This window comes from Chitinophaga sp., from assembly GCF_035538455.1.
GTDB lineage: Bacteria > Bacteroidota > Bacteroidia > Chitinophagales > Chitinophagaceae > Chitinophaga.
On the sequence record NZ_DATLKJ010000269.1, the window covers coordinates 1 to 57,671 of the forward strand.

Annotated in this window: 43 protein-coding genes and 1 tRNA gene (1 of these 44 running past the window's edge); 26 read left to right on the forward strand and 18 right to left on the reverse strand. The window is 45.2% G+C overall.

What is annotated here, in order from left to right:
* The coding region (locus tag VM802_RS30595; protein WP_325538047.1) for an Ig-like domain-containing protein at positions 1 to 1,347 on the forward strand (1,347 nt) is incomplete at its 5' end.
* A gap of 146 nt (positions 1,348 to 1,493) precedes the next feature.
* Entirely contained in the window at positions 1,494 to 3,629 is a 2,136-nt protein-coding gene (locus VM802_RS30600; protein WP_325538050.1) for an Ig-like domain-containing protein, read from the forward strand.
* A 74-nt stretch (positions 3,630 to 3,703) separates the two neighbouring features.
* Here VM802_RS30600 and VM802_RS30605 read toward each other — a convergent pair whose 3' ends face one another.
* The 3 genes from VM802_RS30605 to VM802_RS30615 all read right to left on the reverse strand — a co-directional run bounded on the left by VM802_RS30605 (position 3,704) and on the right by VM802_RS30615 (position 12,807).
* The gene (locus VM802_RS30605) at positions 3,704 to 10,567 is read right to left on the reverse strand and encodes a LamG-like jellyroll fold domain-containing protein (protein WP_325538052.1); all 6,864 of its coding nucleotides are present in this window, start codon (positions 10,565 to 10,567) and stop codon (positions 3,704 to 3,706) included.
* Between the two features lie 370 nt (positions 10,568 to 10,937).
* Positions 10,938 to 12,170 (reverse strand): Bcr/CflA family efflux MFS transporter, encoded by a 1,233-nt coding sequence (locus VM802_RS30610; protein ID WP_325538054.1) that lies wholly within the window; start codon positions 12,168 to 12,170, stop codon positions 10,938 to 10,940.
* Between the two features lie 55 nt (positions 12,171 to 12,225).
* The gene (locus VM802_RS30615) at positions 12,226 to 12,807 is read right to left on the reverse strand and encodes a Crp/Fnr family transcriptional regulator (protein WP_325538057.1); all 582 of its coding nucleotides are present in this window, start codon (positions 12,805 to 12,807) and stop codon (positions 12,226 to 12,228) included.
* Between the two features lie 101 nt (positions 12,808 to 12,908).
* Between VM802_RS30615 and VM802_RS30620 the strand changes: the two genes are divergently transcribed.
* The 3 genes from VM802_RS30620 (at position 12,909) to VM802_RS30630 (ending at position 14,847) form a co-directional block, all read left to right on the forward strand.
* On the forward strand, positions 12,909 to 13,841 hold the full coding sequence (locus VM802_RS30620) for a SphA family protein (protein WP_325538059.1): 933 nt from the start codon (positions 12,909 to 12,911) through the stop codon (positions 13,839 to 13,841).
* Positions 13,842 to 13,843: 2 nt separating this feature from the next.
* Entirely contained in the window at positions 13,844 to 14,758 is a 915-nt protein-coding gene (locus VM802_RS30625; protein ID WP_325538060.1) for a DMT family transporter, read from the forward strand.
* Between the two features lie 15 nt (positions 14,759 to 14,773).
* A tRNA-Pro gene (locus tag VM802_RS30630) sits at positions 14,774 to 14,847 on the forward strand.
* Positions 14,848 to 15,259: 412 nt separating this feature from the next.
* Here VM802_RS30630 and VM802_RS30635 read toward each other — a convergent pair.
* Complete coding sequence (locus VM802_RS30635; protein ID WP_325538062.1) at positions 15,260 to 15,571, reverse strand: hypothetical protein; 312 nt, start codon at positions 15,569 to 15,571, stop codon at positions 15,260 to 15,262.
* 362 nt (positions 15,572 to 15,933) lie between these two features.
* Here VM802_RS30635 and VM802_RS32465 point away from each other — a divergent pair, with 362 nt between their 5' ends.
* From VM802_RS32465 to VM802_RS30655, 4 genes are all read left to right on the forward strand, one after another.
* Entirely contained in the window at positions 15,934 to 16,092 is a 159-nt protein-coding gene (locus tag VM802_RS32465) for an integrase core domain-containing protein (RefSeq protein ID WP_414647148.1), read from the forward strand.
* A 754-nt stretch (positions 16,093 to 16,846) separates the two neighbouring features.
* Positions 16,847 to 17,134: a type II toxin-antitoxin system RelB family anti-toxin gene (relB, locus tag VM802_RS30645; RefSeq protein WP_325538065.1), complete on the forward strand. Its 288-nt coding sequence runs from the start codon at positions 16,847 to 16,849 to the stop codon at positions 17,132 to 17,134.
* 29 nt (positions 17,135 to 17,163) lie between these two features.
* Positions 17,164 to 18,267, forward strand: coding sequence for an AAA family ATPase (locus tag VM802_RS30650; protein ID WP_325538067.1), 1,104 nt, complete (start codon positions 17,164 to 17,166; stop codon positions 18,265 to 18,267).
* A complete protein-coding gene (locus tag VM802_RS30655; protein WP_325538069.1) occupies positions 18,264 to 18,956 on the forward strand; it encodes a DUF4276 family protein in 693 nt (230 codons plus the stop codon). Before VM802_RS30650 ends, VM802_RS30655 begins: the two co-directional genes overlap by 4 nt.
* A gap of 243 nt (positions 18,957 to 19,199) precedes the next feature.
* Here the strand turns inward: VM802_RS30655 and VM802_RS30660 are convergent, their stop codons facing one another.
* Positions 19,200 to 19,547, reverse strand: coding sequence for a hypothetical protein (locus tag VM802_RS30660; RefSeq protein ID WP_325538071.1), 348 nt, complete (start codon positions 19,545 to 19,547; stop codon positions 19,200 to 19,202).
* A gap of 144 nt (positions 19,548 to 19,691) precedes the next feature.
* Between VM802_RS30660 and VM802_RS30665 the strand changes: the two genes are divergently transcribed.
* From VM802_RS30665 to VM802_RS30680, 4 genes are all read left to right on the forward strand, one after another.
* Positions 19,692 to 21,275: a Na+/H+ antiporter gene (locus VM802_RS30665; protein ID WP_325538073.1), complete on the forward strand. Its 1,584-nt coding sequence runs from the start codon at positions 19,692 to 19,694 to the stop codon at positions 21,273 to 21,275.
* A 201-nt stretch (positions 21,276 to 21,476) separates the two neighbouring features.
* Positions 21,477 to 21,980: a CHRD domain-containing protein gene (locus tag VM802_RS30670; RefSeq protein ID WP_325538075.1), complete on the forward strand. Its 504-nt coding sequence runs from the start codon at positions 21,477 to 21,479 to the stop codon at positions 21,978 to 21,980.
* Positions 21,981 to 22,236: 256 nt separating this feature from the next.
* A complete protein-coding gene (locus VM802_RS30675; protein ID WP_325538077.1) occupies positions 22,237 to 22,464 on the forward strand; it encodes a UPF0175 family protein in 228 nt (75 codons plus the stop codon).
* Positions 22,448 to 22,912 carry a PIN domain-containing protein gene (locus VM802_RS30680; RefSeq protein ID WP_325538079.1) on the forward strand — a complete coding sequence of 155 codons (465 nt, stop codon included), beginning with the start codon at positions 22,448 to 22,450 and terminating at the stop codon, positions 22,910 to 22,912. Before VM802_RS30675 ends, VM802_RS30680 begins: the two co-directional genes overlap by 17 nt.
* Positions 22,913 to 23,024: 112 nt before the next feature.
* On the opposite strand, the gene VM802_RS30685 is transcribed toward VM802_RS30680, so the two are convergent.
* From VM802_RS30685 to VM802_RS30695, 3 genes are all read right to left on the reverse strand, one after another.
* Complete coding sequence (locus VM802_RS30685) at positions 23,025 to 23,315, reverse strand: class I lanthipeptide (RefSeq protein ID WP_325538081.1); 291 nt, start codon at positions 23,313 to 23,315, stop codon at positions 23,025 to 23,027.
* Between the two features lie 89 nt (positions 23,316 to 23,404).
* The gene (locus VM802_RS30690; protein ID WP_325538083.1) at positions 23,405 to 23,680 is read right to left on the reverse strand and encodes a VOC family protein; all 276 of its coding nucleotides are present in this window, start codon (positions 23,678 to 23,680) and stop codon (positions 23,405 to 23,407) included.
* A 75-nt stretch (positions 23,681 to 23,755) separates the two neighbouring features.
* Positions 23,756 to 24,136 carry a winged helix-turn-helix transcriptional regulator gene (locus VM802_RS30695; RefSeq protein WP_325538085.1) on the reverse strand — a complete coding sequence of 127 codons (381 nt, stop codon included), beginning with the start codon at positions 24,134 to 24,136 and terminating at the stop codon, positions 23,756 to 23,758.
* A gap of 105 nt (positions 24,137 to 24,241) precedes the next feature.
* On the opposite strand from VM802_RS30695, the gene VM802_RS30700 reads away from it, so the two are divergent.
* Both VM802_RS30700 and VM802_RS30705 read left to right on the forward strand, forming a co-directional pair.
* Positions 24,242 to 25,081 carry an MBL fold metallo-hydrolase gene (locus tag VM802_RS30700; protein WP_325538087.1) on the forward strand — a complete coding sequence of 280 codons (840 nt, stop codon included), beginning with the start codon at positions 24,242 to 24,244 and terminating at the stop codon, positions 25,079 to 25,081.
* Between the two features lie 7 nt (positions 25,082 to 25,088).
* Positions 25,089 to 25,742 (forward strand): NADPH-dependent F420 reductase, encoded by a 654-nt coding sequence (locus VM802_RS30705; protein ID WP_325538089.1) that lies wholly within the window; start codon positions 25,089 to 25,091, stop codon positions 25,740 to 25,742.
* A gap of 45 nt (positions 25,743 to 25,787) precedes the next feature.
* On the opposite strand, the gene VM802_RS30710 is transcribed toward VM802_RS30705, so the two are convergent.
* Both VM802_RS30710 and VM802_RS30715 read right to left on the reverse strand, forming a co-directional pair.
* Positions 25,788 to 26,783, reverse strand: coding sequence for a terpene synthase family protein (locus VM802_RS30710; protein ID WP_325538091.1), 996 nt, complete (start codon positions 26,781 to 26,783; stop codon positions 25,788 to 25,790).
* 45 nt (positions 26,784 to 26,828) lie between these two features.
* Positions 26,829 to 27,824 (reverse strand): terpene synthase family protein, encoded by a 996-nt coding sequence (locus tag VM802_RS30715; protein ID WP_325538093.1) that lies wholly within the window; start codon positions 27,822 to 27,824, stop codon positions 26,829 to 26,831.
* 431 nt (positions 27,825 to 28,255) lie between these two features.
* On the opposite strand from VM802_RS30715, the gene VM802_RS30720 reads away from it, so the two are divergent.
* The 10 genes from VM802_RS30720 to VM802_RS30765 all read left to right on the forward strand — a co-directional run bounded on the left by VM802_RS30720 (position 28,256) and on the right by VM802_RS30765 (position 41,729).
* Entirely contained in the window at positions 28,256 to 28,849 is a 594-nt protein-coding gene (locus VM802_RS30720) for a hypothetical protein (RefSeq protein ID WP_325538095.1), read from the forward strand.
* 148 nt (positions 28,850 to 28,997) lie between these two features.
* Entirely contained in the window at positions 28,998 to 29,984 is a 987-nt protein-coding gene (locus tag VM802_RS30725; RefSeq protein WP_325538097.1) for a hypothetical protein, read from the forward strand.
* 361 nt (positions 29,985 to 30,345) lie between these two features.
* Positions 30,346 to 31,467, forward strand: a complete 1,122-nt coding sequence (locus VM802_RS30730) for a helix-turn-helix domain-containing protein (protein ID WP_325538099.1) — start codon at positions 30,346 to 30,348, stop codon at positions 31,465 to 31,467.
* Positions 31,468 to 31,634: 167 nt separating this feature from the next.
* Positions 31,635 to 34,940: a SusC/RagA family TonB-linked outer membrane protein gene (locus VM802_RS30735; RefSeq protein ID WP_325538101.1), complete on the forward strand. Its 3,306-nt coding sequence runs from the start codon at positions 31,635 to 31,637 to the stop codon at positions 34,938 to 34,940.
* A 17-nt stretch (positions 34,941 to 34,957) separates the two neighbouring features.
* Positions 34,958 to 36,547: a SusD/RagB family nutrient-binding outer membrane lipoprotein gene (locus VM802_RS30740; RefSeq protein ID WP_325538103.1), complete on the forward strand. Its 1,590-nt coding sequence runs from the start codon at positions 34,958 to 34,960 to the stop codon at positions 36,545 to 36,547.
* A 47-nt stretch (positions 36,548 to 36,594) separates the two neighbouring features.
* A complete protein-coding gene (locus tag VM802_RS30745) occupies positions 36,595 to 37,086 on the forward strand; it encodes a DUF6886 family protein (RefSeq protein WP_325538105.1) in 492 nt (163 codons plus the stop codon).
* Between the two features lie 109 nt (positions 37,087 to 37,195).
* Positions 37,196 to 37,930, forward strand: a complete 735-nt coding sequence (locus VM802_RS30750) for an AraC family transcriptional regulator (RefSeq protein WP_325538107.1) — start codon at positions 37,196 to 37,198, stop codon at positions 37,928 to 37,930.
* A gap of 52 nt (positions 37,931 to 37,982) precedes the next feature.
* A complete protein-coding gene (locus VM802_RS30755) occupies positions 37,983 to 38,528 on the forward strand; it encodes a dihydrofolate reductase family protein (RefSeq protein WP_325538109.1) in 546 nt (181 codons plus the stop codon).
* Positions 38,529 to 39,546: 1,018 nt separating this feature from the next.
* Positions 39,547 to 40,935 carry an eCIS core domain-containing protein gene (locus tag VM802_RS30760; protein ID WP_325538111.1) on the forward strand — a complete coding sequence of 463 codons (1,389 nt, stop codon included), beginning with the start codon at positions 39,547 to 39,549 and terminating at the stop codon, positions 40,933 to 40,935.
* Between the two features lie 251 nt (positions 40,936 to 41,186).
* On the forward strand, positions 41,187 to 41,729 hold the full coding sequence (locus tag VM802_RS30765; protein WP_325538114.1) for an SRPBCC family protein: 543 nt from the start codon (positions 41,187 to 41,189) through the stop codon (positions 41,727 to 41,729).
* A 203-nt stretch (positions 41,730 to 41,932) separates the two neighbouring features.
* Here VM802_RS30765 and VM802_RS30770 read toward each other — a convergent pair whose 3' ends face one another.
* From VM802_RS30770 to VM802_RS30785, 4 genes are all read right to left on the reverse strand, one after another.
* Positions 41,933 to 43,084: an iron-containing redox enzyme family protein gene (locus VM802_RS30770; RefSeq protein WP_325538116.1), complete on the reverse strand. Its 1,152-nt coding sequence runs from the start codon at positions 43,082 to 43,084 to the stop codon at positions 41,933 to 41,935.
* Between the two features lie 438 nt (positions 43,085 to 43,522).
* A complete protein-coding gene (locus VM802_RS30775; protein WP_325538118.1) occupies positions 43,523 to 46,684 on the reverse strand; it encodes an error-prone DNA polymerase in 3,162 nt (1,053 codons plus the stop codon).
* Between the two features lie 12 nt (positions 46,685 to 46,696).
* Complete coding sequence (locus VM802_RS30780; protein ID WP_325538120.1) at positions 46,697 to 48,202, reverse strand: Y-family DNA polymerase; 1,506 nt, start codon at positions 48,200 to 48,202, stop codon at positions 46,697 to 46,699.
* Between the two features lies 1 nt (position 48,203).
* Complete coding sequence (locus VM802_RS30785) at positions 48,204 to 48,929, reverse strand: ImuA family protein (RefSeq protein WP_325538122.1); 726 nt, start codon at positions 48,927 to 48,929, stop codon at positions 48,204 to 48,206.
* Between the two features lie 74 nt (positions 48,930 to 49,003).
* On the opposite strand from VM802_RS30785, the gene VM802_RS30790 reads away from it, so the two are divergent.
* Entirely contained in the window at positions 49,004 to 49,813 is an 810-nt protein-coding gene (locus VM802_RS30790) for an XRE family transcriptional regulator (protein ID WP_325538124.1), read from the forward strand.
* A 137-nt stretch (positions 49,814 to 49,950) separates the two neighbouring features.
* On the opposite strand, the gene VM802_RS30795 is transcribed toward VM802_RS30790, so the two are convergent.
* The 4 genes from VM802_RS30795 to VM802_RS30810 form a co-directional block, all read right to left on the reverse strand.
* Positions 49,951 to 53,148: a reprolysin-like metallopeptidase gene (locus tag VM802_RS30795; protein WP_325538126.1), complete on the reverse strand. Its 3,198-nt coding sequence runs from the start codon at positions 53,146 to 53,148 to the stop codon at positions 49,951 to 49,953.
* Positions 53,149 to 53,478: 330 nt separating this feature from the next.
* On the reverse strand, positions 53,479 to 54,744 hold the full coding sequence (locus VM802_RS30800) for an MFS transporter (protein ID WP_325538128.1): 1,266 nt from the start codon (positions 54,742 to 54,744) through the stop codon (positions 53,479 to 53,481).
* A gap of 38 nt (positions 54,745 to 54,782) precedes the next feature.
* On the reverse strand, positions 54,783 to 55,763 hold the full coding sequence (locus VM802_RS30805) for a phytanoyl-CoA dioxygenase family protein (protein WP_325538130.1): 981 nt from the start codon (positions 55,761 to 55,763) through the stop codon (positions 54,783 to 54,785).
* Positions 55,764 to 55,811: 48 nt separating this feature from the next.
* Positions 55,812 to 57,671 carry the 3' portion of a GNAT family N-acetyltransferase gene (locus VM802_RS30810; RefSeq protein ID WP_325538132.1) on the reverse strand. 105 nt of this gene lie beyond the right edge of the window, so 1,860 of the gene's 1,965 nt are visible here — the last part of the coding sequence; the start codon falls outside the window, past its right edge — the gene reads right to left on this strand; the stop codon is at positions 55,812 to 55,814.

Consider the following 57,671-nt stretch of genomic DNA (forward strand, 5'->3'; position numbering starts at 1 on the left):
GTTGAAGTTGCCGTACGGCGCGATGAGCGAGCCGCTCATCTTCGTGAGCGACGGCCGCGCGCTGATGATGTTGATGACGCCGCCAAGTTCAGTTTTTTCGGGACACCGTTGTATGATACTTCCTATACGGTTGTCAATAAGGATACAGTTAACACCCCCAATTTTATAGCGCCGCGAACCGCGCAGGCAGATATTTATGTACAGGCGATCAATCCTGTTACCGGATGTAAATCAGATAGTGTACATAAGATCTATAACGTCAATGCTGCCGGGGGCGTACCGATTGTAGACTTCGATAGTGTTACTATCTGCAAATACGACAGTGTCACGCTGCATGCCTACAATACTGTTTTCGCCGGGGCCTTTATGCGTTGGTATGATAAGCCCGTTGGGGGCAACCTGCTGTACACCGGCAGTTACTATAAAGTGAGTCCGGCAGTTACTACGACCTATTATGCTGCCACCTCTATCGTTTGTGAAAATCCGGTGCGCAAACCGGTAAAAGTAACCGTTAAGAAAATACCCGACCCGATTGTATCTTTTACACCTTCTATCACCTGTGGTCCTGTAAAGATTGCCATATTGAATCATCAGCCGGGTTACAGCTATCGCGTGAAGATAAATTATGTATTCCTCTCTCAAACCCTCTTCGATACTTCATTTGTAGTGGTCAACAAAGACACGATCGTGACACCGGATTATTCGCCTACTGTACTTGCACGGGGAAGAACCTATATACAGGCTGTTGACCCTGTCAGCGGATGCCGGTCAGATAGCACATACGCGGAATTTCTCCTTAGTGGCGATGGTGGTGCACCGAATGTAGATGCCGACAGTGTTACTATTTGCAGAGGTGACAGTGTTACGCTGCATGCCTATAATCCCATTAACGATGCCTTTAACACCGTATGGTATGATGCGCCGGTGGGTGGTCATCTCTTGTTTACGGGTAATTATTTCAGGGTAAGTCCTGCCGTCACGACTACTTATTATGTTACCTCCAAGTTGCAATGTGAGTATAAGTTCCGCAGGCCTGTGAAGGTGAAGGTGAATGTTTGTAGCCCGTTACAACAGGACGACGATCATCTCAAAGCGGGTGCAAACAACCTACGGGAACTAAGCGTGTATCCTAACCCAACGAATGGCATTATCCGGTTTACAGTTAAACAAGATCTCTCTGGCAGCCAGGCAATAGTAAGAGACATCAACGGCCGTGAGGTACAAAGGGAAAGGCTGACGCAGAACGGATTTACATTATCATCGCAGCTTTCTCACGGCATTTATTTTATACAGATCATTACCGGCCGGCAGGAAGTATATCGCGGAAAGGTTATTTTAAACAAATAAACATCATCACATGATATAGGTAAAAAAGGCCGCCTCAATATCGTGAGACGGCCTTTTGTTCAACCGCAGGTCCATCAGCCCTGGTAATAGATGTTAATCATGCCATACGCGGTTTTTTATATGATACTCCATAAACCCAAAAACTAATGAAACTTCAATTTTACATGCTGAGAAAGACAGCCGTCTGTCTATTCATGTTGCTATGTCTCCTGGTGAAGCAGGCGAATGCCCAGGTATACGCCAACACAGAGAATAATGGCGTTTCTGGTCTATGCATCGGATGCGGTGTGCTCAACTCCGGGAATGCGGTCACTAACACCAACCTTACAGACTATTCCACCTTTTCTATTACAGTCGGACTATTAGATGTTGCCGTTTACCAGACCCTCATCTTCCCGGCGGCCAGCACAACAGGATGCGATTCCCTGATTATCCGTATTGGCAGCAGTAATGCAGTTCTTTCTGCTGCTATCCTTGGAGGAGTTACTGTTCAGACATTTAATGGAAGTACTCCTAATAATGATGCACAAGCTATCTCCACCAGTATTCTGCGGATACTCCAGGGTAACCAGGATGGGGAGATATTACTAAAGCCTGCACAAACATTTGATCGCGTGAAGGTGACACTGAGCAGCAGTCTTGTAGGCCTGTTATCTTCTTTCCGGATTTATTTTGCTTTACGTAAACCATCAGTAGCGCCTCCCAATGGTACCGACAGCATCACGATCTGTGGCGGGCAGTCAACAATTGTTACCGCTACGGCGGCTCCCGGCAGTACTATTCGCTGGTATAATGCCAGCACCGGTGGTACCCTTCTTGCTACGGGAGGCAGTTATACGGTCACACCTGCTGTTACTACCACTTACTATGCAGAGGCTACCGTTGGTACCTGCAAGAGCGTGCGCAAGCCGGTGAAGGTGATTGTTAATCCCAAGCCAGTGAACCCTGTATACAGTGTGCCACAAGGGTTGACCTGTGAAAGTTTTGGTATTCCTGTTACCAACCATGTGGCCGGAGTGGATTACCGTGTAACCGTTAAGTTCAGTTTTTTCGGTACACCGTTGTATGATACATCCTATACAGTTGTCAATAAGGATACGGTTAATACCCCCTATTTTGTGGCGCCCAGAACGGCGCAGGCAGATATTTACATACAGGCCGTCAATCCTGTTACCGGGTGTAAGTCTGATAGCGTGCATAAGATTTATAACATCAACGCTTCCGGGGGCGTACCGATTGTGGACTTCGACAGTGTTACTATCTGCAAATACGGCAGTGTCACGCTGCATGCCTACAATACTGTTTTCGCCGGGGCCTTTATGCGTTGGTATGATAAGCCTGTTGGGGGCAACCTGCTGTACACCGGCAGTTACTATAAAGTGAGTCCGGCAGTGACAACTACTTATTATGCTGCAACGTCTATCGTTTGTGAAAACCCGGTACGCAAGCCGGTAAAAGTAACCGTTAAAAAAATACCCGACCCGGTTGTATCCGTGACTCCTTCTTTCACCTGTGGTCCTGTGAAGATTGCCATATTGAATCATCAACCGGGTTATAGTTATCGCGTGAAAATAAATTACGTATTCCTCTTCCAGACTATCTATGACACTTCATTTGTAGTGGTCAACAAAGACACGATTGTGACGCCTGATTTTTCGCCTACCGTATTTGCACAAGGAGAAACCTATATACAGGCTGTTGACCCTGTCAGCGGATGCCGGTCAGATAGCACATTCCTGAAGTTTCTCCTCAGCGGGGATGGCGGTGCACCGAATGTAGATGCCGACAGTGTAACAATCTGCAGGGGTGATAGTGTTACGCTGCATGCCTATAATCCCATCAATGATGCCTTTAATACCCTATGGTATGATGCACCGGTAGGAGGCAATCTATTGTTTACGGGGAATTATTTCAAAGTAGGGCCTGCGGTTACCACTACTTACTATGTTACCTCCAAGCTGCAATGTGAGTATAAGTTCCGCAGACCTGTAAAGGTGAAAGTGAATGTTTGTGGACTGCCACAACAGACCGTAAATCATTTCGCCGGAGAATTAAGCGTATATCCTAATCCCACAAGTGGCATTATCCGGTTTACAGTTAAACAAGATCTCTCTGGCAGCCAGGCAATAGTAAGAGACATCAACGGTCGTGAGGTACAAAGGGAAAGGCTTACGCAGAACGGATTTACATTATCATCACAGCTTTCTCATGGCATTTATTTTATACAGATCATTACCGGCCAGCAGGAAGTATATCACGGAAAGGTTATTTTAAACAGATAGCGATCATCATGGTAAAAGTAAAAAGGCCGCCTCAATTGATGAGACGGCCTTTTGCTTTATACAGATGGTCGGTCTTATAATCGTATTATCTTCAACGTTACTACCTGTCCGTCTATGATCAGCTGTATAAAGTAGATACCCTGCGGTTGTGCGCTGATATCCACTCTTTGCTGTGTAGAGGTGTTGCCTTGCAATGCCTGTACGTATACGGGTATGCCCTTGCTATCCAGCACTTTCAGGGTGCCGCTGCGATAGGCTACCTGTGGCAGTGTTACATAGAAGCTGCCAAGGGTTGGGTTCGGGAAAGCCGATACACTTTTCATGGCAGCAGTGAGTGCAGTGTGTGCAGATGTAGCGGAGGTATCTGCCGGAGCGTTGCCTCTGCCACACGGACCTACTTTACTCCAGGGGCCCTGGCCATTCCGCTGTGGTGTTGTTCCTGTAACATTTTGCAGTGCCACATACACAAACCCGTTGCAGGTAACGCGGTCGCCTTTGATATAGGCTTTGGCGGCAGACCAGTCAGGATCTGTGCAGTCGTGCGGGTTGTTCACCCAGATAGTTACAGGCGTGGAGATACTTACAGCGCCTGCATTATCCGTAGCTCTGGCGGTGATTGCATAGCTACCGGTGGATACTGGTCCCCAGGTGATGGTATAAGGCTGGGCAGCCGTTTCACCTATCTTCATATTACCTGCAAAGAATTCCACTTTTCTCACTGTTCCATCTGCATCGAAGGCGGTGGCACTAACGGTAATAGCTGTACGACCAAAGGATTCATTGGTAGCCGGTTGTATGATTTGTACAAAAGGCTGCTGGTTAGTAGCCGTTGTGATGGCGAGTTGCCGTGCACCGGAGAGACCAGTGTCTATACGGAAGCTGACGTTTGCACTGTCCTGCCAGCCGTTGACGGTGACAGTATCCCAGGTATTGCCGTAGGTGTTGAAGGCGCGCCTGTGCAGCACAAAGTTGCGCGACGGGTCCTGTTGCCGGCGTACGATGATATTTCGCAGACCTGTTAGTTTGCGGTCGCCGCTGAACTGGTGCAGAATCCACAGCGGAGCCGTGTTGATAGAATGGTCTGGCAGTGTATTCAGTTTACTCACCATAATGGTGGCGGCGCTGTCTACTGCGGCACGTAGTCCGAGTTGCGCGTAGTCCAGCGTGGTAGCTGCCGTTGCTGTCAATGTCTGGCTGCTGCCTGCTCCTACGGGAACGGTGGAAGCCACGGTAGTTACATTGCCATTGATTGCTGCCACATAATGATTGGCGGTTACGTCTGTAACATAACCAGGTTGTGCACCCTGGAACTGGAGATATACTTTCAGTCCTGCTTCGTTGCCTTTCAGCGTGAGGTGCATGTTCTCGCGTATATCTTGTTCTGTGCGGGCCACAGACCACATTCTGAATTCGTCGAGGTCACCGTCGAGGGTGTTGCCATTGTCATCGCCGATGCGGAAGCTGTTCCATAATGGCGGGAAGCTGGAAGCAGTTTTGCTGTCGGCCAGCACGCCATCGCGGTAGATCTTGGCCTGACCGTTGTCGAACGTATAGGCGTAATGGTGCCATGTGTCCGGATCACTGTAGGCGCCGGGTACTTCCATGCGTGAATTGCTGTTGTTGGCTACGCCGATGCTCATGCTGCCGTTGTTGTTGCCATGAGCGAGGAATGATCCCCATCCATTACCGAAGGACTGGTTCCAGTCTTTCGATGAACGGGTGCGGAGCCACCATTCAATAGTGAAGGAAGTTGGTTTCCAGTTCAGGCCGGTGATGTCGAGATAGCCGTTGTTGCCGTTGAACTGGAAGGCTTGTCCTGCCAGCGTATCCGGTGATGTTACTGCCAGTCTGTTGATGGCCAGCTGACCAAAACTATTCCAGTTATTGGTGCTGTCAATCGTGAACACTAACTGGTTGTTGCTGATGTTGGTGCTCCTGGCTTTCGGCGCCCAGGTATTACCGACATCGTTGAACTTGCGGCTGTAAGCGCTGTAGATTGCGCTGGTTGTGGTATCAGTACCAGTTTGAGTAAGACTGTCCAGCAGCACTTGTGTCAGCCCGGTGAAGGTAGCGTTGGCGCCGTAGTTGCGGATTACCCAGTAGGCGTTGCCGATAGGAGCAGGTGTGATGCTTACATCCGGTTTAGCCTGTAACCTTGAGATTACCACTTCTCCGGATGGATTGGAACCATTGCCGAAGGCAAGGCCTATACCGGTTTGTCCAAACAGCGTATAGCCGTCTGCGGTAATTGTTTTGGTCTGGCTCACGCCCTGTGCTACCGGAACAGCGGAAGTTACGCGTACGGCATCACCGGAACGTCTTATGCGGTATGCGTTGTCTGATACATCCACTACACCGTTTTCAGCGTCCTGGAACTGGAGATATACTTTCAGTCCGGGTTCGCTGCCTTTAAGGGTGAGGTGCATGTTTTCCCTGATCTCCTGTTGAGTTCTGGCTACAGACCACATTCTGAATTCTTCCATTTCCCCATCTATGGAGTTACCATCGGAAGCGCCTATACGGAAGGTGTTCCACATGGGCGGGTAAGCGGAGGAAGGCTTGCTGTCTTTCAGCACACCGTCGCGATAGATCTTCGCTTCACCGTTTTTAAAGGTATAAGCGTAATGGTGCCAGGTATTCAGGTCACTGAATGCGTTGGCTACCAGCAGGCGTGAGCTGGTGTTGTTAGCTACGCCGATGTTGAGACCAGCGGTGTTATCGGCATGTACCAGGAATGATCCCCAGCCGTTACCGATAGACTGGTTATAGTTTTTAGCAGATTTGGCTTTATGCCACCATTCGATGGTGAACTCTTTCGGCTGCCAGTTGAGATTGTCTATATCGAGGTAATCACCGTTGCCATCAAAGCTCATGGATTTTCCGGCGGTGGTTTCCGGTGTAACGGCCTGCTGCCTTACGTAGGTTCCTGCCAGCGTTTTAGCGCCGGTTGTTACGGTGATGTTACCGCTGAAGATACCGGCTGATACGGGTGCAAAGCGTGCATATACTTTCACATCCTTCACGGCGCCGTTCACCGGAGCGATGCTGAACTGTTTGCTGTATGCGCTGTCGCTGTAGCGGGATACGAGGAACCCGTCGGGCGCGCGTACGACTAGTGTATCTGTGATATTGACACCGGAAAGACTAAACGAAACAGGGGCTGTCACCGCGCCGGTCCTGGCATCTGTCAGGGTAAGCGTGTCCGCGCTGCCGGCAGCAAAGGCGCTGTCGATATATACCGGGAGCAGCTGCGTATAGGCTTTCTGGTTGTTGAAGGTGATGGTCTGTTGCGTTGTGTCAACTGATGACGCCAGGGCTACAAAACCCCATTTGCCGGCGGCATAGGGTTGTTTGCCCATCAGTACTATTTTAGCCGGATTCAGGCCCTGTAATGAGTGGTCAGCTTTCAGCGTCACATTCATATCGAGGTTACCGGTTCCATAGCGATGGCCTATCCAGTAGCCGTTGGCCAGCGGAGTGTATACGGTGGGGAGTCCACCTTTGTTGTAGTTGTTCAGCGCCATGCTGCTGATGGCCAGCGCTGCGGCGTTTTGCTGGTTATACGCAAAGGCAGCGCCTCCGGAAGTGAAGCCTGCAGCAGGTTCTGTGAACGTAGCAGTAGCGCCTGGTCCGACAGGGATGGTAGCAGGTATTTTCGCAGGCCCGTTACTGATCGTCAGTTCCTGGCGGCTCACTGCTTCATATACCTGTGGGCCGAAATCATCGAAGTTGGTATAATACAGGAGTCCTGTTTCATTACCAGCCAGTGGGTGATGCATCATCTTCCGCACCTGGTCAGCAGTGAGGGCGGTGTTCCACACGCTTATTTCATCCAGTTGTCCTTGTAGTTTGGTGCCATTCCATGTACCGAAATTGATGGCGCTGGCTTTGGTATCGAGTGTAACTGCCCAGGTAGATTGCAATGCGCCGTCGTAGTAGAAGCTCAGCTGTGTACCATTGTATACGAGGGCAAAGTGGTGCCATTCACCTTTACTGTCGGGCAGTGTGAAGTCCTTGTTGTTGTTCCAGAGCTGCACGCGCCAGCTGTTGTCGCTGGTGAGCGTACGGAGTGAGAACTCGCCGTAGGTGGTACCGGTAGCGCCGGTGAAGAACAGGCCGCCGTTGTTGAAGGCGTCGGCTCTGGCCCAGAGGGCAATCGTACGCGGCTTCGCGCCGATGAAGGCATTGTTGTTGCCTACAACGAGCGACTCGTTGCCGGTAAATTGCATCGCAAAGCCGGGAGCGGGTTGCAGCTGACGGTCATCTCCATAAATATCCTGCCCGTTGACTTTGCCCTTGAGGCGGTAATGCCAGGTGCTGTCGCCGGTAAGCGTAATGGCAGCATACTGTTGTACCGCTATATCATTGATCCCGGTGAAAGTGCCTGGTATGGCCACTTGTGAGCCGTAGGTGGTAGTGGGGCCATATTCAAAAAAGATGTTGTCTATCGTTTGCCCGTGCGGGTTAATAATGCCCGTAAGCAGCGAAGTATCTTTCCTGATATGTTGTGCAATGCCTGTGTAGAAGTTATTGCAACGATAAGCACCTTTCTCTTTTTTGAAGGCGATGGTGCGCAGTCCTTCTTCACCGTTTAATCCTATCGCCCTTACTGCGAGCCATTCTTCTTTTGAAGAATCGGTGGCTATGGTCATTACGGTATCTGTAGTTCTGCCTATTGGCTCCATGTATTTTTCACCAAGACGGAATACTTCATACTCTTTGGTTTGTGCAGTTTTGTTCCAGCGTACCTGCATCTGATCGGCGCAAACCCAATCTGTCTTCAGGTTGGCAGGAATGGGGAAGATGCTGAATGGTTTTGACGTATCAGCCTGACTGCCGCGTTTAATACGAACGAGGTATTTGCCGTATGCGGCGGGCATTGACCATTTATACGCCCTGCTGGCAGCAGGAATACCAGTAGTGATGGATGTCCAGCTGCTGCCGTTGTTGGCACTGTATTCCAGGTCGAAGGTGCCTGACGTACCGAAAGCATCCCAGCGGACGTATTCCTGGCCGCCTGGTTTCAGCGATTCTCCACCTATGGGGAAGGTCATTACTACTTCGTCTTTCACAAACTCATAGACGATATAAAACTCCTGTGTACCCTGTGGTACCTGGTAACCGGAGATATTGATCGTATAGTCGCCGGTGTTAGGATCGTCGATAGTGACTTGTTCGGTATTGTTCAGGTGATCTTCTTTGCGCGTGGGCGGGAGGTTGAGCTTCGCCGGATCGGGTGTGGTGTCCAGCACCCAGGGGAGGGTCGCTGTTCCGCCGGGACTGCTCACGGTCAGGTCAAGGTCGTTCACCAGGGCGCGTGCAGCACCGGGAGAGGCTTCATAGTCTGTCCAGTAGAGCATCACGCGTAGTTGTTTGGTGCCTGTGGGAACGGTAACGGTGAAGTTTTTACTGCCCTGTTGCGCCATGCTGTCGGTGATGAACTGTTGTTTCCGGATTACCTGGTAAGCTCTTCTTACATTAGGACGGCCATAGCCTGTTTTGAAGTCGATACCGGGATTGTATATATCGTCGGCGGTATTCATGAGTACCGCTTTCAGCAGACCTGACTTCAGGGTGTTGCTGTTGGTTTCTGTTTTATAGGCATCGTAGAGAATGGCCATGATACCGGCTACTTTGGGGGCTGCGAACGAGGTGCCTTCAGATCCTTCTATGGAAAGCTCCGGTTTCACGCGGCCATCGTAGGCGGGGCCTTTACAGGTCCAGTCGTAGAATACATCCTCATAGTTGGTGCCACTGACTACCAGCAGGTTTTTGGCGTGTTTGGGCTGGCCGGTAAGGTTACCCCAGCCGGGAATGCCGTTGTACATACCACCGCGTGTAGTGTCGCCGCCGGAATTGCCGGAAGAGTATACCAGCATAGCTTCCGGGCGGGTACGGATAAGGCGGTCGTGCTCATTGGATTCGCCGTTGTAGCCACCGGTAGTTCCCCAGCCGTAGCTCATATTTACGATACGCAATTTGGTGGCGTTGTCGTAGAGATCGAAGAGGTTGCCTCCGCCCATCGACAGGATGTTGGCGCCCCAGGCGTTGGAGCGCGTGGACGGGTCGATGTTGCCGGCGCTTCCCAATCTGAAGGCACAGCCTGTGGCGTGACTCCCGGGACCGCCGGGTTCACTGGTTTTTACCGTAAGGCGGCCTGCATAGTCAATGTTGTCATTTACACCATCGCCTTCACGCACCATCGTGGTGATGCCTTTACCGTTATACGTGATACCATTGTAACCGCTGTTAATCACATTGGAGCGACCGAAATTATTCTGATCGTATTCCGGTTCAGGCGGTGGTGGTGTGGGGGCGATGAACTGCACCTGCTTCTCTGCGGTGAGTGTGCCCAGCAGGCTAACGGGAATGGTTATATGAATAATCCGGGAACCAGGTTCAAGCGGCTTCACTGATGCGCCGTATTGTGCCAGCCGGGAAACCAGTGCGTTCAGGTCTGCGTTGGCGAAAGCAGTAACGTCCAGCTGAAGTATGCCGTTATTATAGGCATAGGCAGGATAGCTACCACTCAGCAGTTCCGGTGCGAGTTTCAGGGTACTGTCGATGTCCAGCACTGCCCTTACCTGTAGCTGATTGAGGCGCTGCGGGTTAACGTCTTTTGAGAACCAGGCGTAGTAGGCGTAGTTAGGAAAGTAATCCAGCAACTCTATACCATATTGCCGGTATTCATTTTTTTTACTTTCAGGAGGAATGTCGAAGAATTGCAGCAGATAGTACTGCTGGCCTGGAAATGCCTTTGTGAGGGGATTCTGGCCGACGGCTTCCGCGATTTTGTTTTTCACACCGGCTGGTGGCGCCTTCTTACCATTGACATGCAGGATGTCGTAGTTTTTGCGGCCACCAGGTTGCACCTGCGCCAACGAGCTGCCATACAGGCCCGAGACGGCAAGATACAGGAGGAGTAACGTTTTTTTCATTGCAAACTGATTTTGGTTTAAAGAGGTAACTATTGTTTTAACATGGATAGTACTACAGCCGGCTACCAGGATTACTGCTGCGTGTTTCGGATTTTCGGGAAGAGCATTAATGGCACGGGAACAGGATACGGAATTACACAGTACGGGCTACACTTTATTTAGGCCAGGAATTGCTCTATTGATTTTTCATTGTTCGTTTATCTAAGCAGTTCTATTTACAACGCAGATTTTGGTAGTGACCAAATATACAGAATAAATTTATTTTATGTATAGGGAGATTTTCCGGGGGAAATGATTGCAGTATATCTGTTGATGTTACAGAGAAGAAAACCTTCCTCCCCCGTCATAGGAGGAGAAGGAAGGGAAGATGTTATTTTACGGTTACAGTTGTTGCAGGCTGTTGTGTTCTGTTCACCAGCATAATCCCCAAACCTACCACGCCCATCACCAGGTAGCTGTAACCAAGTGTCTGCTGGGAATTCGCGCCGATAATACTGGCGATACCATAGCTCATTACGGAAGTGATCATATATGCCATGCCGCCGGTGAGTCCTCCGGCCATACCAGCCATACGGGGAAAGCGGCTGAGGCTGTAGGCGAAATAGTTGTTGAAGATGAAACCTGCCGTTACATGAATGGAGAAGGCGAAGAGTATCATGCTCCAGATGTTGTTCAGCAAAGGAGTGGTAGTGATCATGGCGATGATCAGTATGATTTGTATGATACAGGCTTTGCGCAGTTTGGGAAGGAATTCTTTCCGGATCATTGCTTTCCCCAGGAATCCGCCACACATCCAGGCCAGGCCCATCACGAGTGACGCGTAGCCGGCTACTACCGGTGAGTATCCCATCTGGTGTTCAATGATGAAGGGTCCGGACAGGCCAAAGATCATCGTGATGCCATATGAGAGGCCAAGCATGATCAATCCATATACGAAATCGGCCGCACGCAGCATTTCGCCATAATTACGAAGGATAGGGCGGAGTTGCAGGGGATGGTAGTGTTCAATCGTTTCTCCGGAAAAAATATATTCAAGTACCAGCAATAAAGTACAGTAACCAGCCAATACAAAAAAGTTGGCGCGCCAGTTGAAATGCGCTTCAAGATAACCGCCGATGAATGGCGCAATAATGGGTGCTGAGGACCATACGATGGTCATGATGCTGAGATAATGTTTTTGTTTCTCGCCCTTATGCACGTCTACAAAGAAGGCTCTCTTCGATACTACTATCATACCTGTGCAAATGCCCTGTACAATGCGCATGGCGCATATCACGACTATGTTGCCGGAGATGGCGGTGATGATAGCAGAGATGCTGAAGATAAAGAGGGCGGCCATACACAGGCGGTAGCGGCCGAAAGAGTCGAGGAAGCTGCCGGCTATCAGTTGTGCGCAGCCATAGCTGACAAGGAACAATGACAGTGTCAGTTGTATGTTGCTTTCCCGGACACCGAGGCCGGTGGCCATGTGGGGCATGGAGGGCAGGTAAATGTCGGTGGCAAGGCCGGAAACCGGTATCAGTGCGAAGGCCAGTAGTGTGGCGATGGATCTGTGCTGTTCTGGTAGTCTTTTTGACAGGCTGAAGGTACTTTTCTGTTGCATTGTTTCATTGGTTATTAATCTCCGACAAAATAATTTCCGCTTTATATATAAATGATCATCCTTTCTTCAGTACCTGTGTCCGTACAGTATTGAAGAATTCAGGTGTGAGGCCAAGGTAAGATGCGATATACTTCTGAGGAATACGCCTGTCGAATTCCGGATACTTCTCTCTGAAGCGACGGTAACGCTCCTCAGCTGTGAGCTGGTGGGCTTGCAGCAGACGGTCCTGGTATACAGCAGTGGAGTGTTGAAACAGCTTGCGATAGAAGTGTTCCATGCAAGGAACACGTTTCAGGAATGCTTCCAGGTTATCGTCGCTGATAAGGAACACTTCTGCATCTTCCAGCGCCACCACTTCATATCGCGATGGCGTTTTGAATGTTCTGCTGTAAAGATCGGATATCCACCAGTCTTCTATGGCGAGATATATGGTGTGTTCCGTGTCTTCTGCGTCCCTGAAGAAAGTACGGAAGCTGCCTTTGTTGATGTATCCTTCATGGCGGCATAGTTCGCCAAACCGGATGAGATGTGATCTTTTTTTAACCTGCTTTACTTCCAGCAGTGAGCAGAAATCAGCGGCTTCCTCCCCGGTCAGAGTAACATGGCGGGCAATATTCTTCAGTATATTATCGAACATGGTTTTCCCTGATTTCCTGAGGTGTATTTATTTTCTAAAGGTACCTTAATTTTTTGAAGCGTTGGCACCCGCTAATTTTGGCAAATAAACCTAAGCTGAACATGTGGCTGCGCAATATAATAACCGCAACATCGCTCTTTTTACTGACAACATTTACCGGCGCTGCGCAGGACCCTTCGCTGCCCGCCACTAACCTGGGTATGGCCAATATGCAGGACGGCGTGTCACCGGGACCTGGTCTTTATTATGTGCATTATCTTCAGATATATCAGCCGCAGCGGCTGAACGATGTAAAGGGACGGGAGCGACATGGTGTTGCCGAGATCAGTTCTTTGTTGTCTATGCATCAATTTATTTATGAGTCATCTGTCAGGGTATTTGGTGGCAACCTCGCATTCAGTGCCCTGCTGCCGGTAGTGAAATTGTCTGCCGGGAAGGGAGGATCTGCACCATCAGTTAATCCGGGTGTTATTGGCGGTCTCATATTCGGACCGGTAGTGCAGTGGTCCAACAGGAAACTGTTTGGCATGGCTTACTGGCACAGGGTAGAGGTTGACTTGTCGGCGCCGCTGGGTGCTTATAATCCACAGTATGATGTGAATCCTTCATCGAGGTTTTATACACTTACCGGTTATTATGCCTTCACGTTATTCCCTGCAAAGAATTTCAGCATCAGCACGCGTAACAATTTCAACTACAACTTCAGAAAGATCGGTACAGATGCACGCTCCGGTATGTTTTACAACATCAATTTCTCTGCAGAGCAGCGTATTGTCAGTACCCTGCGCGCCGAAGTGGCGGGCTATTATCTGAAGCAGCTTGCACAGGATGATTTCCGCGGCGATCATCAGTATTATCAGCGCACCTACGGTATCAGTGATACACGTGAACAGGTACTGGCGATAGGCCCTGGCATCAGCTACGTCACTAAAGGCGGACTGGCAGCGGAGTTGAAGGTGTTCTTTGAAACGGCTGCCAGGAACCGGCCCGAAGGCGTGCGGCCCACCTTGAGAGTAGCCTATAAAATAAAATGAGCATGAATAAAGGAAAGGCAGTAGCTTTTGTAGCAGGAGGTGCTGTAAGCTTCGGCATACTTAGCACCTTCGTAAGGCTTGCGCAGCACGACGGATATGACATCCCTTCCATTACTTTCTCACAGGTGCTGACGGGCACCGTATTGGTGGCATTACTGAACCTGCTGCCGCAGCAGCAGTGGGAGGGGAGCAGGTCGTTCACCCTTGCGGAGAAGGGGAAGGTAATGCTGCACGGTTGTTGTGTAGGAATGATCAGTACTTTTTATTTTTTGTCTATACGCTATGGTGCTGCCTCCACCAGCATTGTACTGTTGGCGCAGTCGGTATGGATGGGTATCTTACTGGAGTGTATCCTTACCCGTAGTTTTCCATCTGCATTGAAAGCCGGGGCTGTAGTGGTGATACTTGCCGGCACTATACTGGCTACCGGGATATTGCACAAGGGGGCGTCTATAAGTGCAGCCGGTGTGGGTTTCGGGCTGCTGGCCGCGGTGGCTAATACCATCTCTGTTTATTGTTCCGGGCGAATTGTCGTGAACAAATCGCCGCTACGCCGGACGCTCTGGCTGAGTCTTGGTTGCCTTGCAGCCGTATCGCTGGTATGGGGTGGTACGCTCTGGCAGCATTTTGATGTAGAGATTCTTTGGCAATGGGGATGGATATTGGCGGTTGCTGGTATGGTACTGCCACCGCTGTTGTATGTCAGGGGTATGCCTGTTATTGGCGTGGGGTTGAGCAGCATCGTCACTTGCCTGCAGATCCCCGCTGCCGCAGTATTTGCCTACCTTGTATTACAGGAAGAAGTGAGTGGCTGGCAATGGGTGGGTATCATCCTCATTACAGGAGCTATTGTTGTGATGAATACGGGGTTACCTGGAGTAAAGAAAAATTTGGCACAAATTGAAAAAGGTTATTAAATTCATGCTCCCACACGGGATGTAGCGCAGCCCGGTAGCGCGCTTCGTTCGGGACGAAGAGGCCGCTGGTTCGAATCCAGTCATCCCGACTTGACAGGATGGTGTCAAAGCCATCCTGTCTTTTTATTTTTTTCACAATCGCTGTTCAGATTTACAAAGAGGGCAAATACTTCACTGATTTTTGAGGTTAAAAATATGCCTTTTCCCATACTGTAATACACACCTTGAGGAAATATTAATTTTTGTAGTTTTTTTGGGATGGGAGATGGAATTCCATACAGTAGCGAGATTTGCGAGATATAGCTATGACATTTTCCAAATACTCTGAAAGGTTCGAACTGCTAATTCAACACGACGTAGGTGTTGTAATAGACATACCAGAACGTGGAATGGCTGTGCAGATGAGGAGGTATAACAAGGGTGGGGAAATTGAGGTGTTTCCTATGGCGGCGTAATTAACCAACCGGGAATGTAAGGACACTCCCAGTTGATTATCCATTATTAAAAATGTGGAATTTCTTCATTCACTTTCGCAAGAATTAACTCGATTAAGTCATCTGCCAATTTTCCGGATGTGTATTCATACTTGTCTGTCATATTACCGTTCTCATCTTTAGTTTTGAAGGTTGATTTGAACCGCCATTTACCTTCATGCTGCACTAATTCGGGATGGATGGGCAATTGCAGTTCTGGATTGAAACTACTGTGTATAGAAATATTTCTGACAATGGGCTTTTGTCCATCATAATCTAGGTCGAATTGAACCTCGATACCACCTTCCTTTACGTCATGTTGAAATCTGATGTGTTTCATATTAATTGTTTTGACACTAAGCTAACAAACGGATTTCTGGTAAATGTTAATCACTTCTTAATTCCTAATATTTTTAGCCCGGTGAAATTTTTCTTGTGAGCTTAGTCAATTCTTAAAAAGGTGAGTATAATCTCTCCTGGTAACAGCAAGCTGTGATTTGAAAAAAAAAATTGGCACGCAGCAGAAGTTGTATGGTTTTAGGAAAGCCACAATTTATGGATAATAATATAAGTGAAGATGGGTTGTACCCCGTCTTTTAGTTTAAGATATAGGATTGGAGGAGAGTGTCACTGTCCCTTTTACTAGGGATGTTGTAGGGGAACGGATAACGTGCCTGAATCTACTTTCGATTATTTTGAACAATGGCTCAACACTTACGGCATCAGACTACAATATATCAGGTTGGAAGACCAATGAAAAACGGATATATTGAACGTTTCAACCGCCTTTGCAGAGAAATTGTACTGGACGAATACATATTCGAAGATCTTCATCAGATAAAGGAATTGACAGTCACTTGAATAGATGAGTACAATCAACGAAGGCTGCATGAATCTTTGAATAATCTCACACTATATGAGTGGACAATGCGACTTCAGGAGATGGAAAAAAATCAAATAACCGCCGCCACTTAAATGGGGTACTTACACCTCCATTATAGATTACAAACTCTTTGGAAGCCTTTAAAGTCTTCAGAAATGAGTTCGGCAATTGTCCTGCTCACCCTGACAATTTTTTTTAAACTAAAGAACCCGATCTCAGAGCGGATTCTTTAGTTTAAAAAAATGTATTATTCCCACCCCAGAATATTAAAATTCAATATAGTAAAGGATTTGCTAAGGTTTGAATCCAGCTAGGTTCACTTCTTATGAAAAACCGTATTGTGTAAGATTAACGACAATTTTAATACCTCAATAGTGATAGTGAATTATGGTACAGCATTTTGATGAGATGCTATCCTGATAAGGAATCTTTTGAAAAATGACACTGAAATTCTTCGTAGTTTTCTAGGTTGTGGACAGTATAATGAAGAACAAGTTGTTTAGGTTGGAAACAATGATAAAGAAGCTGGTCGATATCATGTACGATATATACATGTGTCAACAGGCCCTGGACACTTTTTTACGTTCGTAAACATGCTATTAAACCCAATCCTACTGGCTAAATCGCTTTTTAAGCGGCACCATATGAGCTTCGTTTTATTACTTTTACAGACAACATTGAAAATAAGGAGTATATTTGACCAATTTAGGACAAGATTAAAATAGGTTAACTATGTTAGGAGAGAAACTAAGAGAATTGCGGGAAGCAAAAGGATTAGTTCAAAGACAGGTGGCTGCTGAGTTGCAAGTTGATACTGCCTACATCAGTAAGATGGAAAATAGTGAAAAACCCATTAGCCGTTTACATTTGAAAAAATTATCCAAGATTTATACGGTTAACGAAGCCGATTTATTATCCCTTTGGCTTGCTGACAAAATTCTGCAAGTAATAGAAGATGAAAAATATGCCAATGAAGCATTAATGATTGTTCAGAATAGAATAAGTACAAAAAAGGAATAAATATTGAAAATAATTTAAAAGAGGGTGTTATGTCAGATATAAAACTAAAATCTTTTACTATTAAGGGATATAAAAGTATAAAATCTATTGAGAATTTTAAAACTTGCCCTATTAATATTCTTATTGGTCCTAATGGTGCAGGTAAAAGTAATTTTATTTCTTTTTTCAAGTTTCTGAGCTGGATGCTTAATTCAGATGGGAAATTGCAAGAATACGTTGCATATTTGGGAGGTGCAAATGATATTTTACATGATGGTGCTGATGTTACAAAAAGCATAGATGCGTATATTGAGTTAGAGACCTTATCAGGTATTAATGAATATCAGTTTAGCTTAATGTTTGCTAAACCTGACAAGTTAGTTTTTAAAGAAGAAAAATATCGATTTGCTAGAAAAGGAGTTCATACGGAACCCAAATGTAGTTCATGCGGTGTAGGACATGATGAGGCGCAATTGCCGGCGGTTACTAATACAACAGCAGCTACAATTTTAAGTTTATTAAAGAAATTAATTGTATATCAATTTCATAATACTAGCGATACTGCTCCTATGCGCTTAAAATGGTCAGTAGCCGATGGACGATGGTTGAAACAGAATGGAGAGAATTTAGGTAGTTTTTTATATCGTTTGCAACGTAATGAAAAACCTTATTATCAACGAGTAATAAAATATATCAGATTAGTGCTTCCATTCTTCGATGACTTTGAGTTATACGAGGAGTTTGGTCAAGTCCTTTTAAAATGGAAAGAAACGGGTACAAATAAAATTTTTAATGCAGGCCAAGCATCTGATGGTATGCTAAGAACAATTGCTTTGATAAGTCTTTTAGCTCAAAATCCAAAAGACTTACCATCGGTTTTATTTTTAGATGAGCCGGAATTAGGTTTGCACCCAAGCGCGATAGATGCAGTTGCTGGTTTAATTAAAGCAGCGTCTTCTCATTGTCAGGTTTTTGTGGCTACTCAATCGATTAGTCTTGTAAATAATTTTGAACTGGATGATTTGGTTGTAATTGATCGAAAAGGAAGAAGTTCTGAGTACCATAGACCGGATATTGGAAGTTTGCAAGTTTATTTGGAGGAATTTTCTACAGGTCAAATTTGGGAGAAAAACATAATAGGAGGTCGCCCATGAAGTATTTGAATATAATTGTGGAAGGTAGCACTGAAGAAGCATTTGTAAATGATGTATTAGTGAAGCATTTTGCATCATTAGATATTTTTGTTTCTGTACGTAAAATACAAACAGGTTGGGACAGAATTTGCAATAGACCAGCAAAAGGTGGATTACTCAAATATATAAAATTTCGTAATGATGTATTAAGATGGATACAATCGGATAAGAATCATACTCAGTTTTGGTATACTAGTATGCTTGATTTGTATGCTTTCCCTACGGATAGTGAAAGTCCATACACTGCAGCTATACAAGCATTTGCTAATCCCTATGAAAAAATCAGAGCTTTGGAGTCTGCCATTGCAGAAAATATTGGTTATTCCCGATTTATTCCTTATGTGCAATTACACGAATTTGAAGCATTTGTTTTAGTTGACCCTGATAGATTGATTACAATGTATCCCGACGCACAGAGCGGCATAAAATCCTTGAAGAGGGATATTGGAAATGTGAGGCCGGAAGAAATTAATGAGTCTCATCAAACCGCACCGTCAAAGAGAATTATTAAATATTTACCAGCTTATGAAGGTCAGAAAGCGCAAGTTGGTCCCTTAGTAGCGGAAGATATTGGATTAGGAGAGTTGCGAAACAAATGCCCACATTTTAATGAATGGATAACTAAGCTAGAAGGTATTAGGTTAGCATAGCCCACAATAAACAAAGCATTACACGATAAAGGAGCATTTATTAGTTTAAAGAACTGCCAAGTAGTATACAAGATGAAATAATCTGCAGTTGCAACAGTATCTTGCATCTGACGAAGCCCCGGAAGAGGTGATTGAACACCTATATACAGTATATGAGGTGTATTTGAAAAACCTAATCATTACCAGGATTTCAACAGTTACCTATGTAATACCTCCCGATCCTCCCATCAGGTAGGTGAATTACTACAAACAAGCTGATAATCTCAAGTTCCAGACACCTTGTACGAGGAGGAACCATCGGATGATGATATAGGCGTCGGCAAGCAACACCAGGATCAACATATAGAAGTAATGTCGTTGCCGGAATTTGGTCCAGATTGACAATGTTACAAAGGCAAATGACAGCAGCAACAGGCTAATCATAATAAAGGCTGCTTGCCAGGCTATCACGTAGTATGTATCACTGAAATGAATATCGATTCCCACTTTGTCAATAAACAATAGGGTTATCAGTAGTGATAGAAGCAATACCAGGATGGTAATGCCTGCAGTGTTCATAATATTCCTGAATACTAAATTATCCTTTTTCATTTTCCAGCAGGGTTAAGGTGGCTTTAAGTCCTGTAATTTAAATAATTAATGAATAAAATATTTATATTGTATTCGTTAGCAGTGAGGCTGCTGCCTCTTTATTCATGTACACCAAGTCATAATTTACACTGGAAATAAATTTGTATGCACGCATTACTCCCTTTTTTTCTGGCAATGATTACGGTCATCGTATTGTTGAATATGCTGGCTACAAAAATGAAGGTTGCATACCCTATATTATTGGTAATGGGTGGTTTACTCATTGGCTTTATTCCCGGCCTGCCGGATATACATATCAACCCTGATTTGATTTTTTTGGTGTTCCTACCGCCACTATTATTTTTTTCGGCAGGTGCAGCATCCTTTAAAGAAATGCGTAAATGGTGGCGTATGATCGGCAGCTTTGCTTTTCTCGTAGTGTTTATCACAGCACTTGCAGTAGCTATTGTAACCAATCGTTTTATTCCCGGTTTTTCCATCGGCATAGGATTTTTGCTGGGTGGCATTGTGTCGCCGCCCGATGCAGTAAGTACTGCCGCTATTACAAGATTTGTAAAAATTCCCAAAGTGCTTACGACAGTGTTAGAAGGCGAAAGCCTTGTGAACGATGCGTCATCGCTTATTATTTTCCGTTTTGCATTGATAGCTGTGGGCACGGGCCAGTTTATATGGCAAGATGCCACAGTTAGTTTTTTGTGGATGATTATTGGCGGCACAGGTATAGGGTTGTTGCTGGGATGGATTTTTGTACAAATGCATAAACTACTGCCCACCGATGCCTCTACGGATACTGTTTTCATCCTGATGGAGCCTTATGCTATGTACTGGATTGCAGAACAGGTGCACAGTTCCGGCGTATTGGCAGTAGTGGCGGGCGGTTTATACATTTCTAAAAAATGGCTTACATTTTTAAGCGGCAGCAGCCGTTTAAGGGCGGTTAGTGTATGGGAAAGTTTTATTTTTTTGCTTAACGGGATTGTATTTTTTATTATTGGCCTGGCATTGCCCGACATTGTAAAAGGATTAAGAACGGAGGGCATATCCATAAGTACAGCTATCGGTTATGGTGTGCTGGTAACCGTCGTATTAATTGTTATCCGCATTATTTGTTGTTATATCGCACAATTGGCTACTGTTATTTTCAGAAGAAAAATATTGCCTGCCGAAATTCCGAGGCGCGCATATTTGGTGCCATTGATTATGGGCTGGACCGGTATGCGCGGTGTAGTGTCGCTGGCAGCTGCATTATCGATACCGGTTATGTATAATGGCGTAGCATTTCCGCAACGCAATCTTATTTTGTTGATAACCTTTGTAGTCATATTCCTTACGCTTGTGGTGCAGGGGCTTACGTTACCTTACTTTATCACGAAATCTAACGTGTTTGACCGCCGCCTTCTTATCGATTCGTCGGAGGATGAACAGGATAAAAAAATTAAAAGTGGCTTAAGAAAGGAGGTGCGTACGTTTTTGAAACATAAATACGATAACGGGCATTTACAAAACAGTGTCGTCTTCCAAAAAATGATGCAGCATTGGGAAGAAAATGAAAAAGCTGACGATGATGACTGGATGAGCGAAGAAACAAAGCAGGTATATATAGCGTCGATCGAAGTGCAACGCAGGTATCTTACTGAGCTAAATAAAGAACCGGATATAAATGAAGATCTGATTCGCCGGCAACTATATTTGTTAGACCTGCAGGAAGAGCGCTTGAAATTAGGATAGTGGCGATTATATATTAAATTATTTCTGTAGGCAGAAAGGTGAACAGGAAGCGTGGAAAGTCTATAATAATTTGATTATCGACATTTATAAATTAGAATGTCGAATCCGGTTATCCCGACAGAAAAAGAAATGAGCGCATCGAGAGATGCGTTAACAGGCAACCCGCCAGGGGTATTATACGTAATCTCTGTAAAAAGTGTTATGAATACCATATTTTCTCCTCGTTTTTGGGGAAAGCTTTTGCTGGCTTACAGTATGGTAATACCAACTGTCTGGCTGGCTGCTTGTAGTGGTGGTGGAGGTGGATATGGCGGTGGAGGTAATCCTACGCCTGCTACCATGAACGTGAATGCTTCTCTTAGCGGTGCACAGGAAACTCCTCCTAATACTGTTGGCGGTACTGGTTCGCTGACAGGAACTTATGATCCATCCACCTATAAAATTACTTACACCCTAACCTGGACCGGCCTTACCGGGGATGCTACAGGAATGCACTTTCATGGCCCTGCGGCCGTCGGGCAAAGTGCGGCCGTACAGGTAGGCATTACTGGTTTTCCTGCCGGGACTTATGGCAGTGTTTCAGGTAATGCTATTCTTACAGTAAGCCAGGCTGCTGATCTGACCGCCGGAAAATGGTATGTTAATATTCATACCGCAGCTTATCCAGGTGGGGAGATCAGGGGGCAGGTATCAGTTTCTAAGTAAACGAAAGGGTGGCTTCCGGCAGCCAGCAGACTGTAAAAGTGTGACAATATCCAGACGTAGCGGGCTTTGTTAGGGATGAAAAGACTGCCGGTTCCAATCCTGTTACCCCAATTAAAGACCTCACGATAGAAATATTGTAAGGTCTCTTTAATTGGAAGAAGAATTGGTATTGCACTGCTTTTTTATCTAAATTTGAAAAAAGATATACTTTTTCAAAAGCAGTAGTTCGCCTGTTTGATTAAAAAGGAGGGAGTTTATGAGTACTATTACGTTACAGATCCCGGAAAAGGTTGACTTGGACCCAAAAGAGACGGCACGGTTCCTTGCAGCTAAATTGTATGAGATAGGCAGATTGTCGCTTGGCCAGGCGGCAGAGTTGGCAGGTCTTTCTAAAGTTGCCTTCTCTGAAGTGCTAGGTGATTATGATGTTTCATTGATTAACCATCCTATCTCTGATATTCGGAAAGATGCCTCAAAAATATAATGTAGTTATCGCAGATACCAGCTGTTTTATTCTGTTAGATAAAATAGATTCGTTTGATTTGCTGCGCCAGCTCTTTAATAATGTTACTACCACATCGACGATAGCTGAAGAATTTGGGAAAGGCATTCCAGAATGGGTAACGATAAAACCTATAGCTGACTTGCACTACCAGGCTATACTGGAGCTTGAAGTGGATAAAGGTGAGGCCAGTGCTATTTCTCTGGCGATTGAAAATGATCCTGCATTACTTATTCTTGATGATCTGAAGGCAAGGAAAGTAGCTGATAAGTTGAACCTCAATTATACTGGTACTTTAGGGATTTTATTAAGAGCAAAGGAACTGGGCTTAATTAAAGCTATTAAGCCATTGTTAGACAGTATTCAAAAAACTAATTTTAGGTTTTCTGTCAATATTTTGAATGAAATTTTGAAGATAGCGAATGAGTAGGTGTATTAATAAGTCTTCAATAAACTGGTTCGAATCTAGCCCCGATTTAAAAGAAAAAGCCTTACAATGTTGAGTTTGTAAGGCTTTTTCTTTAGTATAAATTATTCATTGGTTAAAGATTTCCAATTACAGTAGGTTGCTGGCAGACCAAGCCATTGCATGGGTGTGTCTGAATCCCGTCTGTAACGACCGGACAAAGTTTACTGGGAGGAATGCATCCACATTGAGAAGCAGGCCGGTTAGAAAATATTTGACATCCATGATCGATCGTGCAACCTCCTGTTCCATCTGATAAAATGATTCCGCCGCCTAAAGCATATGATTGCTGTAATTCATTCAAGTCTGCAATAATGGATTTGGATAGCAATAGTTTTTTTGTCAGCTCAATTTTCTTTTTTTTCATATAAAATGATTTTAATTGAAAATACTGGCCGCTGGGTAATAAAGTCTCAATAAGTTAACAACTGGTAGTAAAAAGATAATTAACGGTATTTACCGCCTGGTCACGTGTACCGAAGTCTGGTAGGGCAGATAGTGTTCTTCATTGAATGCGAGCCTGATGCCTTCATAGTCTTCCGGTTTTACCGTTGTTCCTTCTCGTTTGTTGAGCCAGAAACAAGTGTGTTCGTTGTAAACCATGCAACCAATTAGCCGGCCGTCATACCTCATTTCCCGATCCATAGTAAGGCCAATGCCCTCAACCCAGAAACGCAGGCTTTTCTCCAGGTTGGCGCTGGGAATTACAGGTATACATGCTCTTACGGTCATAAGCGTATTGTTTATTGTGATGTAGAAAAACGTTTGAAAAAATAAGGAATAATACTAATACCGGTGTTAATGCATTTATTCCTCTTCTATCGCTACCATCTCTCCCGTTGTATCACCCAGATCACGTCCCCATTTAGCTATTGCATTCAGCACAGGAACCAGGGATTTTCCGAAGTCCGTCAGTGAGTATTCCACCCGTACAGGCGGTTTGGATCCGAAGACATCCCGTTTTATCAGTCCGTCTTCTTCCAGTGCTTTTAACTGGATACTGAGCATTTTCTCTGTAATATCCGGGATTCTCCGTTTTAATTCTGAGAAGCGTTGCGCGCTGTTCTTCAAATACCAGAGGACTACACTTTTCCATTTTCCGCCAATATATTTTTGTGTGATGTCCATTGCACAATGATATAAGTCCCCGTTTACCTGGTAGGCAAATTGTTTTCCCTTTATAATCATAGTGTTAAATTTAGACTGTCAACATTGACAGCTATTGTCCGGCAAAAATACTATAATTAAGTTTGCAACTGTAAAAAGTATAGTACACTAATCTATTTTATTATTATGCAAGCCAGAATCCACACTTTTACCTCTGCTGAACCAATGCTGAAAGTGAACGCATTTATAGCAGAAACCCCGAAAGAACTTGTTATTATAGACACCACCCTTACTATGAGCGACAGTAAAGCGTTACGCAGCATGGCAGATGAGCTGGGGAAACCGATAGCAGGTATTCTGCTTACTCATGGCCATCCGGATCATATTGCAGGTACCTACAACATAGCGCCAGCAGGGGGTATTCCTATTTTTGCCTTACCATCTGTTAAAAAACTAATGGAAGATACAGAAGCCGCGAAACATGCGCAATGGGGCCCTATGTTTGGCAATGAATGGGTACCGAAATGGGTATATCCAAATGAAATGGTGAATGACGGAGATACGGTGAAAATTGCCGGACTGGATTTTCACGTAATGGATATAGGCTCCGGCGGCGATTGTGATGCCAACAGTGTGTGGTTACTTGAAGATGAAAATAAAGTGGCCTTCATTGGCGACCTGCTCTACAAGAATAATCATACCTATATGAACGATGGCAGCATCTTGCGTTGGATGGCTAATCTCGAAAACCTTACTCCGGTGCTGAAGTCGTTTGATAACTATTACGTGGGCCACGGCGCCGTTTGTGATTTTGCTGATATGGCAAAGCAGAAAGATTATATGCATATCTATTGTGCAGAGGTGCTAAAAGCAACAAAGGGAAGCGGCATTTTTACGGACGAAACGCGGAAAGCCTTTGAGCAAAAGATGATTTCTTTATTCCCGGATTATGGATGCCAGTTTATGGTATCGCTTTCAGCAGACAGAGTTGGCCGGGAATTGTTAAGTTTATCACACAAAAACTAATACCACGATGAAAAAGATAGGAATTTTTGGAACAGGCAGCGTAGGTAAAACTATTGCCTCAAAAATGATAGCCCTGGGATACGAAGTGAAAATGGGCGCCCGATCTGCGGATAATGAAAAAGCGGCCGCCTGGGTAAAAAGCGGTGGCAGCAAAGCTTCTCAGGGCACATTTACGGATGCCGCCGCTTTTGGCGATATTGTTTTCAACTGCACTAAAGGAGATGTATCACAGGATGTGATAAAACTGGCGGCGGCAAACCTGGCAGGTAAAATACTGATAGACATCAGTAATCCGCTTGACTTTTCGAATGGTATGCCTCCCACATTAATCCCCGCATTATCCAATACAAATTCACTGGGTGAAGCATTACAGGAGTTATTACCGGATACACATGTAGTTAAAACACTGAATATTGTCACCGCTGACGTGATGGTTGATGCTGCCAGGTGCGGTGGGGAAGCTACCATGTTAATGGCTGGAAACAATACAGCGGCAAAAAAGGAGGTGGAAGAGATTCTCCGGCAATTTGGATGGTCGGATATCATCGACCTGGGAAATATCCGGCATGCCCGCAGCACTGAAATGATGTTGCCTGTCTGGTTGAGTGTTTATTTACTGAATAATAATGCCTTCTTCGGATTTAAGATAGTAAGGCCATAATAACAAAAGCGGTCGTCTCCTAAATGTTGAGACGGCCGCTTGCTATCAATCTTTCGATGCCTGGCCTGGTTGGTAAACATGTTTTGGGAATTCAGATGGTATATAGCGTACGGTATCGCCATTGTACCAATCGTCCAGTCCTGTTATATTGAGTGTTATGTGGTATACGTAGTTTTCTATGTTCTTTTGATGAATGCCGAAATCGGGCAGATCGGATTTTATAGCATCCATTTCATTTACATATGAGTCGTGTATATGTTTCATTTCCTGTATTGCTTCTTCTAATGATATCTTGTGCTCGTGCTTCAATACAAGGATGTGATTACAGACTTCAAACTTACCGTCGGCTATTTCTTTTTCTAATGTGTACCAATCATTCTGGAGAGCCATGATCCTGCACAATAATGTTCTCAGCCGCATAATAACGGGATGCTCAATAATGTGTTTGGGCACCATATAATTCATGCCGGCTTCTATCATGTCTCCATATGGATACATGGCAATAGTGTACTCTCTGAGAAACGATAATCGCAGCAGGCTGGGATAGCGGCCTTCCCGGCGATAAGGTGCTTCTTCCATTATGCCATAGGTTGTATAGCGGTACATATCATTAGCCAGGCGTTCGATCCATTCGTGAGGCATGTAAGTAAGCCATTCATCCCTGCATTTGGCGATTTGCCGATATAGCCCAATGTCGGTGGGTTCAGGCGTATCCCCCAGTATCACGCCCATTATACGATCTCTTTCTATTGTTATTTTATCTACCGGCCAGCGTTCGTAATAGTCATCATATAATGTAAGCCACAGGAAGAACCGGGCAATGGGCCTTAGGTGATCAATGTTAGTTGTAGTGGGCGCCATCCAGGAGGCGCCGTTGGCGAGGTTGTGTCCTTTGATCTTTTCTACAGCCCCGTCTGTCATGAATGTTGTATAATCCTCATCTAACCAATGCTGTTCTTCTTCAGTAAAATAGTCGGGGTGAGCCGGGGGAATGTGATCCCAAGGATACTTCAGAGGCGGCATGTTTAATTTTCTTATCATAGCTTACTATTTAAGTTAGTAAGGGATTGATAGTTTCTTAAGAAGTTAATCATGAGACTCCGTATTTTTTATTGCTTGTGCGGAGGGAAAGCCGTATAATGAATTGTAGCGTTCCAGCCGTGATGACACAGATTTCCATCCACTCAACGTCATACTGATATAATGGACCCGGTTTACTACTGCATCCTGCCACTCGCCGAAATCAGGCAGTGAGCGCTGCAGGCGGAGGAATTCCTGCAGTTCTTCATTATGAATACGAAGGTCTTCCAGGCATGCTTCTTCGAGAGAAAGGTTTCTGTTATACTGAATTGCCTTTACTACATTATAATAGATACTGTCTGTAGCTTCATCTTTAATCACAGACTGTACTTCGTTAAAATAGACCATCATCCGTACTGCCAGCGAGCGTAACCTTTGTAACACAGGGTGTTCATTGATCCCAGCAGGCAGTGGGATATTTGTTTCCAGATCAGTGAGGTCCAGAAAAGGATACAAGCAAAGTGAGTCTTCGCGGATAGCAATACATTCTTCTATACTGGGAAAGGTTTTCTTTTGTTTGTATTCAAGTTCATGTTCCAACCCGCTGAAATACCTGCTGAGGCTCTTAATAAAGCGCTGCAGTGAATCTTCTAAAATAAACTGCAACAGCTCTTCGCGCAGAGAGGCTAACAGCCCTCCCAGCGGAATACCTGATTTGACAGCACTCACTTCACCTTTTAGCACTGCAATAGATTGCTGATGGATAAATCGGATCTGCTCAGGGGTCCCTTCTTCATATTTGTCGTCGTTAAAGAGTGTCCAGAGCATAAATCGACAGATGGGTTTTAACCGCTCCTGGCTGGCCGTGGGAAACCATTGCGAGGCGATATGAGCTGTCTTTGTTTTCTTGTACTTCAGGCGGGTTACAGGATCGTCTTTGTATAGCCACAGGTACTCGCCATCAATCCATTGATTGTCTGTAATCTCCTGCAAGGTATCAGCGAAGGGATTTTTCAGGGTGGGGAAAGGGTAAGTGAATAGCGAAAGCATTTTGGCATCCATGGTTATTCTGATTGAGGGTGAACAGATCGAAGTCCACAAAATGGATAACCCGCTAAATCAGATTGTGTGTAGTACAAGCGCCGTCTTCCGTTAAAAGCGGGTACGTCATGGTTACGATATTGTCGTTACATCCAAATATATTATAGCTGCATAAAGATAATTGCTACCACTGCAATCTCCTATCGTGTTGGGTTTAGCGTTTCAGGAAAGCTTACTTTACTTCATTGAGCCGGGATATCGAATTCACTAAATAGTAAGTGACATACCGGCATATTTTCTGCATATCTATCTGAAGACATTGACATCACTATAGCTCCATTTACAGCACGAATTTGGAGAAAACGTTGTGTCGCGATTGACATATAAGATTGTCGTCTTTGCCATGTTTACGATTCTATGGATGAAAGTAATATTGTGGTAAATCAGTTATCATGAAACGAATAATGACCGCCGCAATCTCAGGATGTATCGTCCTGTTCATCTGGGGAGCGTTCTCGCATATGATCCTATTTATAGGCGCAGGATTTACGCCGATGCCCAATGAAGATACTGTTATCAGGACATTGGAAAACGTTCTTCCCAAGCAGGGGCTTTACTTCTTTCCTGGGAAAGATTTCAGACGAACTACATCAGAGCAGGAGTTGGCATTTGAGAGGAAATTTCGAACAGGGCCGGTAGGGATGATCATTTACCGGCCGGTTGGCGGGCCGCCTCTCTCACTTAACAAGTTAACGACTCAATTCATGGGTAATTTTATCACAAGCCTGATAATTGCATTTATAGTGTCGCTTATGGCCGCGCCCTACTGGAAGCGTGTATTTGCAGTTGGCCTCCTGGGTGGTTTAGCTTGCGCTTCTGTGAGTCTGATTTATTGGAACTGGTATGAATTTCCGACCGGCTTTTTCCTGGCGCAATGTATTGACCAGGCAGTTGGCTGTGTGCTGGCGGGCTTGGTTATTGCTAAAATTGTACCTTCATCTTTCAGTTTAAGTAAATTGAGCAATAAGGAGTATGATAACAATTAATGTGTGCCTGGTATTATCATGATATAAAATATTAATGATATAAAAAAGGGGAAAGATCCCCATTTTTCCCCATGAATGTATTCTATCTTACTAGTGAAGCTTAAATTTTCATTTAGCTGATATGTAATTAACCCCAAAATAGAAGAATATGAAAACGGTAATTTCTCTGCTGATCTTTATTATTCCAATCAATGTTTTTGGACAGACGTTTACAATTAAAGGATGTAGGACTTTTGTACCGAAAAACCAAAAGGTCTGTTTATTGGAAAATGGGCAAACAAGTAAATTGATTTTATTTAGGTCTAACCTCCAGGTAAACACGGATGGTATTCCAATATCTTATCACCCGTATGATCTGCGAGGTGATTCGATTGCGTTAAATACCATTCTTAATGGTGTAGCGATTTATAGAAAGAGTGATAATGTAAGAATCAGCAACCCCAAAGAGCCAAATAAATTTACTGACAGGGAAAAGTTGGAAATGCGAAAAAAAGCATATCAGGTATTTGAGCAATGGCGGGATTCTGGTTTTGACATAGTTCAACCTGTGGGTTACAAAATAATCTGGGCTAATGTTTTGATCCCTAGAGACGGCAAGCCCTGCATTATGACTTCAGGAAATTATACTGGATATTTCGCTTCTGCTACTGCGCTGAAAAATGGCCTGACAACGGATATGGGGGAGTGCGAATGCAAAAATCAGGTTGACCCATTCGTGATACCGGCGTTAGTTTTAGCGGGAAAACATCCCAAGTATGGTAATAGTCCGGTAACGGTTTATGGAGCTAAAGTCGGAGATTTGCTGGTTGCATATAATCCCAAAAACAAAAAATTGGTTTATGCTATAGTTGGTGATACGGGGCCAGAGAAAAACCTTGGAGAGGGGTCCGTTATCTTAAATATGAAACTTACAGAAAAGACAAAATACCCAAAGACCAAAAAAGAGACTTATGATCTTGCTACTGGCGAGGGTATTATTATTTGTATAATTCCCCAATCAAATTCATATAGCAGGGTGACGCCTTATACGCAGGAAAATATTCAGGAGAGAATTATTAAATGGTTTTCAGAACAGCATATAAATGGCGAGCAGGAGATAATTAGCCTTATTGAAGGAAGCAAGTCCCAATTATAAATGAGTAAAGTGGGGTATCCGTTTTAAACGGGTAGACAAGTTGCACTGGGAGGAATACATCTACATTGGGTGGCGGGATGATTATAAAATATGTAATATCCATGATCAATAGTGCAATTGTCTGTCCCACCAGATGCATTAAGGTTGATAATGCCGCTCCAAGAGGCTGGTTGTTGTAAATTCATTCAAACCAGCGATAACGGACTTTGAAAAAGATGCCCTCATTGCCAGGATTACCGTTTATAGTAGTGGTTACTCCGATCATAGAGCCCCTCCCGGCTTAATACAAACATAACATTCCCTGTCCTTAAACTTCCGGTAACATTAGCTTTCTAAATTAGTATTATTAACCTCTGTGGATATGATGAGCATTATACTACTGTCATGCATTAGTTTGCAAGCCTGTGTCGCTGTTTATTTGTTTAATTTGTTCCGGCCTAAAGACCGCTTTGAGAAAACTTTCAACATTTTCCTGATCCTCTTGCTGGCTCATCTGGCAGTGAAGTTGTCGTTACTGATGGTTTGGAAAAACGCATTTCTGTACAATAACAACCCCAGTGGGTTTAGCTTTGCCTATGGACCGTTGCTATACCTGGCTACTTTATTTTATCTGAACCGCGAAGTAAGTGTCCGGAAAGTACTGCTGCACATGATGCCTTTTTGCATAAACCTGTTGGTGTGCCTGATTACCAGCGAAGGATACCTCGAAGGGGTGATCTCGCCGGAGTTTATGCATATGTATGCGAAAGTGTATGAGGAGGGGGCTATCCTTTCGCTGATAGTATATCCGCTATTGTCGTGGCATATGCTGAAGGGGGTTGCTCATACGCCGGCTGATCCTAAGCGTAAGTTACTGGTAGCCTTTGTGCGTACAATATTGGCGGCTATTCTCCTCGGTCTGGCCAGTATGGTGGTATATGGGATTAAAACGGGCCGTTGGGACCTTAATTTCTGGATACTGACTTACCTTAGCTATGTATGGCTGATTGTGATGACATTGCGTTATAAGATAGAGTCTTTATCAACAGTAGCTGTGGAGCACGAGGAACAGCTGCAACCGGAGTCGGAACCAGAATCGCAGCCCCTGCGGCAGTATAAGAAATCAGGATTGGATGAGGAGATGATGGATGGATATGAACATAGTATCCGGGTGCTGATGCAACAAAGCCGCATTTACCTGGAGCCGGAGTTGTCGCTTGAGGAGCTGTCGGTGCGCGCCGGTATTCCGAAGCATCATATTACGCAATTGCTGAATGAGCGCTTCAACAAGAATTTCTACACCTTTATTAATGAATACAGGATAGAGATGGCGGTGAACAAATTAAAGAATCCTTCGCTCGACATCAATTTAATATCTCTTGCCTATGATTGTGGGTTCAATTCCAAATCATCTTTCAATAATTATTTCAAGAAGATCACAGGGGTTACTCCTTCCGTTTATCGGAAAAACTGCCAGCAAAACGCACCGGTAACAATTACGTAACAATTACGTAATACTATTTAGATCGGCTGTGGTAGCTGGTTGACATGTGTCTGCCATATGGCTTGTACATTTTTTTGACCTTACCGCTGGGGGCGGTCGTATTAGTTAGGCAGCATTTTCATTTTTGCTTTGGTTCCTATTTCACTATTACCAAAACTAAGATGAAAATGAGATTATTTACGCTACGCAGTACATTTCTCTCCCTCTGGCTGACCCTTTTACTGATTGCGGGTAATGCCATTGCACAGGAAAGGATTATCAAAGGGAAAGTGACAGCTGCAGATGGCGCCGGTATCCCGGGCGCCAGTGTGAGGGAGAAGGGCAAGCCAGGTGGCGCCTTCACTGACTCCAATGGCGAATTTGCCATCAAGGCCAGTGGTCCTGACGCAGTGCTGGTTTTTTCATATGTAGGCTATCTTTCCCAGGAGGTAACTGCCGCTTCCAATACAGTTTTGAATATCTCTTTACAGGAAGACCGTAAACACCTCGATGAAGTAGTGGTAACGGCGTTGGGCGTACGTAAGGAGGTTAAACGCCTTGGCTACTCTGTGCAAGAGGTAAAAGGCGCCGACCTCGTAAAGGCCCGCGATGCTAACCCCATCAACTCTCTCTCCGGTAAGATTGCTGGTCTCTCTGTGGGCGCCAACCCGGAAATGCTTGGTCGTCCCGACCTCGTACTGCGTGGCAGCAAGGATCTCCTCTTTGTAGTAGATGGTGTACCTATCAACTCCGATACCTGGAACATCAACCCCGACGATATTGAATCGTATTCTGTACTGAAGGGCGCCAATGCTGCCGCCCTTTATGGCTTCAGAGGTATTAACGGCGCTATCGTTATCACAACCAAACGTGGTACCAAGGCCTCCAAGGGATGGCAGGTAGATGTGAACAGCAGCACCATGTTCGAAAAAGGATTTCTCGCGTTACCGCAGATACAGGAGGAGTATGGTCGCGGCACCAACTTCAAATATTCCTACGGCGACCAGTTGTATGATAACAGCCAGCGACTGCCTGAATGGGGACCGCGCTTTGAAGGTCAGCCAGTTAAACAGTTCGACAGCCCCTGGGACCCGGTAAACCGTGTAAGAACCGCCACACCCTGGATTGCACGCGGTAAAGACAACTTCAAGCACTTCATGGAAACAGGTGTGATTAATACCAACAATATCTCCCTGTCTTCTGCCACCGACCGCTCTGATATCCGGATATCCGTATCCAACATGAATCAGAAGGGGATGAATCCCAATACCAAGTTGCATACCTATGCGCTCTCGCTGAGTGCTGGTTACAAAATCACTGACAAGCTGAAAATAGAAGCCAGCGTGAATATTAACAAACAATATTCTCCAAATATCCCTGATGTGAACTATGGTCCTAATTCCTATATCTATATGTTTCAGGTATATGGTTCCGCAGATTATAACATCGATGACCTGAAAGATATCTACAAAGGTCCGCAAGGCGTACCCAACCTGATCCCTTACGCACAGGAGTATGGCCGTGAGAACAGTGCCTGGTTCATCGCAAAAAAGTGGCTGCGCTCCCATGATAAAACGGATATCAATGGTTATATCAAAGCCAGTTATAAGTTCAACGATGCGCTGGATCTGAGCCTCCGTACCCAGATCACAACCTGGAACCAGGTGAGAACTGAACAGGTGCCTGCCGGTACTAACCTCAATACCTATACACCATGGTATTACTTTGGGTGGTATGGCGACTACCGTGAAGACCGCAGGAACCTCTTCGAGAACAATACGGACCTTATCCTGAATTATAATAAAAAGGTCAGCAGGTTTAATATTTCCGGTCTCGCCGGCGCCAGCATGCGTTCTTTCGATTATAATTCCCTCTGGGGTACTACCAAAGCGCTGGCCATCCCGAACGTATATGCACTCACGAACTCCAAAGAGGCATATTCATCTTTTACCTGGGGCTCCAAAATGCAGGTGTACAGCGGGTTCTATTCTATTGACCTTACCTACGATAAATTCCTGACCCTTTCCCATACCGGTCGTGTAGATCACGTATCCACGCTGGCAAACGGTTATAATACCTTCTACTATCCTTCTGTATCACTGAGTTCTGTGATCAGTGATTATACGAACCTGCCGAAGTTCATTTCCCTGTTGAAAATCCGTGGTTCTTATGCCAACGTGAAAGGGGCGCTGACATCGCCAACAGTGCCTTCTGCTTTCACGCAGGTTACAGGCCAGAGTACCAACAGCAAACTGGGATATGGTACCGACCTGTTTACTTCATATGATGGTCCGACCTACGCCAACCAAATGGCATACAGCTATAACAGCTATTATAACAATACTCCTTCCGTGGATTTTTCCAGCGTGATCGCCAACCCTACCCTGAAGCCATTCAGTGTAACATCTTATGAGGCCGGTGTTGACCTGCGTTTGTTCAACAACAGGTTGGGAGTGGACTTTACTTACTTCACGAGCCTCAACGGGCCGCAGATATTTCCTTTCGGCATACCGCCATCCTCCAGCTTCGAGAAGCATAATGAGAACGCCATTACCACCCGCAAGAAGGGTATTGAGATTGCGCTCAATGCTTCGCCGTTGCGTAATCCTCATGGTTTGAGCTGGGATATTGGTATCAACTATGCTACCTACAAGGAGACACTGGATCAGATCTATGGTGATGAGTCCGTGATCGCGCTTAACAACCATGCCTACCGCAAAGGCGAAAGGATGGATGCGATCTATGGTTCCGGCTTCGTTCACGATGCAAGTGGTAACATTGTGTACAGTGGTGGTTTGCCGTTGCGCGCACCTTCCGATATCAGTAACAACGTATTCCTCGGACATGCCAATCCTGATTTCACTTTCGGGTTCACCAACCGGTTCTCTTATAAAAACTTTACTGTCAGCTTCCAGATTGATGGTCGTATCGGTGGTAAGATCTATGATGAAGTATACCACGATGGTATGAATGGCGGTACTGCGCTCAACAGTGCCAGCGGTGATTTCGGGGTGGCACGCCTGGCCGACTGGCAATCTACAAACAACGGCACACAGGCGCCTACCGGCCACTACGTAGCCGATGGCGTGAAGATTACCAGCGGTACGCCTATCTATAAAGATGGTCAGATCACCAATTACAAAGACCTCACTTTTGCTAAGAATGACGTAGCCACCACTGTACAGAACTTCATCTCATCTGGTATCGGTAATGTGAACGAATATTGGATGGTAGACCGTTCTTTCGCGAAACTACGCGAAGTAACGATCGGTTATACCCTGCCTGCAAGGTTGCTGGGCAGCAACCGCTTCATCAAATCTGCCACTTTCTCACTGGTAGGCCGCAACCTGTTATACTGGGCCAAACGTAAGGATATTGACTTAGACCAGTTCGCATCAGGGTATAATGATACTGACCGCTCACTTAACAATGGCGGTGTTCTCCAGAGTATGACTGCCAGAAGGTATGGCTTTAACATCAATCTCAGTTTCTAATTTTTTAAATCATTTGTATGAAGATATCATTCAAATATATAGTGGTGATAATCCTGGCGATGGGGTCGGTGATCAGCGGTTGTCAGAAAGGAGACCTGCTCTCTAATCCGAATGTGGCAGCTGAAAACGCTACTGTGCCGGTATCCCTGATCCTCAACCATATCACAGCTAACATGCTGCGGGAAGAGGAGCCGGTGATCTCCACTGTATACCGCTACAACCAGGAAATCGTTTCCAACTACTCTTATTATTTCGGCAGCAATGCCTACAACTGGTCCAATACCAATCATACCTATGATATGATCCGTTATTGCAATCAGCTGGAATTGCAGGCCAAACGTCAGTACAACAGCACTACTAATGTGTATTTCGCATTGAGTAAGTTTTTCAAGGCATATGCCTACATCTGGTTGTCGCAGCGTGTGGGTGATATCCCAATGACACAAGCGGGAGATGTCAACAACCTTACGCCTGCCTACGACAACCAGCATGATGTGTACAAAAACAGCCTTGCGCTGCTGGATACCGCCAATACTATGATAGGTGCGCTGATGAGCACTCCTGCTGTCATCAACAGTAAGGTAGACGCCAATGGTGATATCTTCGGACTTACCTACCTGCAATGGCGGAAGGTGATCAATACATACCGCTTGCGTGTATTGCTCAGTCTGAGTAAACGAGCTGATGATAATGCGGACCTGAATATCAAATCACAGTTTGCGACTATCTTCGGTAGTCCCGATAAATACCCGGTGATGACTTCCGGTGATGATAACATGGTATATCGTTATACCACCGTTACCATGTATCCGCCGAACCGCTCCGGTAACGCACCTTATAACAACTGCGCCAATATCAGTAAAACATTCTTTAATGTAACGGCGGCTTATAATGATCCGCGTGTGTTTGCCCTCGCCGTTCCTGCGCCTGCACAACTTGCTGCGGGCAAGCAAGTGAATGATTTCACGGCCTATGTGGGAGAAGATAACGGGAAGTCACAGGGGCTGATGTCCAGTTTCTCTGCTGACGGTAAATACTCTTCGCTGAGCTATAACCGTTATATGTCATCTGCCTCTGGAGCCAACGCAGAGCCGTATATCCTGATCGGTTATACAGAGCTGTGTTTTAATATCGCTGAAGCGGCTTACCGGGGCTGGATCGCAGCGGATGCGGCTACCTGGTACCTGAATGGTATCAATGCGTCAATGAAATGGTACGGGCTTTCACAAGGTCAAACGCTCACTATCGGAAACGTGGACGGAACCAAACCTAACCAGGGTACTGCCATAGTGGATATTGCGGGTTTCCTTGCCAATCCTAATGTGACGTATAATCCGGTCAACGGACTCACTCAGATACTGACACAGAAGTATGTAGCCTTTTTCATGAACTCTGGTTTTGAGGCTTATTACAACTGGCGCAGAACGGGTATCCCGGCTTTCAGCCAGGGTGGGGTTGGTATCGGCACTGCCAGTAACATGATCCCGCTGCGCTGGCAATATCCGCAGGATGAGATCAATTACAACAACAATAATTACAAAGCAGCTGTCAGCAGCCAGTTTGGTGGTACAGACGATGTGAACGCGAAAATGTGGCTGATTAAATAACTATTGATTGAGCGGTTTGCCTGGGCAAGCCGCTCAATCCTTGTATTATGGGGAAACTATATCATATATCTGAAGATCCGAAGATCAAACGCTTCGAACCACGCGAGCAAGGAGTGTTCGCTATTTCCGGTGAACTATTGCACAATTACCTGCTACCGAGGAATTGCCCCCGCGTGACCTACTACTGCGGCCCTCAGACATCTGCTATGGACCGTGCGCAGTTCTTTGGTTACAGCACTGCTACTTACATTGTGGCAGTAGAATCGGCCTGGCTCAAACAGATACAACAGGCAATCATCTACTGTTATGAATTCCCCACAGACGACTTCCTTCTCTTCGATCCCTGTGCGGGGTATTATGTCGCCCAGAAAACCATCACGCCGCTTCAGGTAAAGCCTATTTACAATGTAATGGACGAGATGCTGAAACGTAATGTAGAACTGCGTTTTATGCCATCTCTAACCTCTCTCGCCGCTGCGGTCAAATATTCCTCGCTCAATTTTTCTCTCATCAGGATGCAGTATGCCCGGCAGGTATAGCTTCCTTATCGTGGCCTCGTTATACTGGTGGGACTTTCCCCATTTTAATAAAGTATATTCAAACTGCCGGAAAAGATGGATCTTGTACCTCTAAAACCGGGATGAGGTCATGATTTATAAGCAGGTGATACCACATCATGCACTGGCAGATTATATTGACTGTTATTGGTCAATAGAAGGTGCAGGAGGTGAGTTGCACACAGAACGGATCTTTCCGGACGGAAGCCCTGGCCTGGTATTGAACGTAGGTGAGAAGTGCACTACTGATAATGGTTTGGTAATCATGCAACCCGGGAGCTGTTATCTGGTAGGGGCCATGACTTCTTATAAAGAAACCTATCTTAATGGAAGACATCGCCTGATCGGCGTTTGCTTTAAACCAGGAGCCTTCTCTCAGTTTTATAACTATATGCCGCTGGCGGAAATTACTGAGCAGACGGTAGAGCTGGAAAAAGCGCTTGCGCCAGACACCGGCAAAATTGAAGCGTTATCGTTTACAGCGCTGAATACATTTTTTCTCAAACGACTCAGTGTGCCCAAACAGGAGCTCTCCGCTATCATAAACTGTATTAAAGAAACCAAAGGGAAAATCAGTGTAGTCGCATTGGCTAAAAAGACTCACGTTACACCGCGACAACTGGAAAGAATTTTTCATAAGCATATCGGCGTTACCCCAAAAGAGTTCATAAGTATCACACGGTTTCAGCATGTACTCCCGGACATCATCCATAATAAAAAGCACAAGAGCTTATTGGATATTGCCATTGAACATGGGTATTACGATCATGCGCATTTAACAAATGAAATAAAACGATATACCAGCCTTCCACCATCCGGATTATGATTTTGTCGTCTTTTTCCAAACTAAGTATCTACCCCGATAGTACCTTTGTCTTATGAGAAAGATAATACTGAATTTAGCCGCCACATTAGATGGCTTTATCGAAGGCGCCAATGGAGAGTTGGACTGGTGTATACTAGAGGAGGATATGCATTTCGATAGTTTCCTGGAGTCCATTGACACTATCTTCTATGGACGCGTAAGTTACGACCAATGGGGCAATTACCAGCCTGACACATCTGCGCCGGATATGGAGAAGCAGATTTACGCTGCCATTCAGTCGAAGAAAAAATTCGTTTTTTCCAGTCAATCAAGAGTGGATGATAAAGCTACCTTCATTAGCACTGATGTAGCCGCTATGGTAGAAGAGATCCGGAACCAACCCGGAGAGGATATCTGGCTCTATGGAGGCGCCAAATTGATCTCCATGTTTATAGAAAATGGTTTGGTGGATGAATATATGATCTCTGTTCATCCAACTGCATTAGGCGCCGGCAAACCCTTGTTTGATATATCAGCCCGGCTGAACCTCGTATTGACTGAAACGAGAGTATTCAAGTCAGGTGTAGTGCAGCTGATCTATACCCCCGGCACTAAGTAATGAAAGACTTATAGAAAGAGGAGACTGTCTCATTAGTATGAGGCAGTCTTTTACTTTGTGGCCATCGGTACATTTTGGGGAGAGGCGCATTTAGATATCATGCCATCCGGAAAGCAGGAAAGAACTTTCCGGATGGCCTCTATAAATTAAGATTATAAACACCAGGCATCTTTGCGGGAACAGAAAAGCCCTGGACAGCATCCACTATTGGTACTAAATGGGTTGCAAAATTGCCGCCAATCACTGCAACGAGCACTAGCTATATTACTTTGTCCGCCGCTTATAACTTTTAATTCAGTTCTGGAAAGCGTTTTGCCGATGGATTTTATTTTTTTCATAATGCTATGATTTAAACGTGGTGATACTTGTTGTTAAATAGGAATGGATACAGGTGGTACTTATTAAACGTGATCATATCCGGGTTGGCAACTGTCATTGCTTCCCGGATGGAATCCTTACGCGGGAAGATTATACACAATAAAAATCTTTACGGGAGCAGGAAAGTCCCGGACAGCAGTTAGCCTTGGGGCCAGGCAGACAGAATTGCAACCAGTCATTGCAACCAGCGCTAGTTACAGTACTTTGGCCTCCATTTACGGTTTTTAATTCATTTCTTGAAAGCGTTTTGCCGATGGGTTTTAGTTTTTTCATAATGTTACAGTTTATGCAAGGTGAAAGTTGTTGTTAGACAGGAATGAATACAGGGAACCTGTATTAAGCATGATCCGTGAATAACGACAATTAAATTAGGTATATACACTGCACCTGGATGACATAAAAGTAGATACTGTCTTTCACTAGTATAGGCTGACTGGTTGGGGCTTAAAGATTAGCGGCAAAGTTCGTTGAGAAGGCATAGGACTTTAAATTTAAGTAATCAATCTTTTCCGGCTATGATAATGAAGAAGATTGAAATTATCGACATTTACCTGATGTGATGAAATAACTGACGTATTATGTCATAGGTTTTTTGTAACTTAATTAAGTTGGCCTTACTATTCGTTTAAACCCCTATTTTATGTTTTCAAAGCATGCAAGCCGGAGAGGTGGTTCAACCACACATCATCCACCAGCACAGGGAAATTCCTTTTTTACTACCGAAAGGCCGGCAGACGCAAAGGAGAAGGAACCATTTTTTGTCAGGAAGCATACTCCTTCCATCCAGATGAAGCCATTTTCTTCCAAGCCATCAAATACTCAGGGGGCAAAGAAAAACGACGCAGGATTACCAGATTCGTTAAAGAATGGTATTGAAAGCATGTCTGGAATAGCGATGGATGATGTAAAAGTGCATTATAATTCAGATAAACCAGCAGAAGTTCAGGCAGCTGCTTATACACAAGGTTCAGATATACATATTGGACCAGGGCAGGAGAAGCATTTGCCACATGAATCCTGGCATGTGGTGCAGCAGAAGCAGGGGAGGGTGAAGCCTACTATTCAGTTGAAAGGCGTAGGCCAGGTAAACGATGACCCGGGACTGGAGAGAGAGGCAGATATAATGGGAGGAAAAGCTACTCACATAAGTTCCTCCCGGTCTGATTTTGTTAACGCTACTGCCGGCGAAAGTATCATTCAAAGGGTGCCGGCTGCTCCGGTCAACGCTGTACAAAGCCCCCTTTTTTCCCTTAGGCGGGTAGTAAATTTAAATCGGGCATATGTGTATCACAAATTACGTGATGTCAAGATGGTAAGCGCTGTTCCTCTTTTGCGGGCGAGAATGGAACTATATGATCCAACTGATCAGCTGGTATGGAGTAAAAATGGCGATGAAGTACTTACTTTTAATTCAGATACTTTATGGGATTATCCTATAGGAGTATATACGTTAAGGGGGTTGGTAACAACAGAGGCAGGTTTCGCTTTTTATTGTGACAGCACCATTAATATCTACAATCGCCGGCCGCCTGGAGGTACTCTGATTCCTTTTCCGCTGGCAGATAGTAATTATCTAGGCTCGCACTGGACTGCAGAAGGCCATGTTAATAGTTTTCGGAATAATGGGGTCCAGGAAAGAGGAGAAAGCCAGGCTAGGTTTGGAGAAGGGTTTTACCTTACCGCGGATAGAGCCTATGGATGGAGTGCTGGCCAAAGCAAGGCTGACGAACTTAGGAATGAATTTATAGCTGAGATGGGGGTATATATTCGGCCTGGCAAAGCACTAACCATAATTAATGCGTCTCAGATTCCCAAAGCAGACCAGTTTACGGATCCTCCATGGCGAGGGACGCCTTTGGAACAATATATTACGGAATATGATGCCATTTACGATGAAGAGGAAAAAGAGCTAAAGATCAACGCTCACGCCTTTAGAAAAATCAATGTGATACACTTTACCAATTATGATGTTTTGGATGAGGATGCAAAGCAGGAGGCGATTGAAGGATCGAGAGTTTTTAGACAGTAATGTATTGTTTTATAGTACAGAATAGTCAGATTTCCCTTACCTTATATTAGAGACCAAAAGTCCAGATTGCCCCGTAAGAATGTCTGACAAGCGCCCGCTGTGAATAATATTTGCATGGTATCTTTGAGTCAATAAGTAGCATCAAAAAAAGGCTGCACTGGAAACAAGTCATTTTTTTTGCCTTATTGTGTAACCGATTGGTTACATTTGTATGGGCCAACATATTCGTTAACAAAACAAGCAATACAGTTATGTCAAATCAAAACTTCACGGCTACCTTATTGGTAGATCAATCGCCTTCAGACGTATATAGAGCCATTATTGATCCCCGTGCCTGGTGGTCAGAGGAAATAGAAGGAGGAACGAGTAAAGTTGATGATGTCTTCGATTATCATTTTGAGGATATCCATCGTTCAAAAATGAAACTAACGGAGGTGGTTCCGGAAAAGAGGGTTGTCTGGCGGGTGCTGGATAATTATTTCAAACCAGGAATCTTTGATGAAGCTGATGGACTTTCTAAGCGTGATGGGTTCGAAAATGATAAAGCGGAATGGGTAGACACCTGTGTTGTCTTCGATATTGCAGTGGAGAATGGTAAGACCCGCTTGCGCTTCACACACGAAGGATTAGTGCCTGATTATGAATGCTACGACGTTTGCGTTAATGGCTGGAGTCACTATATACAGGAAAGCTTACATAGCTTGATCACTACCGGGAAAGGACAGCCCAATAAGACCGGAAAGGCTATGACTACGGATGAGGAAAAATTCAAGTCTGCCGCCGGCAATGTGTAGCGTATGACATTTACTATATTCCCACAATGATAGTAGACAATTAGAAAAGAAAGATGGAGCATCCTTCTCTGCAACAGAAGAGCTTTGCTCCATCAATTTTTTTTCGATGGTAAATATTGTTTTGTGAGGTGAGTGGTAAAAGCGTGAGCCATGCCCTGGCTCCGTTTTTAATGTCAGCCGTTTTCCCAATTATGATTCCCGTTCTATGCTTTTGCAGACTTTCTATAACTTGTCTCAGTATTACCTGGAAAATTTTTTGTGAGATTAAAATCGGTAACACCTAAAAATATTAACTCTTCATTCTCAGAGGTATTACTTGTCTGATGCCTGGACCAACGGGGAACAAGAATAGAACTGCCAGCAGAAACAGGGAATTCCATGTCATCAATTTTTACAGTGCCATTTCCCTGAATGATATATATGTAAGTTTCATGTGCGTGTGAATGGTTCTCATTCTGTTTTCCAGATGGTATATGTACAATCCTGGGGTCCAGTACCTGACCTGAAAGTGCAATTCTGTCAACACTGAATTCAATATTGTTTTCATCTTCCTTATTCTGGTAAATCTTATCATGTTTTCTCTCATAGTGTAGTTGTGTTGTGTTGGCCGCTAAGGATTGCCCATCAATTATGCCATTAATAACCGGGGTGATTTTATTTAGATAAAGCGCTTTGTAAAGGTTGTTAAAAAAATCATATCTGAGGTTGAGGGCAATATCGACAGCTGTCTTTGCAGTTTCAAACCAGTTAGGCTGATGCTGATAAGACATCAACATATTTTCAAGAGTAAGCGCATGGTCATCATCACACTCTACATGCAAATGAAAGAACAGCAGGTCACTATCGTGTATTCCTGCCTTAAGCATGCCTTCAATGAATTGCTTATACATTTCTGCAACAATGCCTTCAGTTCCCAGGGATAAGAATGCAGTACCGTGAACGATGTCGGGACGCTGGCTTTCTTTAAGATAACTATTAACAAATTGGTAAGTAAAGGGCTCAAACTTAATAGCTTTCAGGTCTATCTCAAGAACTTCTTTAAGAAATTTCCGGAATATTTCAGCATGCCGTTTCTCCGGCTCTTTTTCTCCGGCTTCTTCCCAAAGGTTTTCAGATAAATTAGCACGCTGGAGATCATCTTCGCAATTGGTCATTACACCTGTAATGTACCGCGTAAAATTCTTACAATAAAGGTAATATTGTGAGAATATGTATTTAAAATCTTCTTTTGTAAGCCAACCTCTTCTACAGGCATTAAAGAGGTCATTATTCCAGAAGGAGTGCGTTGTTTGGAATTCATGGAGAGAATCGTAGCTTGTTGGATTGGATGCAGTGATCATGGAGTCAGTTTTCATAATTTTCATTTTTGAGATTGAGAAATTAAAAGCTGGTTGTTTTTAATGGTTATATTTAAAATCATCAAGTACTATTGGCCTATCCATTTATTTGATGGCGCCTAATCCTGGTTGCGGTAAGTTGGTTAGAAGAAAATACAGATCCTCCATATGAGATGATCTCACTGGCTTTGCATAAGCACATTAACCCATATTTACATGAAGTGACAACGGAGTTCCGGAGTTGTCTATACGGTCTTTTTCATAATTTTTGTTTCGGTGTAAAAGAAGGTTTGCAGAATAATAATGTTGCAGCAAAGAGATCGCCTGGCTAACTGTTAGGATTTGAGGAATAGTTATCTGTAGCAAGATTACATAATCCTGCTGCAGTTGGATTACCCTGCTTAGGGGATATTTGAAAAGGTATTGTTATGCTGTGAGCCTGGGTGTTAAATTTAGCTATCTGAAATTCCTTCCTTCCGAAAATATCTCTGCCTGAATTGCCTTTCCTGTATTTGCATTACTGTTTTCGTGAATGGGGATGTCGTCAAATAACCTGTTCATATTATAGCAATGTTGTACAACAACATGTATTACTTCGCCTTCTCTTTGCAGTTTACCAGCTACCATGAGTAACCGGGCTTGTATGATTTCCTGCCGGTATTTGTCGAAGATGGGTTTAAACACGACGAGATTGGCGATGCCTGTTTCATCTTCCAGTGTAATAAAACAGATGCCTGTTGCGGTTCCGGGGCGTTGGCGTACGAGTACCAGTCCGGCTATGCGCACGGGAGCGCCGTCTGGCAGGCGGTTTATGTCTGCTGTTGTAAACACTTGCGCCTTGAGGAGTTTGCGTCGCACAAAGCTTACCGGATGCGCTTTCAGGGATAGTGTTGTACTGCTGTAGTCCCGAAAAACATGTTCTGCTAAACTAAGTTCTGGTAAATGTATTGCTGGTTCGTTTTCAGATGCTGAAGGCTGCCCTTCAAAAGCGCCGACAGGTTTATCCGACAGGGCTGCGACTTCCCACAAGGCCCGCCTGCGATCTATTCCTATTGAAAGAAATGCATCTGCATTGGCGAGGAGTTCTAATGCCCGTTGGGAAACACCTGCATCGTGTAGCTGAACAACACTGGTATAGGGGTGCTTCCTGTTTTGAACCAGGAGTTGCATTTCTTCTTCTTTAAGACCGGTAACCTGTCTGAATCCCAATCTTATCGGGCAGTACTTTCCTTCTTTGGTTTCAAGCAGGTTATCCCAGGTGGAATGATTCACATCAACCGGTCTTACTTCAACGCCATGCTTTTGTGCATCAATCACGATCTGCGCCGGTTGGTAGAATCCCATTGGCATACTGTTGAGTAGTGCTGCTGCAAATACATCCGGGTAATAATATTTAAGCCAGGAGGAGACATATACCAACAGTGCAAAGCTGGCAGCGTGACTCTCCGGGAAACCATAGCTACCGAAGCCTTCCAGTTGTTTAAATACACGCGCAGCAAATTCTTCTTTGTACCCTTTTGCTACCATGCCGTTGATTAGCTTCTCGCGCCATGCGCTTACTTTTCCCTGTGCTTTGAAGGTCGCCATACTGCGGCGTAGGCCATCCGCTTCAGCGGGTGTAAAGCCGGCGCCTACAATAGCAATTTCCATTGCCTGTTCCTGGAATAAAGGAACGCCTAAGGTTCGTTTCAATATCTCTTCTAACTCTTTGGATGGGTATTCCGGATCTTCCTGCTTATTGCGTCTGCGCAGGTAAGGATGCACCATATCTCCCTGTATGGGGCCGGGCCGCACAATGGCTACTTCAATGACCAGGTCATAAAATTCTTTTGGTCTGAGCCGTGGCAACATGGACATCTGCGCACGGCTCTCAATCTGGAAAACACCGATGGTATCAGCATGACTGATCATTTCATATACATTTTTGTCATCCTCCGGTATATTAGAGAGCGTGAGATGCTCCCCATGATGCAGCCTTGCAAGATCAAATGCTTTACGGAGACAGGTAAGCATGCCCAACGCTAACACATCTACTTTCAAAAAGCCCAGCGCTTCTATATCATCTTTATTCCATTCGATGTTGGTACGGCCTTCCATCCGTGCATTCAAAATGGGACATAATTCATAGAGTTTATTTTGTGTAATCACAAAGCCTCCTGTATGTTGTCCGAGCTGACGAGGGAAGCCTATATATTGTCTTGTCAGATCGATTACCTTTAACAGGTGCGGGTCTTTGGAAGTGAAGCCCTCGCTGGATTTGATTTTCCCGTCAAACCAATCCGCTGTAAACTGGTAATCAGATTTTGCCAGATGATCTACGGCATCCTGAGAAAGGCCCATCGCTTTGCCTACATCCCTGACAGCGCCTCTCCAGTGTACCTGTGTAACGGTGGCCACGATACCGGCACGGTCACGTCCATATTTTTCATACACATATTGCATTACTTCTTCGCGACGTTCGTGCTCAAAGTCTACATCGATGTCTGGTGGCTCGTCCCGGGCATCGCTCATGAACCGGGCGAATAATAGTTTGAACTTCGCAGGATTTACAGAAGTGATACCAAGGCAATAACACACTACAGAATTGGCTGCTGATCCGCGTCCCTGGCATAGTATTTCTTTGCTGCGGGCAAAGCGAACCAGGTCATACACTGTTAAAAAATAAGAGGCATAATTTTTCTTTTCCATGAAAGCCAGCTCATTTTGTATGCTTTCTTTGATGTTTTCAGGAATATTATCATCAAATCTCTCTCTGGCTCCCTTCCAGGTAAGCATTTCAAGCTCTTTTTGTGGTGTGCGTCCTTCAGTGGTCAACTCTTCGGGGTAGACATATTTTAATTCATCAAGAGAGAAGCGGCAGGCGCCAGCAATCTCTTTTGTCCGGGCGATGGCATCAGGATACTGGCGGAAAAGGCGCAACATTTCTTTTTCCGGTTTCAGGTAACGTTCCGCATTCTGGCAAAGTTTGAAACCGGCCTGTTGGATCGTGCATTTTTCGCGGATGCAGGTCAGCACATCCTGTAGCTGTCTTCGGGAGGGACAGTGGTAATGGACATCATTCAACGCGACCATGGGCACGTTGTATGTTCCGGAGAGCTGAGACAGACGGTATAATTTCTTGGCGTCATTACCCTGGTAGCTACGGATGGCGCCCAGATAAAGGTTATCGCGCAGCATGGTTTTATATTCCTGTATCCCATCTTTAAAGCGCTGCTCAAAATCATAAACGTTATTTAGTTCGTCGGGTGGAACAATGATAAATTTTATATCTGCTGCATGTTGGTAGATATCTTTTTTGTACAGTTCACATTTTCCTTTTTCTGTCCGCAGATTTCCTTCGGTGAGTAGTGCAGATAGTTTGCTGTATGCTTTTATATCTGTTGGATAAGCAAGCAGGCTTGGGCCATCCTGTAAATCGAGGCGGCAGGCGGGGATAATGCGGATGTTTTTATTTCGGGCAGCAACGTGGCCGCGTACGATCCCTGCGAGAGTATTGCGATCTGTAATAGCAATCGCTTCGTAACCTAGTAATGCTGCATATTCTACGATTTCTTCGGGATGGGAGCCGCCCCGCAAAAAAGTAAAATTAGTTGTGACCTGTAATTCTGTGTATTCCATCTGTGTTAATTTTCAGGCGAAAAATCCATGGATAAACCACGCTGGTTTTTTGGGCTGCTCATCATATTGTCCCAGCCGGAATAGCCAATACCTTGCACCTTCTTCATTTTCTACTACGTAATAATCCCTGACTAATCCCTGTTCCAGCCACCATTCGTTTTCTATGCGCTCAGGACCATCTGCTTTTTTTATTTTATGCGTTTTACCTTTATAGATGAACATCATGGGTGGATAATCCGGAATGGGCACCGTTACTTTTACCGGTTCGGGTTTGGGTAATAGGAGCACCGGGCGTGGCCGGTCATTTCTCCAGGAAGTTGTTGCCTGATCGTTCAGTGATCCGGCGGGTGTAAAAGACCATTCCGGTAAGTAGCGCTCAGTGGGTATATATCGTTTGACCGTATGGCTGCCCATCCGTGTTGATATTCTATCGAGTAGTCCCAGAATAGTGGCGTCAATATCGCAGCCACCGAGTGTGGACCAGAATGCTTCTTGCCTTGCTGAAAGGGCTTCTGTTACCGGTGCTTCTAATACAAAAAGTTCGAATCCAAGGTCGGGCATCAGGATGCCTGTTTTTTGCTCAAACAACTTTAATAGGTGTACAACATTACGTACAGGGCTATTGGTACCAACAAATACCTGTTGTTGATCTCCATCCACCCGATAGCATTTAAATATGGCAGAACGCAGGCCTTTGCCGGCTGTAAGCAGTTGTTCACATAGCTGTTCCACTAAGGTTTGGAGGGCAATGTCAATGCCTTTCCTGGTTCTTATTGGTTCCAGGCAAGGTAGTCGCTTTTGAAATGCGGTAGCAGGTTGTATGGGGTCAAGTAATTCTGTGGCCTGTCCAAGCGCCTGGTCAATACGGTTCAGTAGCGGTAGCCCGAAACGCCGGCGGAGCACGGACCTTGGCATCGTGATAAAGTTATCTATTGAATGGAACCCGAGGTTGTACATCCTTTCCAGGATCGGCAATTCCAACCGCAACGCTGCTGGTGGCAGGGGTTTCAAAGCAGGTAGCTGTCCGTCCGGATGAATAATACTGTTGTCTTTATCAAATCTTGCGATGGCCCAGGCTACTCCGATCGTATCTGCTATGGCTGCTTTGACATTGTAGCCACCGGCTTTAAGTTGTGTAGTTATCTCTTTCAGGTAAGGCGCTTCACCTCCCCAAAGATGGGCGCAGCCGCTTATGTCCAGCAGCAGGCCTTCTGGCGGGTCTATTGCAACTACAGGGGTAAAACGAAGGCACCACAGAGCGAGTTCGGTCAATAGTTTTTTTTCAACATCAACTTTATCCGGAAATACTTTAAGTTCTGGGAGAACAGCCTTACCATCAGCCAGGACCATACCGGGTGTAATACCTTTCTTTCGGGCGATGGGGCTTGCTGTTTTTATGATCATGCGTCCCCGCTCTGAGGTCGCAATGACGAAGGGACATGTTTTTAATTCCGGACGCAGTTGTATAACCTTGTCCGTAATTAAGTGTGGCAGCCATATGGATAAATATCTGTTCACCTTAACCTGCTTTCCTGATGATAGAAGGAGCGGAGGAATGCTGTGCAGCCGCGATGTGAAAGCCTTGTTCTGTCCAGCCAACCTGCCATATGCCGGGGCGGCCGTTACGTATTTTCAACAATTCTACCCTCCATTTTGCATAGCCGACACCGGGCATACCTTCTTCTATTATACTTTCCAAGGGTTGTACATGCCAGCGGGATACACAGGCACTGTTACTGCATGGGATGGTACTACTGCGATGAATTAATCCGGTAACATGGCTTTTTTCGACAGCCAGCTGCAGACGTCGTGATTCCACAAAGCTGAGGTTGGATATATCTCCAACGACGGCGGAAAGCCGTTCGCATTTTAAGCCTTCTTCAATAGTCCAAAGCCCTTCTTTATTACTGGGGACATCAACAAAAATTACCTGATCGGGGGAGATGCCGAATGCCTTCAACCCTGGAGGAAAGGTCAGCCGGTTGGTACTTACCCAAAGGCAAACGCCTTTGCGCATAAGTATTTTAAGTAACCCGGTCATAAAGCCTGTAGTGGCTGCGGCTTCTTCTTTTGTGTGACTGATAAATTCATGGACAGCACTTACCGGGAATGTATGGTTGGGAAATGCCTTATTGATCATACCCAAACCGGTATCCTCCAGCTCCGAATCAAGGGGTACCCGCAAACCCTGCAAATCGAGAATTTCCCGTTGCAGCTTTGCAATTACTTCCGATTTTGCCTCCATCTCACGCATGTTCATTTAAAAGTTGGCATGTTACTAATAGTAACATATATTTGTTCTCAATTGTAACAAATATTATGAAGCCGGCAAAAATTTTTTTCCATTCCAATATCCGTTTTCTGCGGGAGAGAAAGCAGTTGAGCCAGGAAGAGGTGGCCAGGCTGATCGGGATAACCAGGATTAAGTTGCAGGCCTTGGAATCGGGGCGTACGGCCAATCCGTCGGCGGTAGATTTTATTAAATTCTCTGAATACTTTAAAATTTCTATTGATGCATTATTGAAGGTAGACCTTGCCCGGCTTGGAGAAATGAAGCTCCGCGAGCTGGAAGCAGGCAATGATGTGTATATGATGGGAGGGAAGTTGAGGGTACTTGCGATCACTGTAGACAGGGATAATAAAGAGAATGTTGAATATGTACCGGTAAAAGCGAAAGCTGGTTATGTGCGCGGGTACAATGATCCGGAGTTTATCGCGGGGCTCCCTAAATTCAATATGCCTAATTTACCAAAGCAGGGGACATTCCGTATGTTCCCGATAACAGGTGATTCCATGCTGCCTGTTCCAGATGGGAGTGATGTACTCGCGAAGTTCGTTGAAGACTGGAAAGCGCTGAAACCGGGTACTCCGTGCATTGTGATCCTGAATGGGATAAATGATTTTGTTTTTAAGCTGGTAACAGTTAGCGAGGACCGGACAGTTTTACTGGAATCGCTCAACAGCAGTTACAAGCCTTATACTGTAGAAGTATCTGATGTCCTGGAAATATGGCAGTTCTATGGGTATCACAGCAAACAAATGCCCAAAGCTACTACAGATATGCAACAGCTTTCAGAAAATATCGGGCAGATACTGGAGGAAGTACGGGCGCTGAAAAACAGCAGGTAAAATTTGACGGGAGTAGCAAACAGTGATTGTCATTTATTAAATCTGTTTCTCTGAACAAAGCTTATTAATTCATCTTCATAAACAACGCCAGTAGCCTTCAGGTTACTGGCGTTGTTATATCGGGATCTGTAGTTGTGTTATTGTTTAACAATCTTCGTCATATGAATTTCTTTTACGCCATTCTTAACCCTTATGATGTAAACACCTGGAGGTAATGAAGAAATATCAAGCTGGGATTTAGTTGCGCTCAGCTCACGGTGTAATACCACGTGGCCATTCACATCAAGTATCCTCAGATCTGATTTTCCTGTGTAGCCTGTAAGATTGATGTTTACTATATTATTAACAGGATTCGGGAATACCTCTACGCTTTCTTTTTGTTCATTCTTGGTAATCTGATCTGCTTCACGGCTGGCAGTACCTAATTGTACCCGTAATGTATAACAGGTGGTAGCGCTGCTGGCTCCATTGTAACCATATACCTGTGCATAATAAGTACCTGGATTAACAGTTCTGCTGATACTTTCATTAGTGGTACCACCTGCCTGTGAAATAGCAACCTGTGCTCCTGAGCTGTTCAGCAGTTGCAGGTCATAGTCGCCAGGCAATGTGCGTAATGTAATCGTAATAGTGCCACGGGTAGTGATCACAAATTTGTAATGATCAACATCGCCGGTTGGGTTGATAAGACCGGTAACATCGGTATTAAATGGAATGGTGGCAGCGCCGGAAGTGGTTCCATTAGTTGAGTTATCGAGCGGATTTGCACAACCAGTTTGCGTTAAAGTTGTGAACTGTGCAGTAGCATATGTGCTGCTGCCGCTTGAACAGTTTGTTCTTACTCTCCAGTCATATAATGTGTTGGATGTTAGTCCGCTTAAATTAACAGAGGTGGAAGTAGTTCCGGTTGCGACATTGGTCCACGTTGAAGATGAATTAGGTTTATAATCCACATCATATGATACGGCGCCACTGGTGGCAGTCCAGCTAACGGTAGCACTGGCGGCTGTTACAGCCGAACTGGTTAAACCGGTAGGTGCATTACAGGTGCCTGTTGAGGTGGTTGTAAACTGTGCAGCTGAATAAGCGCTGCTGCCGCTGGTACAATTGGTTCTTACCCTGTAATCGTAGGTAGTTCCGGTTGTGAGACCAGTTAAGTTTACGGAAGTAGCTGTTGTAGCTGTTGCAGCATTGATCCATGTAGAAGAAGAGGTGGCTTTATAATCTACATCATATGATGCGGCGCCGCTTACAGCTGTCCATCCTATTGTAGCAGATGTAGTGGTAATAGCAGAAGCAGTTAATCCTGATGGAGAAGCACAGGATGAACCGGATGTGATGGTGAAGTTGGTATTGGAAATATCAAAGAAAATATTTCCTACAGCTTCTACTTTTATTCTGGCTGTAGTAGTGGGTGTATTGGGAATAGTTACCACTTCACTACCGTCATTGGGGGTGCTTGCCACCAATGTGCTGAATGTATTGCCTCCATCTGTGGAGATGGATATTTTTACGTTAGCAGTGCTAACAGGTGATGCTGTGGTATTTGCCACACTCCAGGTGATGGTCTGTGATGAATTGCCGGCCCATGATACAGCAGTATTAGGTGAGGTTACTGCAAAAGGCCCTGAGGTATTGGTGACGGTTACTGTCATGTCCCCAAAATTGGTCTGACCAACTTTTACCGGTGCTGTAGAGCTATAGGGAGCATTATCCCTTACAGTTAATCTGAATTTCAATGTTCTGGAAACGGAACTCAGTGCTTCTGTATTCGCTCCTGCATCGCCACCGGGCAGCGGACCAGACACTAAGCCGCCTGCAAGGATAGTCGCCAGTTTGGGAAAGTACCTTGTCGGGGATGTAGTAGGTGAAAATGATATCCAGTTGGGGCCGGATGCTTTGGTGGCACTGGCTACACTACTGCTGCCTGTTTGTGATGATGAAGCATTATCATTTTGTTCCCAGCAGTAAGTCAGCACATCGCCGGGATTAGCATCCGTAGCAGAACCGGTAAGCGCAAACGGAGTGCTGATAGGAATAGTATAATTACTACCGGCATTGACAACTGGTGTTGCATTATTACCGGATATACTGGTGGTTACCGGGCAGGTCTTGCTGGAAAGATTCGCCTGGATTTGTGCGATAGAAGCGGCATGGTAAATATCGATAGAATGCGGGGCCAGGTCCTGAGCGGTAATACCGGCATATCCCATGATAGTGATACCGGAACCGAGTTCCACATTCACGCCTGTACCTTCGTTGCTCATGGAGAAAGTATGGTTGGCGCCCAGTTGGTGTCCTACTTCATGCACTACATAATCAATATCAAAATTATCACCTTGCGGAATGTTATCAGCGGGAGAAGTGAAGCCACTTCCTTTTTGATTGTCATCGCAGATGCAACCTATACAGCCTGCATTACCACCACCACCGGAAGCACCGAACAGGTGGCCAATGTCATAATTTGAAGCGCCGATTACAGAAGTCAATGTGCTTTGTAATTCACCGTTCCACGCTCCGCCGGCGCCTGAGCCGGCATCAGAGTACGGATCTGTTGAAGGGTTATAGTAAAATACATTGGTAGCTGCTGTGATCAGGTTAAGATGGATAGCCAGGTCCTTTTCATAAACACCATTGCAACGGGTAAGCGTAGCATTGACAGCTGCGAGTACCAGTGAAACCTGTGAAGCGCTGGTGGCTCCAAAATAATTGGAGTATTCAGCTGTAACTGATTGAGCAAGCCGCATGGTTTTCAGGTCACCGGTTGATCTTGCGGTAACATTAGGTATGTGGTTACCTATGTCGGTTGCCATTTTTTGCTCGGGAGTAGAACACTTCCAGGGTAAAGTCCTTGGTTGTTTTTTGAATACTGTGTAAACAGTGTGGTCAGCAGAATAAGGCTCAATGAATTCATTTTCCTTTCCGGTACGGAAAACCATTGTTTGTATACCCTGCGGAGAGATACTCAGCTTTAATGTGGCATATTTATCGGTAATGCCTTTTCCTGAAAATGCCCTTATTTCAGGGAATTTGGCCTGCAATGCAGGTTCGAAGTTGGACGCTTCTATGATTTCGAACTGCTCAATTTGCCCGTCTGCATTAGGCAAAGAGATAATAGAGGAATGTGCGGATGCATTGCCGGCAGTTTTGAACACTTCATTCCGGAGAGGAGTGAAGTTCAGATCAAATAATTTGAAAGTCGCCGGAAATGCAAGCCGGGATACGGCTTTGTCGGTAGTGATTTTGGTGGCATCTGTGTGCGGCCGCCAGTAATCCTGTGCAAACGACACTGTGCTACATAGCAGTGCCGCTGCAAAAAGTAAAACTTTGCTCATGATTGATTCAGATTTTGGATTAAAAATGACTGTCTTGATAAATCTAGATTAACTCTCTGCGGTATAACGTGTACTGACCTACGATACTTATTGGGCATGAGCTAAAACGATTGACATAGAATATCTTCGGTTATGCCGGTAATAATAAAAAAGATGATATTTAATGTGGACTCCGATCTTTTTTGAACCTGCATTTTCTTAAAGAGGTGGTAAATGCGGATGGCACGGTGGAAGGTGCGGCATCTGTAAGTTTATGGCAACTGTATAATATTAAAAAGGAGAGCAGTAGTATTGCCTGCTCTCCTTTAGGTCTGCTCATTTATGCCAGGATTAAATATCTTCCTGCTGCTCTTTTCTCTTTTCCATATTCCGTCGAAGAACTGGTCCTAACAAAATACCATACGCGGTGAATGAACAGAGGATAATCGCCCAAAAGCCCCACAAGCCCCACCTGAGAACAACCAGGTTGGAAATCTGAATGCCGAGAAAATAAAAACCCAGGGTGATCAGGCTGATGGCGGAAGCCACGGTTCCTTTTGTTATGGCGCTCTCCATTAAAGCAAAGCGCATCAGGATGCCACAGGACATGCCTTGCCCCAGCGTGAATAACGCCATCGCTGCAATGAGAAAAGTATGCTGCTGACGCAATGCGGATATCAACAGTAATAACAGCCCCAATGCTATAAACGGCAATGCCACCACCACAGATTTTCCCAATGGCCACACGCGTGTTTTCCATGCCAGTACCACGTTTCCGGCAATCAGGCTGAGAAAGATAGGTACCTGGATCAATGCATAGTTCGAAGGCGATAATCCCTGATCTACCAGGATCAGTTTCGGCGCCAGCGCGCTCCACGCAAAAACGGGCAGCATCAGGGTCGCAACCGCAAATGAGCTTTGCATGAAAAAAGAATACCGGAAGAGCGTTCCATAATCACGCGCCAGTTTTGAAAAAGACAGGTCGGAGCTGCGACGTGCGGCAGGCAATGTTTCTGGCATGAACAAATAAAGCCCCCAGAGCGAAACACCGGATAGGATCATGATTAAACCAAAGACCCAGCGCCAACTGGTAAACGCCATCAGAAAAGCGCCTGAAATGGGCCCTATCACCGGAGAAAGCAGGGCCACATTAGTCATCAGTGCAATCACGGTAACAGCTTTCTTTTCAGGGAAGGCCTCCTGAACGGCGACATAACCTACCGCCGCAATTAAGCACATGCCCGAGCCTTGCAAAATACGCAGGAGCGCAAAGCTCTGGATGTTGGATACCCAGAGCGCTGCAAAGCATGCCAGCAGGAAAATACAGCCGCCACCAATCATGACAGACCGTCTTCCAAAACGATCTGTCAGCTGACCGTAGAAAACCTGGAACAACGTTGCCCCCAGAAGAAAGGCACTGGCTGAAGAAGCTAACCAGGCCTCAGATGCATGAAACTCGTTTACAATGTGAAGCATGCAGGGCTGTACCATCGAATTACTGATGTAGACAGAAAATTCGAACAGCACCAACGACACCAGGAACACAAGTATCCTCCAGGATAAAGATTGATACGAGGAATTGACGGCGGGTGTAATAGAACTATTTAAAGTTGTCATAGATACAAAAACTAAAACGGTATAAACAAATCGGATGGCTATGAAATCCAGGAACGTTTTCCCAGGAGCTTTTCTCCCAGGTCCGTCAGCCTGGCGGTTTCCTGGCGATCCCGCTCCCAATGACGGGGATCTCCATAGAAAGAGTATCCCTGCGGCGCTTCGCGTTTTTCCCAGGCCTGCAGACGCCATTGCCGCAGCTCATCATTGCTTTCCTGTGCGGGAGACATTGAAATGTATTGCGCAATGCGGGCTTTATCCGAAGAGACATTCTGCCTGATACCATGACAAAGACGGCTGTTGAAGATCAACAGATCTCCTTTTCCCAGGCCAACCGGAGTTTGCTCAAGATCGGATACATCCGGGCGATACCAGTTCCATCCTTCTGGCTGACGTGCTTTCCAGCGCAGGAAGTCTTCTTGCAGGAAGATGGAAGGGTAGCAGGTAAAGCCTCCTACAGAAAGGTCTGTCTGATCGGATAATGAAAGTACTCCCTGTACATTATCGGAGCCGTTCTCCGGATCATAGTCCCAATGCTTGACCATGTCAAAAGAAAGCCCGGGATAGGGCGGTAAATTCAAATTCACACGGTCAATCGTCACCCAGAGATCTTCCTGTCCCCAGATATCTGCAAAGGCTTCATAAACACGCGGGGTCTGCCGGTTATCCCAGAGTGTCTGATGATGATAGAGTTCTACCATCCCGGAGTTGAAACTTTTATATTCCTTTTTTAGTGCCACTTTTTCTTCGGGATACCAGGTCTGCGGATCTGAAGGATTCAGCTCCTCGAAATCCCAGATGGCCTGTGCTGTTGCATCGGCCTGTTCAGGTGAAATAGCAGCTTTAATGATAACATAACCATTGTGTATCCAGCATCTCCAGTCCTCTTCTGAGAGCACACGAAGTGCCGGTTGTTTGATACGGTCATTGAGTCTGGATGAAAAGACCACATTAGTGGATGGATTACGTGCCGCCTGGGTATTCTTACCCACGGCGTTCTCATTCCTTTGAGCTTGCATCATATTCTTTTCTTTATGTTGAAGTAAGGTGATTAAGATGTAGTGTGATGTTTATAGATCATTCGTTAAAAACAAAAGACGATCAAAGAAGAGAGGATAAAGGTGTTCTGACCTGCCCTGACAAACGAAGCCCATACGCTGGTAAAGACGGGATGCAGGATTGTTTTCCCATACGGTAAGGGCAAGGCGCTGGCATTCCCATTGCTGTGCAACCTGGATCATGTGTTCATACATAGAATGGAAATACCCCTGGCCCTGCAACTTAGGATCGATGATTACAGCGTGTATAGAACAATCTCCATTGCGTTGATGATGACGGAGAAAACGCAGATAATTTTCTTCCACTTCCCTCATTTCATCCCGGTAGTAAAAGTCGCCTTTGATCGAAATGTCTTTGTTCTCCTGCATAACAGAACGCTCAGGGCGGAATGCGCCGATCCAGTCTCCCTGTGTATTGTAGCAGAGTTCAAACTGAGGAAGGAAGGGTTCTACATTCTGTTTGCGGTAAAGTGTTTCAAAATCATATCCCAGTTTATTCCGGAAAGAATAGTAATCGATATAATAGCCGGTGCTGTAAAGCAGTTTGCCAAGACGTATCTGATCTTCTTCAGTCGCCTGATCGCCTTTTATCCATGAAACCTTGTGCGGTTTCTGTCTGCGGACTACAGGGCTGTTTTGTAACGGGTACCAGAAGTTACCCTGGCGGATCTGTGCTGCGTTGCGTGCAACCATGTATTGTGCGAAGAGGTTGTTCACACGATCCAGCTGCGGATCTTTTGAATTGACAGAATAATAATTAAAGAAGTCATCGGTATTACGCAATTGTGCAAAGTAAACCACACGCAGCCTTTCTTCATTTTTTAGTAAAGCGATGTGTTTCTCGAGGTCGAGTGCATTCGGCAGCGACCATTCAAATTCTTCCAGGCAGTGGATGACAGCATCGTAGTGGGCTTGTTCTTGTGTGGTCAGCGGTACCAGCTCATTCCCGAGACGGGCTTCAAACAGCACACGCATACCAAATATTCCGATCTGAAGCTCTTCTCTTTCCATCGGCCCTAATATGGAATAACGGTCAAAAAAGGAACTGTAATCCAGTATCCTTTGGGTTAAAGCGCTGCTCCATATTTCGTAGAAGCTGTTGAAGAAATCCCGCTCTACCTGCTCTGCATGCGAAGGATGCTGCAGGTGGCTTATTTCGATTCCTGCAATATGCGCATCCAGGTGCTTTCTCATGTCGCGCATAAAGGGGTCGTCGGGGGCCGCGAGGATAAAACCATCCTCATCCCGGAATGAGTTCAGGCAGCTGAGTTCAATACCTGCAGGTACTTCAGGAAATCGTAGCATAATGGCGGAGTATTTATGCGGAATCGTATCCACATCAATATAGATACCTCCTTCTCTCTCCAGAATGAAAAACCGTGAATAATCAGACAGGTTAACATAATAGCCTCCTGCATACAGGAGCTGGAAATGTTCCCACAGCGCGGGCTTTTCTTTTTTGAGCGCCTGAGATAAGGACCGTACGCATAGTTGCACCTGTCCGAAGCAATAAGTTCCAAGAACGGCGTCACATGGAGAGTCTGCTTTACCTGCAATAAAATGCGGATTGTTCGCCAGTTGATCTTCGTCCCAGATCCAGAGATACGACTGAATACTTTTTTGATGATGCTGATAGATGTGCTGAATAAGGAGGTCCCACTGGTAGATGGTTTGCCGGGATAGATTGGAGAGATCCCCGCCAAGCCAGATACGATGCAGATTCAGCTCTTCTATCTTTGTGGTGTTGATAGCGTAAATGGAAGAAAGTTCATCCAGGTTGAATTCACGCTGATAGATGCTGATCCGCGAACGGATCTGCTGTAGTCCCTGTTCCCACTGAGAATTGTGGCCCTGTTCATCAGCATCTTTTTT

Bases quoted from the DNA above. Each gene is read 5' to 3' on its own strand.
- VM802_RS30600 (WP_325538050.1), top strand. From the start codon at position 1,494: ATGAAACTTCAATTTTACATGCTGAGAAAGACAGCCGTCTGTCTATTC.
- VM802_RS30605 (WP_325538052.1), bottom strand. From the start codon at position 10,567: ATGAAAAAAACGTTACTCCTCCTGTATCTTGCCGTCTCGGGCCTGTAT.
- VM802_RS30610 (WP_325538054.1), bottom strand. From the start codon at position 12,170: ATGCAACAGAAAAGTACCTTCAGCCTGTCAAAAAGACTACCAGAACAG.
- VM802_RS30615 (WP_325538057.1), bottom strand. From the start codon at position 12,807: ATGTTCGATAATATACTGAAGAATATTGCCCGCCATGTTACTCTGACC.
- VM802_RS30620 (WP_325538059.1), top strand. From the start codon at position 12,909: ATGTGGCTGCGCAATATAATAACCGCAACATCGCTCTTTTTACTGACA.
- VM802_RS30625 (WP_325538060.1), top strand. From the start codon at position 13,844: ATGAATAAAGGAAAGGCAGTAGCTTTTGTAGCAGGAGGTGCTGTAAGC.
- VM802_RS30635 (WP_325538062.1), bottom strand. From the start codon at position 15,571: ATGAAACACATCAGATTTCAACATGACGTAAAGGAAGGTGGTATCGAG.
- VM802_RS32465 (WP_414647148.1), top strand. From the start codon at position 15,934: ATGGCTCAACACTTACGGCATCAGACTACAATATATCAGGTTGGAAGA.
- relB (WP_325538065.1), top strand. From the start codon at position 16,847: ATGTTAGGAGAGAAACTAAGAGAATTGCGGGAAGCAAAAGGATTAGTT.
- VM802_RS30650 (WP_325538067.1), top strand. From the start codon at position 17,164: ATGTCAGATATAAAACTAAAATCTTTTACTATTAAGGGATATAAAAGT.
- VM802_RS30655 (WP_325538069.1), top strand. From the start codon at position 18,264: ATGAAGTATTTGAATATAATTGTGGAAGGTAGCACTGAAGAAGCATTT.
- VM802_RS30660 (WP_325538071.1), bottom strand. From the start codon at position 19,547: ATGAAAAAGGATAATTTAGTATTCAGGAATATTATGAACACTGCAGGC.
- VM802_RS30665 (WP_325538073.1), top strand. From the start codon at position 19,692: ATGCACGCATTACTCCCTTTTTTTCTGGCAATGATTACGGTCATCGTA.
- VM802_RS30670 (WP_325538075.1), top strand. From the start codon at position 21,477: ATGAATACCATATTTTCTCCTCGTTTTTGGGGAAAGCTTTTGCTGGCT.
- VM802_RS30675 (WP_325538077.1), top strand. From the start codon at position 22,237: ATGAGTACTATTACGTTACAGATCCCGGAAAAGGTTGACTTGGACCCA.
- VM802_RS30680 (WP_325538079.1), top strand. From the start codon at position 22,448: ATGCCTCAAAAATATAATGTAGTTATCGCAGATACCAGCTGTTTTATT.
- VM802_RS30685 (WP_325538081.1), bottom strand. From the start codon at position 23,315: ATGAAAAAAAAGAAAATTGAGCTGACAAAAAAACTATTGCTATCCAAA.
- VM802_RS30690 (WP_325538083.1), bottom strand. From the start codon at position 23,680: ATGACCGTAAGAGCATGTATACCTGTAATTCCCAGCGCCAACCTGGAG.
- VM802_RS30695 (WP_325538085.1), bottom strand. From the start codon at position 24,136: ATGATTATAAAGGGAAAACAATTTGCCTACCAGGTAAACGGGGACTTA.
- VM802_RS30700 (WP_325538087.1), top strand. From the start codon at position 24,242: ATGCAAGCCAGAATCCACACTTTTACCTCTGCTGAACCAATGCTGAAA.
- VM802_RS30705 (WP_325538089.1), top strand. From the start codon at position 25,089: ATGAAAAAGATAGGAATTTTTGGAACAGGCAGCGTAGGTAAAACTATT.
- VM802_RS30710 (WP_325538091.1), bottom strand. From the start codon at position 26,783: ATGATAAGAAAATTAAACATGCCGCCTCTGAAGTATCCTTGGGATCAC.
- VM802_RS30715 (WP_325538093.1), bottom strand. From the start codon at position 27,824: ATGGATGCCAAAATGCTTTCGCTATTCACTTACCCTTTCCCCACCCTG.
- VM802_RS30720 (WP_325538095.1), top strand. From the start codon at position 28,256: ATGAAACGAATAATGACCGCCGCAATCTCAGGATGTATCGTCCTGTTC.
- VM802_RS30725 (WP_325538097.1), top strand. From the start codon at position 28,998: ATGAAAACGGTAATTTCTCTGCTGATCTTTATTATTCCAATCAATGTT.
- VM802_RS30730 (WP_325538099.1), top strand. From the start codon at position 30,346: ATGATGAGCATTATACTACTGTCATGCATTAGTTTGCAAGCCTGTGTC.
- VM802_RS30735 (WP_325538101.1), top strand. From the start codon at position 31,635: ATGAGATTATTTACGCTACGCAGTACATTTCTCTCCCTCTGGCTGACC.
- VM802_RS30740 (WP_325538103.1), top strand. From the start codon at position 34,958: ATGAAGATATCATTCAAATATATAGTGGTGATAATCCTGGCGATGGGG.
- VM802_RS30745 (WP_325538105.1), top strand. From the start codon at position 36,595: ATGGGGAAACTATATCATATATCTGAAGATCCGAAGATCAAACGCTTC.
- VM802_RS30750 (WP_325538107.1), top strand. From the start codon at position 37,196: ATGATTTATAAGCAGGTGATACCACATCATGCACTGGCAGATTATATT.
- VM802_RS30755 (WP_325538109.1), top strand. From the start codon at position 37,983: ATGAGAAAGATAATACTGAATTTAGCCGCCACATTAGATGGCTTTATC.
- VM802_RS30760 (WP_325538111.1), top strand. From the start codon at position 39,547: ATGTTTTCAAAGCATGCAAGCCGGAGAGGTGGTTCAACCACACATCAT.
- VM802_RS30765 (WP_325538114.1), top strand. From the start codon at position 41,187: ATGTCAAATCAAAACTTCACGGCTACCTTATTGGTAGATCAATCGCCT.
- VM802_RS30770 (WP_325538116.1), bottom strand. From the start codon at position 43,084: ATGAAAACTGACTCCATGATCACTGCATCCAATCCAACAAGCTACGAT.
- VM802_RS30775 (WP_325538118.1), bottom strand. From the start codon at position 46,684: ATGGAATACACAGAATTACAGGTCACAACTAATTTTACTTTTTTGCGG.
- VM802_RS30785 (WP_325538122.1), bottom strand. From the start codon at position 48,929: ATGGAGGCAAAATCGGAAGTAATTGCAAAGCTGCAACGGGAAATTCTC.
- VM802_RS30790 (WP_325538124.1), top strand. From the start codon at position 49,004: ATGAAGCCGGCAAAAATTTTTTTCCATTCCAATATCCGTTTTCTGCGG.
- VM802_RS30795 (WP_325538126.1), bottom strand. From the start codon at position 53,148: ATGAGCAAAGTTTTACTTTTTGCAGCGGCACTGCTATGTAGCACAGTG.
- VM802_RS30800 (WP_325538128.1), bottom strand. From the start codon at position 54,744: ATGACAACTTTAAATAGTTCTATTACACCCGCCGTCAATTCCTCGTAT.
- VM802_RS30805 (WP_325538130.1), bottom strand. From the start codon at position 55,763: ATGATGCAAGCTCAAAGGAATGAGAACGCCGTGGGTAAGAATACCCAG.